Below are 57,671 nucleotides of genomic sequence, written 5' to 3' on the forward strand. Positions count from 1 at the left end.
TCAGAAGCAAATTTAATCATTTTTTTTAGTGGATACTTGGTTTCCCCAGCAAAGCGTTCATCTCTCTCATATTCAATATAGGTTTGTCGGAATCCTACCCACGAAAACATTCCTCTTACAAACCGATTTCTCTCTGTCATGTTTTTAAAAACGTCCGCTACTTTACGATCAATGATACGAAAATCTCCAGTATCTTTTGGTATCTCAATATCGCTCATATAATTTAGAAATTTGTAAAAGTATTTGGCTGTTAAAAGCTTAAAAAATGTTTCACCACTTCGATTTTTCCGCTTAGCATAGACTACCTCATAGCCTTCACGCCACTTAGATACTAATGTAGGGATAACTTCAGGTGGATCTTGTAAATCCGCATCAATAATGACTATTGCATCTCCTTTTGCAAAATCAATACCAGCAGTAACTGCAATTTGATGTCCAAAGTTTCTAGCAAAATTAACAATCTTAGCTCGGTGATCATATTCTGCAATCCCTTTTAATATTTCTGTTGTACCGTCAGTACTTCCATCATTTACAAAGATAAATTCATAATTAATATTATTATTTTCCATTACATTCCTTAAACGATTATAGCATTCCTCTGCAACTTCTTCTTCAAAGTACATAGGAACTACTATTGAAATTAATTCTTTCATTAAACATCCTCCAAATTTACAACCTTAAATGTCCATATTTTATTCAGAACAAAATTTATGACCATACCAAATCCTGTTGCTAAAATTTGAGCAATAATTGGTAGAACTGAAAACTTGTCAACAAATATAAAAAGAATTGCTGTATTAATTACTAGTGTACATATATTAACCAAAACAAATTTAAGAAAAAGATTTACATCTCTAGTTTTGACCTTGAATACCAAAAAACTATTCATATAATAGCTATTGATAACACCTAACGCATATGCTGTTATATTTGCAAATATATAATTCATATCCAAATACAATAAAAACATAAAGCTTCCAATTGTAATCAGTGTATTTACTATACCAACTGCTCCAAATTTCAGAAACTTTTTCATTTGATTAACTCCTAAATGTCTAAATTAACATCATTTGTATTTTGGCTTTTTTTCATTCTTTTCTTATCAAGTACCGAGTATCCTACACAACTACAGATTATCAATAACGGCGTTAAACTGACAAGATATCTCGATCTAGCTTCCCAAAGAATGAAAAAGAAGAAAAAGCCAATAACAGATAACATTGCAAAAGTGAAAAACTCACTTTTTTGCCTTACCCTTAAAAGAAAGAATAGTATTCCTACTAAGATAAATAGATGCTGAATTCGAGCATAACTTTGTAATAAATAACCAGAGTTAGAATCAATAAGCCTTTGATAATTCTCAGGATGAAAAGGAATTCTTTTTAATTTATTTAATGAGTAGTAAGTACCATCAGTCCAAGTATGACTTAGCTTCTCTATATTATAGTGCAGATTTCCTTGCCACCCCTTTTCTTCAATTCTCTTTAACAACTCTTGTAGATGAGTATTCACTACTTTTTTTCGACTTGTAGTATGTAGTAATTGATCTGTCATAACCACATCTTCTGCAGCGTATTTCCCAAACCGAGCTTCGTTTTGCCCCATCATTATCCAATGCGTTACAGGAAAACTGAGTTTCTCAACTTTCTTCTGATCAATTATCCCATTTTCATAAATAGTATAATTAAATAGATTGCTTACAACAGCAAAAGAGAGAAATGGAACTAAAAACCAAGATTTTTTCCACTTAGTAAAAAATAAAAAAATGACTAAACTATACGCAATTACAAAAATAATTAAAGAACCTTTTAGGAGTGTACCTAAAGAAAAAAGTATAGAAGCTGTAATTATTGCAGTAGGATTACCTTTAAAAGATCCATTTGAAGCTATTAGAATATTTAATGGAAGCATTAAAAATAACAACGAGATTGTATCTGTATAAACGATTGGAGAATAAAAGATATATGGGAAGTAAAAAACGCTTACCAGTAATGATAGAATCCCTAAGGATTTCCCGACAACTTTAGATGAAATTCTGAAAATCAAATATTGGCTTAACGTAATAATGAAAATATTAATTAGTTGATAAGTAATAAGTGATGAAGTAAAAATTTTTCCTACTATGGCTAACAAACATACTAAAAAGATATTATTAGGATACATAGTAAAGTATTCATTTAGTTCTCCACCCTTAACAAGAACTTGTGAATTGCGAAATATCTCTCCAAAATCCCACGAAGGATTAACACTTAAAAATTTAACTGCTAATAACTGAAGAGATACACTTATTAACAACAAAATAAGCACAGTATATTTTGAAGGAATAATTACAGCTAAACTATTAATTTTAAATCGAAAAAAGTAAATAACAGTACTTAAAGCCGCTCCAACAAATAATGTAATAAAATTAAATTCTGGTGGAGTTGGTAATTCTGTGGAATGAAATCCTCTGCTGAAAAATATATTGAGACTTAGAATAACTATAAAAACTAAAATAAATATAATAAAAATACTTTTATGAAAAAATGCAAACAAACTTTTCAATCCTTGCTCCCCCATAAATTTTCTTAAATTGTAATTATCTGAGTATCTATTGTAACATTTAACTCATGGAATTAAATAACTTAATACAGGTTTAAATACTTCATTTGTTAATTCCAACTTGTAAATTGGAATTGAACTTCACAAAAACTATTGTAATAAAATAACCCCCTCTCAAAGTAATGTTTGAGAGGGGGGATTATTTTTAGCAAACTATGCTAGCATTACTTACTAATTACTAATTTTTGTCCTGGATAAATTGTGTTTGATTTTAGATTATTGCTATCTATTAATTGTTTTACTGTAATACCGTGGCTGTGACTAATTCCCCAAAGTGTATTGCCTGGTTGTACTGTAAAAGTAGTTACAGATGAAGAAGCAACCTTAGCTGTTGGAGGAGCACTCACAGTTTTAGTAGTAACAGAAGATTGTCCACTCACTTTTAATGCTTGACCAATTGCAATATTGGTAGATGTTATTAGATTCAATTTTTGAATATTAGCAACCGTTGTATTGTATTTACGACTAATACTCCAAAGTGTTTCTCCTCTTTGAACCTTATGTACAGACCCTGAAGTTACAGCTGATCCATCTGCATTATATACCGTTGTTGGCTTTGGTGCTGCTGCAACTACTTTCGCCGCTTCCACTTTATCATTAATAACACGTCTTGCCGTTACATATCTTGATCCCCAATAATAGGGAGAAAAAGCATCTGCAAAAGCTACACCTTTGGACTGTGCGTTTAACATTTTTCCATTTCCAGCGTAAATTCCAACGTGGTTGATCGATCCGTTAAAATCAGTATCGTAAAAAACTAGATCCCCTTTTTGAAGGTTAGCTTTTGATACATATTTACCTGTTGAGGCTTGTCCACTGCTTGTTCTAGGTAACGTAATTCCATGTCTGGAAAATACGTAAGATGTAAAAGAAGAACAATCAAATGTACGCGTGTTGCCAAATGCAGATCCATATTTATAAGGTGTCCCTAAGTAGTTATCACCTGTGTTTATAATATCATCACCTAATGATGCATGTACCAGTTCCCCTGATGAGAATAAAACTCCTGCTGCTAATGCTAATGACATAACTTTCTTCTTCATGAATGTATGTACCTCCAATTGATTATGTTATGTTTCCGTTTAACCAATTGGGTTCAAGTTGCTTAGTAGATTAGTTCGAAATATATAGAAAAAATCGGATATGTATTGTATGTTTCTACCTTTTCCTTGACCCCATCGCCCTAAGACAATGGTAGCATATTTAACCATGGTAGATTATTACATGTTTATTACATATCCGTCATTTTTCACGTAATCTTTGTAACATTATGCTAAATTATGTCGTCGCTTATTAATAATTATTGATTCTCAAGTATTGTTTGAATACTTTCTGCGACAGACCCTGTCCCACCTAAGATCGTAAAATCAAGAATTTTTTTCTCTATTACTATAGTCGCAACACTAGCTGGCAGTCTATCTTTTCCAGTTAGTAATAAAGGCGCATCATTCTTGCCTGCTAACACTGAACCAGTAAGAGCATCTGCAAATGTTAATCCTGTAGCTAAGTATGCCTGATCAGTTGATAGATTCAATTCTTTAATAATATTTGTCGAAACTTCAAATCTATCTTTTCCACCGATTCTTTTCGGATTTGGAAGTTGGCTATAAACACCTGTACTTACGCTTGCTGGTCCACCTACAACAATTGTATTTTGAATACCTTCTAAAGCAGCTTTTGTTTCATTAGGCATTCTAGTAGGTACAGTTAACAGTATTGGAAACTTATGCTTTGCTGCATATGGAGCTATGGCTAAGGCATCAGGAAAATTCAAACCGTTTGCCACGATGGCAGTAGTCGCACCATTGAGTTCTTTTGCAATATTATAAGAAACTTCAAACCGGTCCTTACCCGCAATTCTTCTAACATTATTTACAAGACCGTCCACTTCGTTTAAAACATTGTTGTTGATACTCCCTGTTCCTCCAACAATAATTACTTCATCTGGCTTAAGTTTGCTAATTTCATTTCTTGTTTCAGTAGTTAATCGGTCCGATTGGGTTAAAAGAATAGGAGCGTTGTACTTATATGCTAATGGTGATGCAGCTAGAGCATCAGCAAACGCATTATAGTTTGCCAGGATTAAAGTGTTACTCGTGTTATCAGAGGCAAATCCCTTTTCAGCAACGTTCACTGCTACTTCAAATCGATTCTTTCCTGCTAGCCGCTGCACTTTTCCTTTATTGGATGGTGCTTGAATCAATCCGTATCCGAAGGCAGCATCTTTTCCGCCTGCTCCTAGATCAAATGTGAGGTGTTGTAATTTTGATCGAATGCCTGCATTAGATAATCCTGGATAGCGTTCTTTTAGAAGTGCTAAATTTCCAGATACAAAAGAAGAAGCAACAGATGTACCGCTCATTCTTGCATAACCATTGTTTAAATACGTACTGTATATATTGCCGCCAGGTGCAGATACCTCAATTGTTGACCCTGTTGCGGAGTTAGATAACCGTCTATTTCCTGAATCTGTAGCAGAAACGGCAATAACCGTACTATAGCGCGCAGGGTATTCTACTGTATCTCCGCTGCCGTTAGATTTACCATGATTACCTGCGGCCCCTACGATTAAGATTCCGCTTTTGTATGCTTTATCTAATACTGCTCTTAATGCTGGTGAATCTACTTGTTCTTCAAGTGAAAGACTCAGATTAATGATATTCATTTTATTTGTAATGGACCATTCGATCCCTTTGATAAGAGTATCAATCTCCCCTTTACCTTCTTTATCTAGTACTTTTACAGCATAAAGAAGGGCATCAGGTGCTACTCCTACCGATCCAAAACTATTGTTTTTTGCACCGATAATTCCAGCCATATGTGTGCCATGACCATTATCATCATTATAAGATTTGGTATACGACTTATAAGACACCCCTCCAGATATTTGGAGGTCATTGTGCGGATTGATCCCTGTATCAAGTATCGCGATTTTAATCCCTTTACCTGTATAACCAGAACTCCATGCTCTCTGTGTCACTATTTTGTTTATGCCCCAGTCTGTAACTTGGGCATTGGCCTGTGTATCTGTATTACTTTGCACAAACTTAACATTCGGGTTGTTTTTAACAATAGCAACTTTCCCAGCTGGTACAACAGCTGACACCAAAGGCAGATGTTTAAACGTATGTTTAATCTTGCCTCCAGAATTGGTCACAATCGCCGGATTTACTTTTTCGTTAAACATAATGAGTATTTCTTCTTGTTGTGTAACGTCTGCTTTTGCAATATTAATCTGTGAAAAGAAAACCATAATGACAAGTAAAAAACTGATGAATTTTTTCATTGTTTGCTCCTTAATTAATTTATTTCATCTTGATTATTTATAAAGTGAATCTTACATTCTACTAATTATGGACCCTGTTAAAGTTCACCCCATTTTGTTTTTTTCTACAATATTATTAGTATAAAATAAAACCTCCCATTAAAGGAGGTTTTAGGAAATTTATTTTACATTTTCTTTAAATACATTTTTTACTTTTGGTGTTACATAATGACTGCCATTTCGTTTCTTAACATCTTCTATCATCATGGAAACTAGAAGTGATGGATCTTGGGTATTATATCCGACAAACCAGCCCAATTCTTTCCCATTCTTATCGTCCAGACTTGTTTTCAGTTCTGCAGTACCTGTCTTTCCAGCAAGCGGTAAGTCTTTCATAAAAGCATCGTTATGAGCAGTACCGTTTTTGTTTGCTACAACCTGTACAAGGTCATCATTTATCATTTTTGCTGTATCTGAAGAAATTACCCTTTCCTTCCAGACAGTCGATTCTTTTGACATATCTAACCGAGGCGCGAGCAAGTTTCCTTCATTTAAGAAAGGTGTGTACGACATGGCTACATGTAGCGCACTCATTTGAATCTGCCCCTGACCGAAGCCACTATCAGCGAGCTGCCCTTCACTCATTCCGTCTTTTCCAATAGAAGATGCAGTGAACGGGAATGAAACAGGCACCTCTTCACTAAATCCAAATTTCTTCAAGCCTTCCGTAAACTTATCTTCACCTAGATTTAGCGCAGCTTGAGCAAAGTAAATATTATCTGAGTAGATGAGTGCTTTTTCCAGATTCACACTAGGAACATCCGTTACCCTTGTCACTTTATAATTACCCCAAGCTTCTTTATCTTTTTGCCACGTTTTACCTGATACTTTCATTTCTTCATTAGGATTAAGTGTTCCATTTTCAAGTCCGATCGCAGCTGTTAAAGGCTTAAGCGTTGAACCTGGTGCATAAACATATTTGAAGCGGTTCAACATGGGCTGCTTTGGATCGTCTGCCCATTTTTGTCTTAATGTCTTGGTTAATCCCAACGTAAATTGATTAGGGTCATATGATGGACTATTCACTAATGCTAGTACATCACCTGTTTTTGGATGGATAGCCGATGATGTTCCAACGTCAGCTTTAATCTGATTATAGATGGATAGTTGGACCCTGCTATTGATCGTTGTTTTTACATCTTTTCCATTTTCAACTTCAGTTTGTGCAAGTATAGATTTTTCTTCACCTTTACTATCCATAATTTTTATAATTCCGCCACTCTTGCCACGCAATTGTTCTTCATAAACTTGTTCAAGGCCTGCCTTACCAATCCAATCTTGTGCTGAATAGCCTTTTCCCTGTAACTTTTCCATATCCTCAGCTGAAACAGGTGCAATATAACCTGTAAGATGTGCCGCAGCTTCTTTTAAAGGATAAAGACGAGTAGATTTCTTTTGGTAATCTACGCCTTCTAGAGCAATAGTATCTTTTAGTTTCGGATCATCTACTGAAATTTTTTTAATCGGAACGGCTTGGTCTTGTTTTACCCATGGCTGATCTAACTGCTTTTGTATCTCTTCTGTTGTCATTCCAAGTATTTTAGATAATGGTTCCAGCGTTTTCGCCTTATCTTGTGGCAGTTTTTCAGGGACAATAATAATTTCTGCTGCCACACCATTTACAGCAAGCGCCTTGCCTTCGCTATCTAAAATCTGCCCTCTTTTAGGAGATATGGAAGATGCAGAAACACGATCACCTTTTTTCATGTCGGGAAAGATATGAGACGTATTCCATTGAATGCCCCACTCTTCAGTATCCTTTTTCTCCTCAAGGTTTAATTTCATATTTTGAGTAAATGTTATAGGACCACCAATCGTTTCCATTTTTAATGTATAAGGAAGATTAACACTCTCACTGTTATCATTATCTTCTTTTTTCTGTTTTTTCATTTTCACATCTAACTTACTAACTTCTATTCCACTATATATAGATTCATAGCGCTCAACAAAATCTTTCTCAGACATCGCTTCTTGAGATTTAGTATCTAATAGCTTATACATATTCTTAAAATCTTGTTTTTCCCAATAACTAACATATTTTTCTAATGTATTCTCTGGCTTTGGAGGCTCTGAACAAGCTGATAAAAGCCCTACGCACAAGACAGTTAATAGAATAAGTTTAAATATATTCTTCAAAACATATCTCCTTCTCAACTAATATTTTCATAAACACTCATTTATTATAACAAAATAGTTGGCAATATATGACTGATAAACACCTGATAGTTTGCTGATAAAGAAAAAACCTTCTGACGGATCAGAAGATTTTTTTATAGCTATTTTAATAGTTTACACGTTTAGCCCCAAGGTAAATATTTTGCCAATACGCTAGATTGAGGTTGCTTACAGTTACACCTGTACTCGATCCACTATGTACAAATTGATTGTTACCGATATAGATTCCTAGGTGCGAAGGTCCCTTGGTATATGTTTCAAAAAATACAAGATCACCCACCTCAGGCTGTGAAACAGGTGTAGTAGAATTCCACATCTGAGCAGTTGTTCTTGGAAGTGAGATGCCTTCCTTAGCAAACACATACTGAATGAATCCGCTACAATCAAAGCCTTTAGTAGTCGTTCCTCCCCATTGATAGGGTATTCCCATAAGCTCTGAGGCATTAGCAATTACGCTAATCGTAATTTGATTACGGGTAGAAACAGGTTGTTGTCCCTGTTTTTTTTCTACTTCAGTCATTTTATTTAACACTGTTGTCGTCACGACCCCTGTTACTGCTAGGCCATTTGCTCTTTGAAACTTTTCAACACTTTCTTCGGTTATAGTACCAAAATAATCCGTAATCATGGAATATTTAAAATAACCCAGATTTTTAAGTCGTGTTTGAAGCTGTATTACTTCTGGTCCTTTACTGCCGAATTTCAGCTGAATAGTATCGGTTGGTGAAGGTACAGGTGCAGACGGACTTGGTGTTGTTTGAGGTGGTGCTGGAGTAGTTGGATTTTTTTTAATCTCAGTTTGCTTTTTTATACGGTCAATCGTGGTTGCATCCGCCACTCCTGTTACTTTCAACTTTTGACTAATTTGAAATTTTCGAACTGCTTCTGTTGTAATTGTTCCGTAAAATTCTGTCGTTTTGTAAAATGTGAAAAAGCCAAGAAGTTTGAGGTCTTCTTGAAGTAGCTTTACCTCTTTACCCGTTGAATTTAGTTTAAGAACTTTTTCTGGTTGCGTTGAAACAGGCTGTTTTGATTCTGAAACAGAAGGCTTTGTGGGAGAAGGTCCTTCTTGATAAGATTTTTCTAATAACTTGCTGTATGTATTTTTGCCAACGATCCCATCAACTACAAGCCCGTTCTCTCGTTGAAAGTCCATTACAGCTTTTCTTGTTACAGGACCAAAGTACGTCGTTGTTTCGTGATAATTAAAAAAACCTTTATTCTTTAAAAGTGACTGAAGTTCTTGTACATCCTGGTGAGTAATGCCTTGCTTTAACGTTTGATCTCCAAGAGCTGCCTCACCAATTACAGGTGCTGCCAAAAATGCTCCAGCAAAAGTCGAAGTCATGACAAAGCGTTTAACTAACTTTTTATTTTCCATTTCTTCCTCCTTTTACTAATTTTACTATCTCCATTTCTGTTTTTATCGACAATATCCTTTATTTATGAAGAAGAAATGTGCAATTTTTGTAGCAAATAAAGCAATCGCATGACAAACATATTTAAATGTTAAAGTGTTTGTTATTATAATGATAAAACTAACCGTAAGGAGTACATCTTGAAAACAATTTTATTTATTTTACTCTCAGTTTTTATTACAGGTTGTCTTATCGGCTTCTTACAAATAAAAGAAGAGGAAATTAAAACAGAGCATAATAATGTTCAAAGTAAGAAAGAAAGCATTACCGACAAAAAAGGGGTAACTTTAATTAACGATGTACCGTTAATCCAACAAATGCCTGAACTTGATCGAGGCTGCGAAGTAACTTCACTAGCGATGCTTCTACAACATGCAGGAGTAGAAGTTGGAAAAATGGAACTGGCGGAAAAGATTAAAAAAGAAAACACGCCGTATAAAAATGAGAATGGAACCTATTATTATGGCAATCCAAACGATGGGTTTGTTGGGGATATTTATACGTTTGATAAGATGGGGTATGGCGTATATCATGGCCCGGCGGCTGATCTTGCGGAAAAGTACTTGCCTGGCAGAATAGAAGATTTGAGTGGAAGCAGCTTTGATGACGTACTAGGGAAGATAAAGAATGGCAAGCCTGTATGGGTAATCATCAATGCAGATTTCCGTGCATTACCGGAAAGTGAATTTCGAACTTGGAATACACCGTCAGGCAAAGTAGAAATTACGTGGAAAGAACATTCGGTGGTCATTACGGGCTATGATCGTGAACACGTTTATGTGAATGATCCGCTGAGTAAGGAGAAAAACCGGAAATTGTCTCTTACTGAATTTAGAGAGGCATGGACACAGATGGGGTCTCAGGCGATTACGTATAAAAACTAAACGAAGGAACTCACTGTGAGTTCCTTCTAATTAATTCACGCCATGTAGATCAATTAGTTCATAGAGAAGGTGTGTGGATTCTGCTTTCCACGTCACTTCTTTTATCACAGCTTTTCCAACCGGAGAGCTGTTTTCTTTTTTTTGCACTGGTACAGGGTGATCTAAAATAAACAGCTTGTAGCCTTCTAAAGAAATTTCAAACATATTACCTTCAACACGTTTTTCTTTCCCAGTCGTCACTAGATTTGATTGCATCGTCATTGGCATTTGCATGTTATCACCTGCGTTCTATTTTCTTTTATTGTAGCACTAAATTAAATTCTTTTTGTACGGTATTTTTTATAGATAATTGTTGCTAATAAAATACCAAACAACCCACCAGTCGCATCGATCATTACATCCTCTATATGTGGAGATCGATTTGGTGTAAAGCCTTGATGAATCTCGTCTGAGATTGCATATGAAATAGTCATGAACCAGGCGATCAGCCATGTTAAACGGTTGTTTAATAAATAATGGTTCAAGGCACGGTACATTAAAAAACCTAATACAAAATAAGTGAAAAAGTGTGCTGCTTTTCTTATAAAGAATTCAAGAAAATGAGCAGCTCCCAGAGCTTTAACACTAATCTCATCACCAGCGTAATGCAATTCCACTGAGGAGAACAGCGTCTCAATGATAGTTAAATCTAAATTAGCTGAGATTGTTGGTCGCAAATCTTGCTTTTCATAGGGTTGAGAACTGGCATAGAAGATAATTCCCATCCATAGAAAAACTGGGAGCCAATATAGCAATATTTTTTTCATTAATAACCACCTAATAATCATAATACATTTATAACTATAACATAGGATTAAAAATAAAAATGACTCATAAAAGCTACTGAAATAAGACTTATAAAGAATCCTCTACTATTTTACTTATTAATTTTCTTAACTCGTTATCCATATTTTTAAGTCTACTATATTCCCCTTCGATTCTAGCTCTTACTTGTTGAATTACCAGATTTCTTTCTCCAGCCATTCTCCTCACCTCATCCGGATTCTGTCCACCCTGAATGCTGCGCCTTTTCACAAATTGAATAGGGCAAATGATGCCTTCCCACTCTTTTTGGGTAAGAGATAGATGTTGATGATGAGAGGATAATATTTGATGAACCGTTTGAAGTGGCAGTTCATTTAGCTCTAACTTTTCCGATGAGCACTTTTTCGCTATCGTGCTCGCTATTTTGTGAGCTCCTCGAAACGGTACGCCTTTTTCTTTTGATAAAAAGTCCGCAAGCTCTGTAATCGTGATACAAGATGTTTGTGCACGAGCGAGTGCTTGATCTTTATTCACTTCCATCGTTCGGATGACCGAATGCATGAGGTGCATCACCCGGTTTGCTTTTTCATAACTTCTATATAAATGTGGCTGAAGATCGTCCTCCGTATCCACGATATCGCCAAACGGTGTGTTGTGGATCATATGGATTGCCGCGAGTGCTTCTCCTGCTGATGAACTGGCAATGGCTCGCGAATGCTCAATGGAAACCGGATTTCGTTTTTGAGGCATGATTGAGCTAATCTGCACGTATGGATCTGCCACTTTTATGATGCCAAGTTCACGGGTAACGAGCTGAAGGAAGTCTTCAATCCAACGCCCGCTGTTCGTCATCAACGATAACACGGCAGTCGCTGTTTCTATCAAATAATCCGCACCAGCAACTGCGTCGTATGAGTTCTCGATAAGTTTCGAGAAACCGAGCAGTTCACAAACTCTATTGCGGTCGATTGGAAAACTCGTTGTGGAGAGTGCTGCCGCTCCCATCGGTGAACAGTTCACCGTTTCGTACGCAGATTGAAGACGTTCAATATCTCGTAAAAGGATGTCTAGCACAGCGATTAAGTAGTGGCCGAGGGTTGTTGGCTGTGCGGGTTGGGTGTGGGTATAGGCGGTCATGACAGTTTCGGCGTGTTTCTCAATCTTTTCTAGAAGAGCTGTTGCGAGTAAAAGCGCGCTTTCTGTGAGTGGGAGGATGTGTTCTCGGAGCACAAGACGGTACATGGCGATTCCCATGTCGTTTCGGCTTCGCGCCATATGCATACTACCCGCAAGATCGGGTCCGATCTCTTCACTCATTTTGTGTTCGATCATGAAAAATAAGTCTTCGAATTGTGGGTCGTAGGTTAGAGTTTGCGGGTCGATATTGGCTATGGTTTCCACTCCTTGGAGTATTTTTGCAGCATCACATTTTTTTATGATATCTTGCTCAGATAGCATCACAACATGTGCGCGGTGAATGTTAAACATATGTTTAAAAAGATAGTCTCTTTGGTCGTTGAATACCGGGCGCAGCAAGTGTTCCACGTATGTTTTGCCAGGGAACTCCGTGCCTTCTTGTTTGATGAAGTCGTCTTTGGATGGCATGTCTTTCACTCCTAACTGTCAAGGAATATGTGTTAGTAGTGTATAGAGAAGAATGGATATTGGGAACTCGGTTATATTATGTTATTGGGATTAGAGTTATTGGAGTCATGTAAAAACACGGTCGTTAGTGAACCGGGTCCTTTTTATTCTTATGAAATTGTGTACCCGATTGAGTGGGGTAAAAATGTGTGTTTATTTTTAGAGGATTAGTTCTGGCTTTCCTTCAGTTGGAAAATTTCGCGGTCATGTTCAGCAATTTTATACTCATAGTATTTTAAGTCGTTTTTGCAGAGCATTGTTTTTCGATATTTGTTACTCTAACCTTCAAGTCTGCCACATCATCCTTTAGTTCTAAAATGCCTTGTTGATTTTGTTTAGTCAGTTCTAGAATTTGTTCTAATAGTTGTTTGTCGCTCATTTTTAATCACTTCCTTTAGTCTTATTTTATCAAAAAATCATGATTGTTTTCTGCTGTTAAAGTTAAACAAATGTTTGAAGCTTGCGGTACATGTTTTTTTATTTTGTTACAAGTTCACCGATAAATCGCTTGTTTTCTCACTTGTGATGCACTAGTTATCACCTGTGATTGATGTACGAGCATCTGTATACAACCATGTTTCACCTGTAAATCGTTCTTAATCACCTGAACACGCTAACTTTCACAAAAAAAACACCCGATTCGCGAACAATCGGATGCTTCATTTGATAACAAACTCTACTTTTTCTCCAAAACCGCTACAAACTCACGCATATAATCTGGCAGATCTGGCGGACGTCGGCTAGATACGAGGTGACCGTCAACAACGACAGGTTCATCGATCCACGTTGCGCCTGCGTTTTCCATGTCATCCTTGATACCTGGTGTACTTGTTACTTTCTTTCCTTCTAACACTTTGGCTGAAACAAGAACCCAGCCGGCATGACAGATCTGGCCGATCGGCTTTTTGTTATTCTCCATATGCTGAACCATCTCGATCACTTCTGGAAAACGGCGCAGCTTGTCTGGTGCCCAGCCACCAGGAACTAAGATCGCATCGTAATCTTCTGCGTTCACATCACCAAACGCATAATCTGCGTCAGCCGGAACACCGTACTTTCCGATGTACGTCTCTCCTGCTTTCTCTCCAACTAGTTCCACGATCGCTCCTTCTTCACGCAAGCGCAAAATCGGATACCACAGTTCTAAATCCTCAAAATCATGATGCACGAGACTTAACACTTTTTTACCTTTTAAACGCATGTTTAACACCTCCACTATTTTTATATCCTTCATAGCGTAACATGAATCACAGGAAAGACACTATTCTTCCACTTCTGCGGAGAGTTATGATACGATTTTTTCAATAGGATACAGAGGGAGACTGATTATAGATGGGCAAATGTACGATCGACCACACGTTAGAAGATGTAAAGCAGAAGCTAGCCGAACAATCCGCTTTTATGCCGCGTGAACTCGTGATGGAGGTTGGCGACTCTTTATCTGATGATAGTGATCAGACCTACTTAAATGAAGTGTTTCATCTTTTGAAAAAGTATGACCTTGCGGATGAAAGTGAAAGAGAGAAACGAAACGGTAAATTGAGTGATTTAGTGAAATAAGAGTGATGATAGCAAAAAACACTTGGGATCGTCACCAAGTGTTTTTTGCTTTTAAGCTTAGTTTATAGGAACAGATAGCTCTGGTATACGCCCCGGCTTATCTGCACCAGGATTTTCTGAGTGTTCAAAAGGTACTGCAACATATTTCTCCGATTCCAGATCGATCGCGCTAAATCGATTATAAGATTCTTCCGGTGTCACAGAAACCGTGTCAGGCAAGATTTCCTTTCCAGATTCACTTACAAGTTTAAAAGCAATGTGATTCTCTTCGCCTGGCCAGTCATAATACAGCACTGTGGAGATTGGAGTCACGATCATTTTTTCGAGTTTTATGGAGCGTCCGTTCTGAAGTTGTATATCTTGGTCAAGCGTAATTGTTTTGCTATTCGCTGCTAACTTTTCAGTTGCGACTTCAATATCAAATACCCACGGCTGATTCATCTTCAATTCTAGATCTAAGCGATCGTACTCAATATGAAACTGAATCTTCTCCCCCATCGGTATCTCTTTTAATTGAACTTCGTTATAAACCGTAAACATGGAATTGTTTAGTTCAATCGACTGGCCGCCTGTACTCGATGTTAAATCTTTTCCGTCCATCTTCACTTTGGGCATAGGGTGCATCTTATGATGAAAGTCGATTCCGTCTGCTGGTTCATAAGTCGAACTTATGAGTAATCGTCCTCCGTCAATCATCACTTCGTTCAACGTCAACTTCCCCTTCTCGTTTTCAGCTGTTTGTCCGATCGCTGTTTTATAGGAAGAAAAGTCAAGACTCTCGTTTTGATTCAAATACTTTTCGATCGTCTCGCCTACAAACGGCATATTTGCTATAGAGACGATTCCAGTACTCAGTGATATTCCTGTTGCTAAGAGCATGGCCGCTGCTACACCTAGAAATTTTCTACCCTTTGACGGACTTTGTTTTTTGACTTTCTTTCGTACACGCTTCTCCCATTGCTTTTTTTCAAAATGAGAAAGGTCTTGCTCTTCGTATTGTTCTAAATCCATATCGAGTTCATTTAATTTTTGATAGATCGTCATATCCCCACTCCTCATGCTTCGTTATTGTGAAACAAAAAGCCTTTTAGTTTCTTACGTCCTCTGGATAGCTTGTTATACACCCAAGACTCTCGCTCGTTATATTCATGAGCGATCTCACTTGATGTGTTTCCTTCTAAATAGTACTTTTGAAAAATTCTCCGTTCATTTGGAGGCAATTGTTGAAGCAACTCATGAACAAGGCTCTCTTCTTGTGGCTTTTGCGTCGGTAGGATGGAATCATGAAATTCCGCTACTGAGAATTGCTGTTTTTGAAGAGAAATCTGCTTCCTCTGATAATCAATGGCTTTATATTTCGCAACAGCGGCAATCCATTGTTTGAACGTATTTTTCGTAGGATCAAAGGAATGAATATTGTCCCACACCGATAGCAACACATCGTCTAAGCATTCTTCATAATCTTGTTGCTGATTGTTCACATGACGCTTGATGATCGCTGTGAGTAAACCACCGTACTGTTGGATCATAAAAGAAATTGCATATTCATTCTTGTTTATTAGTTGTTGTACAACATTCTTTTCTGTGACTTTCAATCGTACACCCCTCCTGCTGGTTATTGGTACCTACTATGTAATACGAAATGAATGCTGGAAATCTATCACTTGTAAAAAAATTATCTATTATTTGTTAAGGAAGAAATCTTTTGGAAGTAACACTACGCTATAAATCATACCTTTATACCTTAAGAAGTTGACTATAAAAGTTCAATGATTAAATAACGACTTAAATCTAGTGAATCGTTTCGATTTTTCATTGACTCTCAAAATGAAAGCGCTTATAATTTTTATTATCAGGTTTATCGAAACGTTTCGATTGTATCAGACCACTTACACTAAACGATATCCAGGAGGTTTTCTTTATGCTTAAGCAAAACGTGCAACATATCATTCAAGACATGACACTCGAAGAAAAGATCGCGCAGTTGGTTCAGTTGGCTACGCCTTTCTTTAAAGGTTCATCTGATCAAGGATTCATCACGGGTCCTATGCAGGAGATGGGGATTACGGATGACGTGATCCGTAATACAGGATCTGTTCTTGGTGGATCAGGAGCTCGTGAAACGCGCAACATTCAAGAAGCACATTTAAAAGAAAACCGTCATGGCATTCCTTTATTGATGATGGCTGATATCGTACATGGTTTTAAGACAATCTTTCCGGTACCTCTTGCGATCGGTTGTTCATGGGATATGGACCTAGCTGAAAAAAGTGCAGAGATCGCAGCAAAAGAAGCATCTGTTTCTGGTGTTCACGTAACGTTCGCACCAATGGTCGACCTTGTTCGTGACCCGCGCTGGGGCCGTGTGATGGAATCAACAGGTGAAGATGGTTTCTTGAACAGTGAGTTCGCTCGTGCGTTCGTTCGTGGTTTTCAAGGAACAGATCTCACGAACGACAAAGACCGTGTAGCAGCTTGCGTGAAGCACTTTGCGGCATATGGTGCTCCTGAAGGCGGACGCGATTACAATACGGTGAACATGTCTGAGCGTCAGCTTCGTGAGTCTTACCTGCCGGCTTATAAAGCCGCGCTTGATGAAGGCTGTGAGATGGTGATGACAGCGTTCAACACAGTTGACGGAATTCCCGCAACGGCAAACAAAAAGCTGATGCGCGACCTGCTTCGTGACGAGTGGGGCTTTGACGGTGTGATCATCTCGGACTGGGGTGCTGTAAAAGAACAGCTTCCGCACGGTGTGGCTGAAGACGAAGCAGAAGCGGCATACAAAGCACTGACAGCTGGTGTTGACATTGAGATGATGACAACGTGCTACGTCGACCATGTGAAAGAGCTTGTGGAAAGCGGCAAGTTATCAGAATCTCTCGTTGATGAGTCGGTAGAACGTATTCTGACGTTGAAGCAGAAGCTCGGACTTTTTGAAGATCCGTACCGTGGTGCTGATGAGAAGCGTGCGGAAGAAGTGATTCTGTGTAATGAGCACCGTGATGTAGCTCGTGAACTTGCTGCTAAGTCTTGTGTACTTTTAAAAAATGAAGGCGGCGTTCTTCCCCTTCAACCAACACAAAAGATAGCACTCATCGGCCCGTTCGCTACAAATGGCGACCTAATGGGACCTTGGTCTTGGCAAGGTGCTTATGATGATGTGGTAAAAGTGGATACAGGATTGTTAAACAAGTTGGCTGATCCTTCTTTATTAACCGTTGCGGACGGTTGTGAGGTTGAGTCTGTAACAGCAGATCAATTGGAAAAAGCGGCTCGTGTTGGTAGTGATGCGGACGTGATCGTGCTCGCACTTGGTGAAGCATCATTCATGAGTGGTGAAGCGGGATGTCGTGCTGACATTCGTTTGCCTGAGCCTCAGCTTCAACTGATTCAAGAAATGAAAAAGTTAGGTAAGCCGATTGTGACGGTACTCTTTAACGGTCGCCCGCTTGACTTGCATGGTGTAGCAGATCAAGTGGATGCTGTATTAGAAGCGTGGTATCCGGGTACTGAAGCGGGTGCTGCGATTGCTGATCTTTTATTCGGAGACGTGAATCCATCTGGTCGTTTATCGATGTCGTTCCCGTATTCAGTTGGTCAGGTGCCGGTTTATTACAACCACTTCAACACAGGTCGTCCACAGCCGACTCCAGAAAATAAAGAGCGCTATCTGTCTCATTATCTGGACATTCCGAACGAGCCTCTATTCCCGTTCGGTTTCGGGTTGAGCTATACAGAGTTCAAATATGACGATGTGAAGTTGTCGGGTGAAGTGTTAACGGAGGATGATGTGATTACAGCTTCTGTCACTGTTACGAATACGGGCGATGTTGCTGGTGAAGAGCTTGTTCAGCTATATATCCGTGATATTGCGGGTGATGTTGTTCGTCCTGTGAAAGAGTTAAAAGGTTATAAGAAGATTGTTCTTGAACCAGGTGCGTCCGAGGAAGTTACATTCGAGATCACAGAAGAAATGCTTCGCTATCACCACGAGAACCTTGAGTTCAAGAGTGATGCAGGTAAGTTCACGATGTTCATCGGAAAAAACAGCCATGATGTGGCGAGTGTTCCGTTTAGGTTGGTAAAATAATATAGGTATAGGAAGGACTGCTCTGGGATTGAGCAGTCCTTTTTTGTGGGTTTTACGGTACGTGTTTTTATATTGATTACACGTTCGCGCAGACGTGGGCTCTTTTCGCTCAATACATCCTTCGTTTCGCTCAGTAAATCTCTGTTTTCGCTCAAACAACAATGCGTTTCGCTCCAACCACCTTCCTTTTCGCTCGAGCGACCAAAGACTGACTTCAAACATAAAGAAAAGACCGCTCACAAAGAGCAGTCTCCCTTACTATCCCACCAAAACTCGCAACGCATCATCCACTTTCGCATGTTTCTTGCTGCGAACGAGCGTCAACTCATCATTTTCTTCAATCACATAATCAGCACTCTGTAAAATCTTCGTTCCACGTTCAAACGCGATCACATCTTCCACCTGAGTTAGGCGGAAATCGATATAGTCTGCACTCACACCGGTAATTTCAGCTGTCGCATAAGCAATTTTCACACGTCCAATTGAGAGATTCATAGGCAGCATCACACCGTCTTTGCTTTGAAGCAACAGCTTCCTGGTACCCAACAACGCTACCCCATCTTCATAAACATAGAATTCTTTATCAAATCCGTCTAGGTTCAGCAGATGAAGGAAACGCTCACCTTCTGCATTAACCGTCGATGTCATAAAGATGCCATGATGTGGACAATCATGCGTGAGTTTCACATGACTTCCTAATCGTTCAAGCGCTGTTTTAAAGAAAGGCAGATCACAGCGATAGAAGCTCGCGATCACGATCGCGCGTCCATTCCCCACTTCAGACTCAAAGCCACACACATCATCCGATCCGTACACTCTGAAAATTGGAGTTACTTCTGGTCCAACTTCAAAACGCTGCACGAAGCCTGAACGAATCTCTGGCTGAGCTGAAGCCCAGTTGTCTCCATAGATAGAAAGGTAGTTTCCGTGACCATCACGGCTGATCCCTTTATACGTAACACCAAGTGCTTCCGCTAACAGTGTACAGTCCTTCCCTTCCATATCAAAAAGAGGAACCTCACCGTATAGCAGAATACTCCCGCCCGAGTTCAAATAGTTTACGAGCTTCTCCTGAATCGCACTGTCCATATAGCGTGCGGACGGCAACGCGAGTACAGGGGTTTTCGTCACATCAAGTGGTTTGTTCTGCACATCAACCGCTGTAAAACGATAACCGTTAAGCAACATCGCACGGCCCATAATCTCCCAAGCGCCGGCACCGCGGTTCGCCTCAATGTTTGATAGAATCTCACGCATCACTTCACTCTTCGGATAACGATATTCGGTCATATAATAATCCGGGATGAACGCGAATGATACTTCATCTCTTTCTTCGTTCATACGCGCGAGTTTATCACTCACCGCCATCACACTTTGGTTCACGCGTGACATACGCGGAAACGTATAGTTGTAGTCGCCTTCTGGACCGATTGGCGCTGCGAAACCATGACGCTCACCTGTTGAGGCGATGCGATCGTTCCCATCGTCAACAAGCGTATGTAGTCTCGCATTTTTACCGCCAGCAAATAGATAATAGTTGATGAGTCGGTTTCCTTGAGCAAGACACATTCTAAACTTAAAATCTGCAGCTGATGGATCATAGCGCTCGCCTAGTGTCTCACCAAAATTTCCGTCACCACAGTTAAACTCCACAGACGTTAACGGCTGATCCTCGTTATGAACGGCTTCCATCAGACCGTTGATGATGTAGAGGTCTTGGAACGTTTTCATGTCAAGGTCGCCAAAATAAATATCAGAGCCCGAGATGTATCCAGGTCCTTGGTTATACGTTTCATACAGCTGGCTGATCCCGATCGGATACGTAAACCCACGTCCTCCGCCTGTTCCGTGAATGTTGACGACGAATGGAATGTCCCTCACGCCGAACTCTTCCGCGTACTCTCTTAAGATCGCGATATATTTAGCGAAGCGGTAGCGCATGTAATAGCCAAGATCTTTTAACAGCTGTGCCGCATACGCTTCTTTCGGAGAACGGAATGCAGCATTTCGCTCAGCACTCTCTTGTAACGAAAACGGATAGCGGTCAGAAACATTATCACCGTATCGTTCGCTCAACCAATTTGAGAAATCGTTCAGCACGTTGTCTGTTAAGTCTGGCGTGTTGCTCACCCAAGAAAGCATGCCGATCTCGTTATCAAGCTGAAACGCGATGATTTTACCGCCGTTCGGATAGATGCGTGGCGTAACCACTTCCATCACTTTTTCATAATACTTACGAACTTCTTGTAAAAATCCTGGCGCAAGATAATCCACGGTTGGTGTAGTCGGTTCGCTCTCGTCCCAGCCTACCGGAATGATCTCAGGATGCTTTTCGTAGACCCAATATGGCAGTCCTTCGTTTTTCATCTCGGCCATGATGAACGGGCCGGGACGAACGAAGAAATAAAAGCCATTTTCTGTACAAAGGTCGATGAACCCGGCAAGGTCTGTCTCAGGACGCGTTGTACCTGTAAAATCAAACTGTCCTTCTACCGGCTCATGCCAAAGCCATGGCACATAAGTAGCCACGGCGTTACAACCTGTTTCTTTTAGCTTGTTCAAACGGTCTTGCCAATCGCTTTTATCAAGACGGTAATAATGAATTTCACCGCACGTGATCAAAACGGGCTTGCCGTCGATGATGATCTGTTTGTTCTTGATTTCAATCATTTTACAGGACTTCCTTCAGTCTTTTTCCAACCTAACAGGTCTGCACCTTGTTTCACATACTTGTTTTTCATAAACAGATCCCACACGAGACCAGATTGATAGTTTTCAATCATTAGAAGCGTGATTCCCTTATCAATACCGATTACATGGTCTGAATACCAAGCTGGCGTGACATCCAGATTATAAGAATCTTGGAACCCATACTCACCCCAAAGCTGTGGATGCTCTTCATAAAAGTACTTCATTGCCGCGATCGACTCTTCTGGTGTGAACACGATTGATCCCGCTGCTCCCGTTGGTGCGATTGTACCCTCAAGTTCAGGCTCACAACCTTCATAATAAGGAGGAGCACCTGGAACACGGTAGCCAGTCGGACTAGCGCAAGCCGTTAAGCCCCATGCGTTCTCGTGATACGTCTTGAACTCACTCGATTTTTCTTTACAAAATGCACGGTTCGCAAGGGATGCTTTTACCGAGTTCTCGTACCAGTTGATTCCGTCTCCGTCGACGATGTTTCTAAAATCGATGAAAGCATGCGAATATTGGTGAACAAACATGGCGTTTCCTGGCGCGTGAATGTACTCATAATCTTTGTATGTCCCTTTTCTGCGCTCGAAGCCGTCATAGATTTTTGCTGGAACCGGATGTGTTGGAGATGCCACGCCAAGCACATAAGTCATCATCTGCTCCGCGTACATATCCCAATGGTGGAAGCCGCCCGTTTCCGGGTTGTAGCCCATGTAGAACTGGTTGACCGGCTCATCATAATACACGTTCCAGTCGATGCGCGCGTAAATTTTCTCGAATAGCTCTGCGATCTCTCCGCCAAAGTATTCAGCAGATGTAACGGCACCACATAGGAAGATTCCCGTATCGATGATCGACGCACAGTCGTACCACTCTTCGTTTTTCTTTGCCGTCTCCATGTTTAAGAAATGATAAAAGAAGCCGCTCGCGTGTTCCACGTTATTTAAGAATGTTTCAAGCGTTCCTTTCGTACGCACATAGCCTTCTTCTTTCGTGATCCAGCCGCGCTCGATTCCGATGATGATTGCCGTTAATCCGAACCCGTTTGATGCGATACTTGCTACTTTTTTATTCGCCGACTGATCCAGGATCAACCCGTATCCTGGGCTGTTTTTATCTGTGTTTGCTTCGTTCCAAAAGAAATCAAAGCATCCTTTTGCTTCAAGGTTTAATAGTTTCTGTGTATCCATCGTTATTCCCCTCTCATCTCTTACTTAATTTTTAATAAAAGATCGTGGATTTTTGAATAGGTTTTGAGATTGTACTTCATTGCTAAGTTGATTGGAGTGCAAGGTGCGAGACTCCTGCGGGACAAGCGGTCAGGTGAGACCCTTAACGGCGCAAAGCGGCAAGGGGCTCACCGCCTGCCCCGCGGAAAGCGAGCACCTGAAACGGAAATCAACCACCTGCACCAATCCTTACTCCCCAGTAATCCCCGAACGGTCCACACCTTCAACAAACCAGCGCTGCGTGATAAAGTACACGATCAATAGAGGAAGAATCGACAGGACCGTTCCTGCCATCTTGATTCCTTCGTTCAACTGGTTACCGCCCGACACTCCCATCTCAGCTGGGAACATCTGCTGATACGTCGCAACGAACTTTTGCAGCTGCAGCGGTAATGTGGTTAACGCATCTCCAAAATAGATCGCCGCCAGATACGTTTCGTTCCAATACCAAACGAAAGAGAACAAAAATGAGATGATGATTGCAGGCAATGCCATCGGTAAGGCGATCGTGAAAAAGATTCGAAAATGTCCTGCTCCGTCAAGCTGAGCTGCTTCTTCCAAAGCTTTTGGCACAGCTCTAAAAAACTGATAAAAGATCAGGATAAAAATCGCGCTGTTCAATCCTTGTCCAAACGTTGCCGGAAGCAAGAACGCACTCAAACTACCGAGGATGTTCAGCTCATTAAAGAAGATGTATCTTGGAATGAGCGTCACCTGCGGCGGGATGATAAACGTTGCGAGCACGAGAACGAACATGATCTTTTTACCGCGAAAATCAAAACGAGCGAGTCCGTATCCGACTACTGCTGCAACAGCAGTCTGTGCCAAGGCAGGAAGAACGGTCACATACAACGTTTCCATCAATGTTGAGAAGAAGTTCAGAACTTTGTTCGCCTGCTCATAGTTTCCGGTATAAAACTGTGTTGGAATCCAGTTCACGAGCGGATTCAACAGATCGTCCAAACTTTTAAAGCTGTACACACCCATGTAGAGAAGCGGATAGAGGTACACGAATCCGATTCCTACCAAGAGTCCGTAGATCAAGAGCTTGTAAAGAAGACCATCTGTCCCCTGCATGCCCAAAAACATGCGTTTCGTTTTTAAGTAATACTTGTTTACTTGCTGTGTTTTGGTTTGCACATTGATCACATCCTCTTAGGTGTATTTTTTCTTTCTTTTTACCGTCATCACACCAACCGCGATCGCAAGTGCTGCGGCGATGATCAGGAAGTAGATCCAAGATAGTGCTGAAGCATAGCCATAACCTGTGTCTACTTTAAACATATTTTTTTGAATATGTTCGATAATTGGATTAAGTGAGAATACTGAATACGTTACGATTGTGTAGATCAAGTTAACGATGATCATCGGTTTCAAACTTGGCAGGGTGATCTTCCAAAAGAATTCCCAGTTGCTCGCACCGTCAATCTTCGCCGCTTCAAAGATCTGTTTGTCCATCTTTTGAAGAGCTGCAAGGAAAATCAGGATCTGTACGCCTGAATACCACAGGATTACGATCAAGTTTTTAATTAAATACAGTAGAATGCCGTTAAAGAAACCATCAGGGTTATCATTTAACGCTTGGTAAATCGCGTACTGTTCAATAGAAGGAATCGTCGTGATGCCTTGATCGATCAGCTCTTTGATCACCGGTCCGCTTGCGATGATAACGGGCAGAAAGAAGATCGTACGGAATAATCCGCGGAACTTGATCTTTTGGTTCAACAATAGAGCGATGATCAATGAAAAGACGATAATGATCGGAACGGAGATGACCATCTCTTCTAGATATTTTAGGACGCGGTCGACGAATGTTCCATCGACCGAAAACGCATATTCATAGTTTCCAAAGCTTACAAAGTTTGTTTTGATGCCATCTGTCGTGATCTTTACTTCCTGAAAGCTTAAAAAGAGTGAGTATAGAAGCGGAAACGCCGTAAAGACGAGAAAGCCGATGATCCATGGTGAAACAAACAGCAATCCTGTAAGATTTCTGTTATTGCCTAGTCGTTTCATCGCTTTCTCCTCCTTCTGTTACCGCAAAATCCTTAGGTTTCACTTCAATGCCATTACTTTTATAAGTCGTGTTCGTATAGTTGACGATGATCACTTTTCCGTTGGAGTATTCTACTTTCACAACACCTGTTTGAGGCACATTGCGGCTGATGATCTCTTCGCCTTCTACCTCACCGAGACTTTTCTTGATGTTTTCGTATTGATACAAAATCTTGTCTTTCCAGATCGAATATTTTGATGTGTAAACGTCACTCGATGCTGTTTTAGCAAGAAGGTGTGACGCTTCCTTCGTTAAAAGATACGATGGATACGCTCCGTACTCGATCATGCGTAGCATCTGATCTTCTGAATCTGACTGAAAGTTCGAGAACGGTGCGTAATATGGCATATAGCCTTTTAGCACGATCTGCAAAAACGGCACCGTGTCTGTTTCAAACACATAGTTTGACGCGTTCATCGGAATGTCGAGATAGCGATTCGTTTGATTCCATAGATACGTGTTCGGCTCGTAGAGAGCAACGTTTCCTACTTCTTTGTTCAACGTGCCAAACAGCTTTTGATACGTTTTGATCGTCTGGTTTCGCTCGCTCGATTTCTTTCCGCTAAAGTCAGAGAACAACGTGTACCCGCTCGTATCGATTGCTACGTTTGAAATGCCCTGTTCCTTAAATTCCTTTGCATCCTCTTTGGCGATCGCAAGAGATTTTTCTGGAGAAAGATAATATAGGGTCTTCTTATCTTCACTGTGTGAGATCGTCTCGGCACTGATCTTCTTCGCTACGTCTTTGCTGCCGGAATAGCCGGATGCACCATCATAAGCTTTTGTGTAATCGCTATAAAAATAAAGCGGAATATTATCCTTTTTAAGACTGTCGATCGTATCCTTCACGTCATCACTGTTTCCGAGCTCACTTTCAAACGGAAACTTCTGAGGCAGTGTGCCGGTTAATCCGCCTTCTGACCAGCCTTTATAAACGACGAACAGATCATCGATGTCTTTTTTGAGTTCAGATGTCATGCTCGGAATGTCTGTAACCTTCGTCATCGGAAGCACCGAATCCCACAACAGACCTTCCTTCACTTCGCCACCTAGAAATTCAAGTCTGACACCGGTTTTGTCGTCTTTTTTGTCTAGCTGTTTTGTATCAGAAAGATGGTCTTGATAAGCTTTGGCCATCCCTACATAATCAGCTTGATCCTCTTGTAAGAACATGTATCTCAGCTTTACGCCGAAAGGGTTCTTTGTTTTTTGATACACGTTCAGACCTTTCATGTTCTTACTCGTCGGCTGATAATATTCTTTTCTAAAATGAAATTCAGAAGAGATCCAGTTAAAGTCGGTCGAAACGCCTGACGGATACGCTAAAATGTCACCATGCGTATAGCCTTCTTCGATCACAGCAAGGAATCCGTTCTGCTTCACACCATGAACCGTTCCGAATACTGGCATTTTGATCTGCTCAACCGGCGTTACTTTTTCTTCTTCTTCCTTCTTCACTTTTGTTTTTAAAAAGGCTTCATCATCACCGTAAATGGATCCGGTAAACGGCGCATCGGCTTTTGTTCCGTTCTTTTCATAACGAATCAATGCACCAGATCCGTCTGGGATGAACATATAGCCGTTGATATCACTCTTGTTCACCGCACCTAAAAACGGATAAACACGCATAGAGATGAGCTTCGTGTACTTGTTTTCCCTAATCTCATTCTCAGGAATTGAAACAACAAGATCGTTTTCTTGAAGCTCTACGTTCACTTCGAACTCTAATTTTGACTGATTCATGTAAAGAGAAGCGGTGAATCCTTTATCGTTCATCTTCACAAGAGGCTTAGAATCGTTCGTCGTGACGCTCTCGGTTTTCACCTTTCCTCGACGATCCATATAATCAACGGTGATCGCAGATTGAGCCATCTGTTCCCACGTTTTGTTCAATCGGTATTGATCCGGGTTATCAAGCCCGGAGTTCCAAACGTAATACGTTTTCTTGTTCTCGATCTTGATCGCGAGCGTTTCTTCGTTCACATAAAGAGCAAGATTTTCGTTCTCGGCTGCTTTTTCAAAGCCTTGAAACGAATTTTTCTTTTTGATCGGAGCACCATCTGTTTTCTCAGGCTTCGTAAACGATGAAGACGTATATTTCATCACATTTTGGCTTTTCTCAGTCGGTACAGGAGGCTGCTCCGTACTTTTCTTATCATCTTGCGCGGCGAATACAGAGATCGGTACGAGCAAGGTAAGAAGCGCGATGCTTATCTTTTTATACACGAAGAACAGCCTCCTTTATGATGGAATAAACAAAATCGTATACTTGATCGATCAACACGAACACGATGAACACAACAAGAAGCATGATCACCATACCGAACAGCGTTACGAAGATGTTGCGGATCGTGTCTGAGAACGTGTAGTTGTGGATCTCTTTTAACATGATGAAAAGAATGATCAGACACCATGCGTAGATGATGCGGATTGAGAAAACATAAACAAACGCTTCATTATAAGTCAGCACGTTCGACAGAAGGGTCAGAATTGGGCTGAACACGAGAAACGGAGCGAGCGAGTAGATCGTTCCGATATAGATGTCCTTAAACCTTCCTTCACCGTCGTTGATCGTACTAACGAGATAGTTCACGACAATAAACAACGCGAGTGGTACGAGTAGTAAGAGAAGCTCGCCGACTAAGTTCGCATCGCTGCTCACCGTTTTATAGATAAACCCGGTATAGAAGCGGCTGTAAATATACTCGACGATTAAGATTACATATAGGATCGTCGCTGATAGAATCGACGCGTACTGTTTTCTTTTCAGATAATAAAAACTATCGATCGGATGACGGAAGAACTTGAATAGGAAGAGCAATTCTCCTATCAATCTTTGTTTCTTAATTGCCCGCAACACATTACGAGGCTGATCCAGAATGCCTTTCTTTTTGTCGATCACTTTAACGATATAGTACAAAATGGCGAAGAAAATTAACGCGAACAACACCGTTTCCAGGTTCTCTTGCATCCACGCGTGACGAACTTCCCAGAACGAGTCGGAATAACCGTACACGTCGTTTGCAAACTCGTATTCTTCTAACGCCTTATCATAGTCTTGCTGTTTGTAATAAGCAGAGCCCATGGCAGAATGCGCGAGACCGAACGAAGAGTTCATCTTCAGCACTTCTTCCCAATACTTTTGACTCTCTACATAACGGCCTTCTTTAAATAGCGCGATTCCTTCATGCACTTGTTTTGAAAAAGCAGTAGATTCAAAGACTTGGATCATGCCGCGTTCTTTGTCTGTTACGTACAGTCTGCCATCAGGATCGATCGTGATGCCTGTCGGCTGTTTGAACAAGCCGAGACGGTTCGTTCCGTCGTCTTTACCGCCGAAGATGAATAGTAAATTTCCGAAACTATCATATTCATAGATCTCGCCGGTGCTTGATACGACGAACATGTTTCCGTCATGATCGACCGCAATATCTTGTAGAGATTTCTCATCAGAGATATCTGGAAACAGCATATTTTTTCCGGCAACGTTCAGCTTTTTGATAACTTCGTTCGTCGTTCCTTCTGTTACGGAATAGACGAGACCTTGATCATCAAGTGCGATGTTATCTGGCGCGGGAGGTGTTTTCATGAACATGTTTGCTTTTTTGCTCTCTGATGTGAGAAGCTTTTGCAAAAACGTGCCAAACGATCCTTCTGTGCTGTTTACACCGTAATAGCCGAGAAATCCGCCATCTTTACTAAGTTGGATGATTCCGTTCGTTGACCCTTCACTGATCACGTAGATGCTGCCGCGACGGTCGACCGCTACTTTTTGTGGCTTAAAAGAAGAGCTTTTACCGAAAAGCGGTGAATCCGGTTTTCCGTATTCCTCTTCTACCTTGCCGTCTTTTGAAAAGCGGAATACTTTCTCTTCTTCATAATCGGCTACAAAGATTCTTTCCGTTTCGTCCACATAGACGCCAGTTGGTGATTTTAGAACACCTTTTCCGATCTCACGTACAAATTTACCGTTTTTATCGGCAACGAGAATTCTTTTGGCACCAGAATCCGCGATATAAAGGTTTCCTTTTGGATCAGAGAAAATATCTTCCGGGTTCGTGATTTCAACGTCCGGCAGTAAGGTGCCGACCGGTGTGTAGGCTGTCTGTGTTTCGATCGTCTGACCGTCTGCTGATAACGTTTCTGTCTGATAAGGGACAGATGCAGAAGCGATAGATGAGATCGGAACGAGCAGGAATACCAATAATGCTACAAATTGGGCAATGCGCTTCATTTCTCCCCCCTCCTACTTTCTTACTTGATTCCTGAGTGGGCCATCGTGTTCATCACCTGGCTCTGCAGAATTATAAAAATGATTAGATTTGGTACGAACATGATCAAGGATGCGGCTGCTGCGAGTCCTTGTCCTGCTACGTTGTTTCCTTCAACGGTTGAAGTTAACGTCGACATGTAGAACGAGAACGTCTTCAGTCCTTCATCGTTTACATAAAGAGACGAACTCTCGATGCTGTTCCAAACGAGCTGGAACGATAGAATTGCAATGGTCGCGATGGCAGGTTTGACGAGCGGTATGATGATCCGAACGAAGATCTGAAAATCAGATGCTCCGTCAAGCCTCGCTGCTTCAAGCAGTTCTTCCGGTATCTGATCGATGAACTGTTTGACAAGAAACAGACCGATCGGCATCGCTAGTAACGGAAGGATATGAACCATGAACGTGTTGATCAAGCCGAGTTCGTCGATCAATAAGTATCGGGGAATCATAACCGCCGCTGGTACGAACATGAGCGCAAGCGTGTTGATTTCAAAGATCGCTTTTTTCATCTTAAAATTTTTCTTTGATAGTGCGTAGCCTGCCATCGTACTGATGATAACGGTCAGAACAACCACGATCAGCGTAACGACAACAGAATTGAACAAAAAGCGCGACATCGGAACGCCAGTATCGTTCGTCTTTGTAAAAAGGTCTACAAAGTTCTGCATAGTTGGGTTATCTACAAAAAAGCGCGGTGGATACGCGAACAGTTCGTCGATCGGTTTGAACGCATGAAAGAATATATAGACGATCGGCAAAGCCATAAAGACAGCCAGTGGTATTAAAAACGCAAGAAATTTCAGCTGACTTTTATGAAACTTTGACGGGTTCATTCTTGTCCCTTGAAAGGCTGACATGTTGATCACTCCTTTTTCGCTAGTCTTTCTCTCCAAACAGCCTCCAGGCTACTTTCGAGAACAGATATACAACGATGAGCAGCACGACCGAGATCGCTGCTGCGTAACCCATCTCATAACGGATAAATCCATAATCTTCTAAGTGGTTGACCATTAGCTGACCCGCATATTGCGGTGTCGGATTGGCACCCGATAGCGCTACCCCGATCGCACCAGCCTGAAACGTTCCAACGACTGCCATGACCGCGCCGAACAACATCTGCGGCTTCATAGACGGAATCGTAATATAGATGATCTCTTGAAAACGGTTGTTGATGCCATCGATGTATCCTGCTTCATAGATCTCGGTGTTAATGTTCAGAACACCTGATAACATCGCAAGGAATCCGACACCCATAGAGCCCCAAAGCGTTACAAAGATCATGATTTTCATCAAATACTCAGGTGACTGCAGCCATTGGATCGGCTCTAACAGCACACCCATCGTTAGAAGCAAGCTGTTAAGATAACCCGTTTCATCTCCAGAGAAGATGATTGTCCAAACAACGGCCATCGCAACACCTGCTGTCATGGATGGAGAGTAGATGACCAGCGCAAGTACGGTTCGCATGCGCTTTGGCACTTGAGCGAGCGCCCAAGCGAGTATGAACGATAAGATATACCCGCCAGGGCCCACGATCAGTGCGAACGTTAACGTGTTCGGCAGGATTTTCTGCATGAACACTTCATCCTGTGTGATCAGACCGACATAGTTGCTCAACCCGATGAACGATGGTGTCTCGATCGCGTTAAAATACGTGAATGACAAAAGAATTGCCGCTGCAACAGGTATGATGATAAACGTTGTAAAAAAGATGATATACGGAGCAAGGAACATCCACGGTGAATAATCTCGTTTATTTGGTTTCTTTTTCATTCTCATCGCCTGCCCAACTTTTCACTTGTTCTATCGTAGGAATCGGATACGGCTTGACCATCTTGCCGTCTTTCACATACCCGAACTCTTCCATCTTTCGCTTGATCTCCCGGTCGATCGCAACAACGGAATCGTCAACTGCCGATCTCGGGTTCACACCGTCGAACACGATGCGGTTCCAGATGTTCGAAAGCTCACGCTCGATCATGTACGAACCTGGATTCTTCGGTACTTCGTATAGGTACTCCCATTGCTTTAAAATCGTTTTCTTATGCTGCTCTGGCCAAGGAAGGTTCTTGAACGCCTCTAGGTTGGACGTGTTCCACATGTATTCTGGTCCGTACAGCATCTGAAGATTTGTTGCGAACTCGGTCTGCGTATCTTCTGACAGCCACCATTTTAAAAGTTCCCATGAATCTTCTTTGCTCTTCGTTCCTTTGAAAATCATTGCGGACTGACCGGAACCTGTTGCCCAACGCTCCACCGTTCCATCTTCTTTCTTCACACCAGGATGTGGTGCAATATCCCACCATCCTGCGATCTCTGGAGCGGCTGCCGTAAGCTGCGTATATGTCGTAAAGTTAGCAGTCCCAATCGGAAGTGTTGAATATCGGAAATGGTTATAAAAGTTTGGTACTTGTAACGGCATGCTGTAGATCGTGTTCAGCTCTGCCATGAACTGAATGCCTTTTAGTGATTCCTCTGTTCCGATCGCCGTCTTCATCCCATCTTTTCCGTACAGATCTCCGTCAAACTGATACACGAATGGAGCGGTTGCTTGGAACGGCTTAAACCCTGTTGCACCAGCGATGTGCGTATAATAGTTCATCCCAAAACGCTGAAGCTCTGGCAAGATGCTCTTCACGTCATCCCACGTATCTGGAACCGGAAGACCGAGTGCTTGAAGAATATCTTTTCGGTAGAACTGAACAAAGAAATCTTGCGTCTCTGGCATCGCATAAACCGAATCACCAATCATGAGCGGAAGAAATGCTCCTGGCGAGAACTGCTTGCTGAACTTTTCAAAGTCATCGAATTGATGCAGATCAACGGCCGCACCACGGATGGATAACTCGTACGGTAACCATGAGGAGATACCAAGTGCAATATCAGGTTGCTTGTTCGACGCACTCGCGAGAATCAGCTTCTGCTCTTCTGGCATGATCGAGAACTTAACTTTGATTCCTGTTTCTGGCGTAAAGTTTTGATCAGATAGGTTTTGTAGGAGCTCAACGTATTGACGCGGCCGGTTCACCCAAACCTCTAACGTATCTTCTTCCGCTTCACTCGCCGAGTAGTTCTCTGAGAAGAACGATAAGAAGAAGCGTTGAATCGAGTCGATCAGCTTTTCCCAAAAACCGGCTTCTGCATCCGGCACATCTTTTTCGTCACCATGCACGTAGAAACGGTCGACCGTTAACGGCTGTTCCGGCAACGTCACGAGCATGTTTCCGAGCAGCTGTGCCGCTGAAGACGATCCTTCGGACAGCTCAGTAAGTCTGCTTGGAATCTCATTTGGCTTTTTGCTAAGTGCCCTTAGCTTTTGAACCGCCATCTCAAGCGAGACCATATCTTTTGAATCTTCTTTTGAGTTATCAAGTTTTCTAAGGTACTTCAGTTCTTGCTCTAGCTCATCCGCCCAGCCAGCCAGTTTTTTATCGATGCCTGGAATGTACTCGCTGATCTTCCAGCCACGAGACGTATCTGTCTGATTTCCCGTAAGCTTTCGGATCTCGAGCGTTAACGCTTCCATCTCGCGCATCACTTTGTTCGTCGTATGAAGAACAGGCTCAACAGGAGCGGCATCAGCTTCTAGACCGATCTGATGCTTACCTTTTGATAAATAAAACAGATACGCTTTTCCTTCTTTATCTTTCAACGTGACGTTATCCCAGTTTTTATTGAAGGGGAACGTAACAGGTGAAGTCTCTTGAAACGGAACTTTTCCGTCGATCAGCAGTTTTCTAAAAACCGGACCACCCGTCTCTTTGTTCTGCAATACTTTAAATGTCAGCTTATAAAAGCCTTCTTTTTTCACGTTCACGTTCCAGTTCACCGTTTGTCCGGAGTCTTTCCACGATTCAGAACCTAGCGTGTTTAATAGAAGGTTCTTTGGAGAGCTCGGTACCGCTGATGAATCATCTGCTGCAAAAGGACGTATGTACGAGCTGTTTTTTTCATAGTCCTTCTCGGCTTCACGTGTGATCAACGTGTCCGCCACTTTTGCGTTTTCATGTTTTTTTACGTATTCTTTATAGCTTGGTAGATCGCTAGGTGATTTGACGTATGCTTTTCCTAGCAGCATCTCACCTGATAGGTTCGTAAGCTGGATCGTATTACTTCCTTTTTTCAGTTCGTAACGAAGCGGTTCAGACTGAAGCTGACTCGCATCTTCTGCTGTTAACGTGTTCCAACGCTCGATCCGCTTTTGCTTCGGAATCATGTCGTTGTCGAACCGATCTTTCTCGAAGGTGTTTTTCTCGTTTTTCCAGTCGGCCGGAAACACGATTCTGCGGCTTTCATAAAAAGGATAGTTACCGTTTACCTGAATGGCGCCCTCTATTGGAACAACCTCGTTGCTCAGTGGATAATAATCAAACGCTAGCTCATATAGTCCCGCTTCCTCTACATTCACTTCATAAGAAACGGAGTCTCGGTTATGCCAATAGAAAACACGATCGTTGTAGCCCTTACTCTCTGATTCTGACAAAAGGTTCTTCTTGTCTTTGATCTTAAAATCAGAAGGAGAGACAGACGCTTCAAATTCTGAAGCGTCCCCTGTCCCTTTCTTCTCCCAACTGTTAAGGACGGTATGATAGTTTTCCTCCACGACTTGTTCGGCAGGCTTATTATCCTGACTGTTGCCTTCAGCAGATGCATAGGGTTGTGGAATAATGAGACACAGCGCTAAACCTAACCAAAGAAATCTTTTAAACTTCATACTATCAACCTCCCCTTAAACTTCAGGCTTTCTATTTATCTTTTAAAGCCTCACTTGCTTCTTTACTCTTTTGATCTGCTAATTGATCAAGCTGTTTTGCGTAGTCTTCGATCTTCAGGTTTCCTTTGATCACGTTATCTAAAATAACTGCCACTTTCGCGTTCGCTTCTTCTCCAACCTTCACGCCTGTTGGTGCTTCCCAACGTGCATCAACATAGCCAGGTACGGTTTTAACCGGCTCAACGACTGCGTTGTCTAAGTTGTCATAAGCTGTTTTGATTCCAGGCACTTCATTGATCGCGAAGTACTCGTCTAAAATCTCAGGATCTGCGTTAACTGGTAGTGTGTTCAGTGCTTTCCCTTCTTTTTCAGCAATTTCCATACGCTTCATGAAACCTTCTTTACCGAATGACATCCACTTAGAGAAAAGGAATGCTTCTTCAGCGTGCTTACTCGTTTTAGAGATTCCAACAAAGTCGTTCGTTACACCCGTTCTTCCACCAGGAAGTCCGATGAAATCAAAGTCAAACGTTCCTTTTTCAACAAGAGCAGGAACTCCCCAAGTGCCGTCCCATTTCACAGCAACTTGTCCGTTCATCCATACTTCTTCTGGGTTCTCCCCTTTAAAGTTAGCCTTCAAGTCATCTGGAAGTGACTCGTACGCGTAGTTGTTCGTTGTGATTTCTTTTGCAAGATTCGCTCCTGCGATAAATTCTTTTGAATCAAGAGAGTATTGACCGTCTTGAACGGTATACCAGCCCATGTCTGGGTTAGCTGCTGCCGGATACCAGTCTGTTACGGAGAACGCGTGGTTCGTTCCAGCTACACCTTTGTTGATGTTCGTTACTTCTTTAATGGATTTCGTGTACTCTTCTAGTGAAAAACCAAACTCAGGGTAATCGAGGTTCGCTTCGTTAAATAGATCTTTGTTTACTAAGTAGCCTAAGAAATGCTGTGCGAATGGAACCGCATACACTTTATCGTTGTAAGTCGCTGATTCGCGAACTGCTTCTGGAATGTTAGCAAAATCTTTATCTTTTTCCGTCATTTTCGTGATGTCCATCAACCAATCGTTAGATAGTGATGATGGAATCTGTGGTAGAGCGAAAACGTCTGGCATCTTGCCCGCACTTGCTGCAGCAGCTAGTGTTCCGTTCCAGTCTGTCGGGTTAATCGACTCGTCGATCTTAACCTTGATGTTCGGATACTTTTTCTCGAACGCTTTGATCATAAGTCGCTCAAGGTTTTGTTCTTTTTCAGTACCAAGTGACCAGCTTGCATACGAGATGGTTACGTTTTCTTTCTTGTCGTCAGAGCTTGCTTTGTCATCTGAGCTACAAGCTGCTACTGAAAATAGCAGTGCGATGATCATGAATAGTGATAATACTTTCTTCATTACCTATCAACTCCCGATTTAATTTTTGGGCCTATTTTGCTCTGTTGCTTTTGAAAGTGTTGATTTCCGTTTCGGGTGCTTCGCTTTCCGCGGGGCAGGCGGTGAGCCCCTTGCCGCTTTGCGCCTTTAAGGGTCTCACCTGACCGCTTGTCCCGCAGGAGTCTTGCACCCTACACTGCAATCAACTTATTCGGTGATGATAAAAGTCCAAATACTTCAGGTGCAACAGATAGAAATAGCCTTGTTGGTACTTATGGTTGAATAGCGTTTGCGAACGCTGGTTGGAACCGAATGGGTGCTGTGTCTTCTGTTGTTGAAATCAGCACTTTGTATGTGTGCTCTTGGACTTCCTCTATTGAAACCTCTTTGGTGTCTACAGGTTTCCAGGAGGTGGAACGGAAGACGAATCCTTCTTCTTTTTGAACCATTTTTATTGTGAGTGAGATCTCGTCTTGGTGCTGTACCGTTTCATAGATTTCACCCGTTCCGTATTCGATGAACAGGTCTTCATGTAACGGTACATTGACCGGCAGCATGAGCCCACTTCGCATTGGAATCGAAATTTCTTTTCCACCGAAAAGGGTTGCTCCGTCGTACGTAATCGTCGTTGTCTTCTTAAATTCATCAAAGTTTTGAAGAAAGAAGAAGTCTCCTTTTTCTGGTGAAGATCGAACGGTAATATCAAGCTCTTCTTCTAGTGTGAAACGACTCTGTATTCCCGCTCGTTTGGCGAGTTCGACGATGATGTCATTTTGATAATGAAAACCGTGATCCATACCGATTCCAAACATATAGAGCTGACCTTTGCCAAGCTGCTTTTCAAACGCGATCACTTCGTCTGGCTTGTCCTCGATATGCGCGAACGCGCCATCAGTCGTCTCATAGATCTCAGCCCGGTCGATCAACACGTTGTCCGCCTGATCGATCTGACCGAACACGCGGTGCTTTGTTTCTTTTACGGTTACGTTGATGTAATCTTTCAAAATTGTGCATGGAATATTTTTCAGCGTTTTTGTCGGGATCGTTGGGAACAGAATAAGCTTTCCACCGTTCTCTAGATACGTGACGAGCTTTTGCTGAATGTTTTCATCCATCCACTCTGTGGTAAACATCCATAGAGAAGGAACTTTATTTGGATCAATCTCATCATCATCCTGCACGTTGATCGCATCATAGATGATGTTGTTCACGCGAAGTGCCTTTGCGATGCCGTTCGCCATAAAGGTTTCACGATCACGCTGAATCTGGTCGACCATGTGTTTCGTATGCTCATCATGAAACTCTGTCATGTAATAATCCGGATAAAAACCAAGATGCGTATCAACGACTGGCTTCGTTTGCAGAAGTGAGCTTTCATAGGTTTGAAGCATCTTCCCGATATGCTGAATCACAGGATAGTGCGGATTCTTCTGACCTGACTTGGTGAGTGGAGCCTGCCAATCGTGACGTCTGCCGAACAAGCCGATATTTTCATAGTTCTCGCCTGCACCGAACATGTAATAGTTCACACCGTTCATCCCGTCCGCGATACATAACCGCGTCGTCAGATCAAACGTTGTTGGTTGAAGCTTCGGTTTATCATGGATGCTTCCGCCTTGGAACTCAGCTGAGAAAAGCGGCTGCTCTTTCCACTGAATTGCTTTTGTAAAGGCGTTCGCTAAAACGATGTCCACATAGCTGTCATACTCGATGTTGCCGATATAATAATCACCCGCCATGAGCGTGTTCTCGATCTTAGCGGTCTCGAGCAGCTGCGAAATGCCGATCGGATACATCGTTCCGCGCTTTAAGATATCGATTCCATGAAAACCATGAATGTTCACGACGAATGGAACGTCGATGCCTTTATCTTCTGCTGACTGTTTCAGATGCTCAATGAAACGCTTGTAATGCTGTCTTAAAAAGAGTCCAAATTCATTTCTTAAAGCGTGAGCGTAGATTGCTTCAGGCTTTTTTGTCATGTTTTCGGCGAACGGTTGGATGTCGCTAAACGGAATGCGGAATGTTTCTTGAAACGATTGCTCTGTATATTTCGTTCTTAGATGTTGTTCAAACTCTTGTAATGTTGATGCATTGAAATCAGGTTGGTTCGTTACCCAGTGGAACATTCCAACTTCGTTATCGAGCTGAAATAGGATAACCGGACCGCCATTCGTTACGAGAAACGGCTTAATAATGGCACAAACCTTTTCATACCAAGACTCTGTTTTTTCTAAAAAGGTTGGGTGGCTGTAACTTACGACTCGGGTTGGATGAATCTCGCCTACGTTCGTTTTAGCTACCGCCTCCGGATAGTTATCGATGAACCACGTTGGAACCCCATGATCCACGATCTCTGCCATGACGTATGGTCCCGGACGAACTAAGCAGTACATTCCCTCTTCTTTTACGAGCTGCAGAAACGTATGTAGATCACGTTCTGGGCGAGAGGTTCCGGTAAGATCCGTAACACCTTCCTCATATTCGTGAAAAATCCACGGCACGTACGTGCTGATCATGTTCGCGCCAGCTTCTTTAACTTGCTGAATGCGCTCGCGCCAGTCTTGCTTCGGAATTCGGAAGTAGTGAAGTTCACCTCCGAACAAGAAGACCTCCTGACCGTCTACGATCACCTTTTCATCTTTTATTGCTATGTTCTTCATAAATCACCTCTTCATCCGGAAAAAACCGGGGTACTGGAGTATAAATGGATTAAATCAAATGGTTGATGCGTGTGGGCATAGCTATTCGAAACGTTTCGATATAATACAAAAAAATAGGATTTTCGGTAAATATAAACGTTTGAATTGTTGTTTAATACCAGAAATCCTCATTTTACCAATAGAAACGTTTCACTTTTAAATATTATAAATCAACTTGTAAACGGTTACAATATAATTTTCTAAAAATTGTGACGTGGTATAAGTGAAGTTCGTTGATCTATTAGTAATATTGGAGTTTAGGATTGGCGAATTATGAATTTAATATTTATAGGTGTATAAAGTAATTTTTATGAAGTCTGAATACCTTGTGCTATTCTTGAACTATCTATTTATTCCATAATTAAGAAAGGTTTAGGTTTTTTTATGGCTGCGAAATTAATCAGTATACTTCTAACCATTCTATTCATTTCTCTTTTATCACTAATTTTTGTAGGGATTGACATAGCTTTTCCCACAACTATAATCATGCTTCTTTTATTATCCAACGCCATCATCGCGTTCTTTTCTATTTTTATACAACGTGTCACTATTAAACGCTATAACAATAGTTTTCTTACAAACAAAAATGATGTTCTCTCACTAATAAACAAATATACTACATTTGCTTTTTACGGTCTGAACCATGCTGTTCAATCCGTGCTAAGCTTAATACCATTTATAATCAACAAATTGTTGGCTCTCCTTTTCTTTTTTTCTGCTACTAGTCAACTGGTTGATCCTTCTAGTTATGTTTAATGGATAATTTAAAAGATTAAGAGTAGTCTTGTACAATTCATCACATCATACTTAATTTTAAATACCAGATGTCTCAAGGAGAATTGCCCATGAACAAAACCTTTTCATTAAAACGAGGATTTTCATTTTTAGGGAAAGCCAACATAGTCTTGCTAGCGATGATTGGTTTACTACTACTAAACAAAGGGAGCTGGATTGACGATGGTCAAAAATATCTCATCCTGTTCATTACGATATCGGAAGCGATGATTCTCTTATTAACGTTAGCCAGCTGCTTACCTCAAAAGAGTAAACAACGATAGAAAAAGACAAGCTGACTCTTTCCCAGAGTCAGCTTGTCTTTTTAATAGTATACTCTTGTCTTGCCAGCGCTAATGCCCCACACAAACCTGCATTGTCACCTAAATCAGGCGGTACAATATACCTTTCGATTTGGTTCAGTACATTTTCGTGTTGAATGTAGCCGTTTAACAGTTGGACAACCCCATTACGTACGAGCGGAAATAAGTGTTCTTGTTTCATAACACCACCGCCGATCACAATTCGTTTTGGAGAGAGCACCAAAATATAGTTCATAAGAGCTTGTGCGAGATAATAAGCTTCTAGCTCCCACACCTCTAGATCCGACGCGAGCTCTACGCCCTTCTTGCCCCAACGTGCTTCGATTGCGGGACCTGACGCCATCCCTTCTAGACAATCACCATGAAACGGACAGCTTCCTGCAAAATGGTCTTCAACATGTCGCCTAACGAGAATGTGGCCCATCTCTGGGTGAAGCATCCCATGTACCAGCTTCCCTTCCGAAACGGCTCCTACTCCAATTCCAGTTCCAACCGTCATATACAGACAGCTATCTAGACCTTTTGCAGCACCCCAGAGAGATTCGCCTAAAGCGGCTGCATTCACATCCGTATCAAATCCGATCGGAACCTGGAAGTGCTTCTTCAGTTCACCTAGTAAATCATACTGATTCCAATGTTCTTTCGGCGTACTCGTTATATAACCATAAGTTGCACTTGAAACATCAAGATCAACCGGCCCAAATGAACCAACTCCTAGAGCATTCACCTTTTTTTCCTTAAAGTAATCAACAACGTGTCTCATCGTTTCTTCAGGGGTTGTTGTAGGGATAGAGATTCTTTCAATAACTTCTCCGTCCTCATTTCCGATTCCACACACAAACTTAGTGCCGCCCGCTTCAATTGCGCCTAACTTCACTTGGCTTCACTCCGTTTTCATATTCTATTAAACAAATGTTTAATTTGTTTGCATCCTTACAAATACTTCATCGACTCTAAGATCTCCTGCAAACTAAGCTCGGCACATGCCATTGATGTATCTGCCACACCATAATACATCTTAACAACATCACCTTCAACAAGCACTCCGCACGAAAACACTACGTTACCAAAGAATCCGTCGACTTCATAATCCGCTTCTGGTTCTAGAATGGGTGTCTCTGATCTTGCGATGACTTTACTTGGATTCTCTAAATCTAGTAAGACCGCCCCCATACAATATCGATCTTCTTTTGATGCACCATGATAGAGTTCTAGCCAGCCGTGCTCTGTTTTAATCGGAACGGCTCCCCCGCCGATACGACCGTTATCCCACATATCTTCACGCAATCCGATCAAGTGTTTGTGGTTCCCCCAGTGTAAGAGGTTGGTTGATTCCGCGATCCAGATTTCAGGTGACCCCGTACTTTTAGGAACAGGGCGATGCAATGCATAATACAATCCGTTTATTTTTTCAGGAAAAATGAGCACGTCTTTATTTTCTGGACAAAAAATCATACCGTGATGCTCAACCTGCTGAAAATTCTTTGTTGATACAAGTGCCTCACCCACACCAGCTGCAGAAGCCGCACTATAATATATATAATAAGTATCCCCAATTTGAGTAACGCGGGGGTCCTCAATACCGAAAGTTTCCTGTTCATTTGACGGATAGATAAACGGCTCATCATCGATTGTAAAATTCCTGCCATCCTTACTTCGAGCTAGACGAATATAAGATAATGAAGTCAGATACGAAAAGCTCTTTCCATTTTTCTTTTCACAAATCACGCGCGGATCGGAGTAATCAAAACGCTCATCATCTAGACTCAATGAGTGAATCTCAAGCTTACCTGTTTCATGATTGTAAACAGGTGCTTTTACTATATTAGGATCATCACTTATGGGACGCTCTGCCACACGCAAGAGCATGATAACTTCCCCTTCATACTGTGCAATGCCAGCATTAAACGCACCGATTACTTCAAAATCATCACGATGCGGCTTTACATCCCGAGGTGTAACGAGCGGGTTTTCTTCATAACGGTATACATTCATGTTGCTTATCCCCTTATCTCTCATATTGTAAGAACGGATCTTTGATAGTGATCCGATGAGCCTCAGCATCACTTATACCTGCATAAAATACTGCTGTACCGTCTTCTTTCCGCACAAGCCCACCGCTAAATACAACATCTATTAAATCTGTTCTTTTGGACGCACCTGCCAAAAAATCATCCCGGATGGCAATAAGCTGAATGTCAGTATGTTCCCCTGTTTCTGGATTCAGAGAAAATACCATCGGGTAGTAATGACGATTTCCTTCTTCATCAAAACGTGCGATGTGTCCGAGCACACCTACTCGTCCGTTCTTTAGGATGTGAAGTTCATTTGCCCCACCCCATTCACCTTCAGCAAACTGTCCATCTAAAAGAGGTGCGTCTTCAATGTCCTTTATAGTCAACTCATTTAATGATGATATACGCACAAAACCAATCTTCCCTCGTCCGCCTTTCTCTCCTTGGGGACGGGTTAGTACCGCGATGCTTCCATCACTTAATTCAGCAAGCCGCAGATCCTTCATCCCATCAGGTCCTGCGAAAAACAAAGTCAGATCATCGATGGAAGAACCTTTGTAAAACACCGTCCTCCAGCCGAGGGCCCCTTCATTCGTAGGATGCGGGAAGGTCTCTACCCCTCCTAGAATGAGCTCACCAGATATTTTTGTTACAAAAGGGTCTTGTAGTTGAAGAACCGTTGCACCTTCTTTTGGCATCCATACACCATTTTGATTTACGAAGAAATAAACATCTGAATGCTCGCTGTCACGCGATTCAACACGTCCTGCGATCACAAGCTCTCCATTATCTAGAAATGGGGCAGTAATGTTATAAACATCACGTTCACCTACACCCGTAAACGATAATTTTTTCGGATTCTTCGGCTGCTCTTTTTCCAAATATTCTTCTACTAAAACTTCGCATTTTTTTATCATACTTATTCTCCTTCAACCTATTTAAGCGTAAACTGCATACCTTCTTTAAACTGTTTAGAAAAACATAAAAACAAGATGATGATCGGCACTGTCAGTAAAACCGATGCTGCGTACATCGGACCAGGATAACCGCCGTATGGCCCAAACATCTGTGACAGAAGGACGTTAAGCGTCAGCATGCTGTCACTGCGAACAACGATCATATCCCACAGAAGCTCTGTCCATCTTTCCATGAATAAGAAAAGGAAGACAACAGTCGTAATGGACTTTGACATCGGCATCACAATTTTATAGAGGATCTGAAAGTTTGAAGCTCCGTCCAATTTTGCCGCTTCAATAAACGTATCAGGTATCGCTCTAAAGAAGTTCGTGTACATGAAAACAGCCCACAGACTTAATGCTTTTGGCAAGATCATCGCCGTATACGTGTCATAAAGTCCCGCGTTTTGAATGATTAAAAAGGTAGGGATCAGCAAGATGATCGCCGGAAAGAACATTTGAAACAATACGGCGTTATTTATAAAATCGCGGCCTTTGAAGTTCAGTTTTGCAAGCGCAAAAGCAACCATCGCACCTGTAACCATCATGAGCGCCGTCGATGCCGTCGATACGATTACACTGTTAAGAAAAGCCTTTAACCATGGTCTGGCAATACCTGCTTCTCCTCCTGAAAATAGCCATTCATAAGAGCGCAGCGTGAACTCAGTCGGTATTGCCTTCTTATCCACTTGCGTCCAGTCGGCAAACGAATTGAAAACCATATAGAGATAGGGAAAAACCATAACGATAAGTAGCGCAAATGCTATAACATAGCGAAAAGTTAACCCTTTTTTAGACCCAACCATTTCGTTTCCCCCACATCTCTAATAGTTTTCTGATCACAAAGATGGATGCGAACGTCACGACAGAAGCAATGATCGCAACAGCAGACGCGTATCCTGCACTCAAGTTCGTAAACGCTTGTTTAAAGATCTCCATCTGCCAAGTGTTTGTCGCATAGTTTGGTCCGCCTCCAGTCAGCTGGTAAACCTCGGTGAAGATTCCGAACGAAACTCCGATGGAAAGGATCAACACCGTAAATAAAGCAGGATACAACAAGGGAAGCGTAATTTTCCAAAAACGCTGTGATGAAGTCACTCCGTCAATGGCAGCTGCTTCATAAACATCTTTATTAATGCCCTCGAACCCTGCCGTCAGAATGAGAGCGTAATAACCGGTAAATTTCCATGCGATGATCGCTGCAACGACTAATAGTGCAGATAGCGGCGTGCTCAGCCAGTCGATCTCAATTCCGATATTTCGTAAGAACACATTAAAAGCACTGTTGTGTGACAATAGGCCTTTTACAATCAGGGACGATACTACCCCAGACGCTAAATAAGGCAAGAAGAATCCGATTAAAAATAACCCTTTAAAGCGTGGCAGACCATGAATAACAAGAGCTACTGCAAGTGATGAAACGATGACCATCGGCACGAAAGCCGCCATGAATTTGAACGTAACGAAGAACGCAGCTTGAACACCAGGATGTTTCACTGCCTCTATAAAATTATCAAATCCTTTAAAATAATAAACGGGGGAGATCAAATTCCAATCCGTAAATGATAGATACATAGACCATATGAGTGGGATCGCGAAAAAAACGATTCCATATAAAAGGTAAGGACTGGCGAATAGCCAGCCCGTCCCGTTTGTTCTCTTCATTTCTTAAGTTCCTCCTTTATGGCTTTCTTCATCTCATTCCAGCCTTTTTCAGGATCAACTTCTCCCTTCACAACAGGGTTCACAGCGTAACGGCCGATATGTGTTTGAAGTTCGTTGTATTTGGCGTTATCAATGGAAGGAATTGCGTTTGGAACAGCTTCTGCATATGGTTTTAATACAGGATTTTTATCAAAGAACGCTTTAAATGATTCATTAGTAGAGAGATCATCTCTTGCTGGTGGTAGTTTTGTCGTCTCTAACCATTTCAGATCGTTCTCTGGATTTGAATACACGAAATTCATAAACTCCATAGCCGCTTTTCGTTCTTCTTCAGTAGCTGAAGCATAGACGACGATTCCTTTCGTATCAGCGAACGTGTTAATGTTTTTCACCTCTGTACCGTCCGGAACAGGCGGAAGTGAAAGCCCAAAGTTTTCGTTGTACTTCATTTCAGGAAACTTTTCTTCCCAATAACTGAATGTCCAAGGACCAAGATCTGTGAAGATGCCTAATGCACTTTCAAATGGATCTGTCGCTTGTTTTGTTAAAAGAGCCTTTTCTTTTCTCAAGTCGTCCATAAATTTCAGAACCTCTACACCGGCTTTGTCTTCAGCGACGAACTTGTCACCTTCGATAAAATTATTTCCGCCTGAGGCAGCATCATATAGCATGAAGAAGTCGAACCATCGCTTCCAAGCCGTTGGATCAGCAAGGTCCCCCTTCGCCCATAGATACTTATCAGGGTATTTTTCTTTTAATTTTTGAGTAGCATCTAGAACTTCGCTATATGTTTGTGGTATTTCGTTAACTCCGATTTCTTTTAATACATCAATCCTCCACCCAAATAACATAGGATTAGAGTAGATTGGCATTACATATTGATTGTCATCCGAAAATTTCCAGGTTTTTATCGTATCTGTCATGTTGCGATTTTTCAGCAGCTTCTCCCAACCTTCGATCTCGTTGAGCGGAACGAGCGCTTTGCTTTCAGCGAGTTGAGCTGCAAAACCACGGTTTATGTTCTCAGACATCGTTGGAGCACTCTTACCTGCGATCGCCGATTGAATACTCGCTTCAGATGTTGGGCTTTCTTTAATAGGGCTTACTTTTACGTTAATCTTTGGATTCTCTTTTTCAAACTCCTTCGCCATATCTTTCCAATACACTTGCTGTGTTGGATTAGGAGCAGCCCAGAACTCAATAGTTGTTTCTCCATCGGCTGATTTATCCCCATTACCCGTAGAACAACCGGCAAGTGCCGATGCACCGATACACGCTGTAAGGAAAAGAGATGCTACCTTTTTCATCTTCATTAAAATATCCCCCTTGTTAAACTGAATGGTTAACCTGCGACACACAATGAAAGCGATATCATTTCATGCTAAAAAAACATGGAAGAGCTAAAACATTACAAAAATTATATTGAATGATTTGTAATGTAATTTGTAACATTACGTAAGGTGATTATCACACTTGTTTCATGATCTGTCAAATCCTTTTTTATGACGATTCACTCTTTTTACCTCTTTAATATACGAATCACATTTACATCTTATAAAATTTCCAGTATATTTAATTTGTAACGTGACAAAATCTTTTTTCAAGGAAGGTTTGTTTAAGTAATGGCTAAAAAAGTATCCATGCAAGATATTGCAGATGCCTTAAATATTTCTAAAAACTCTGTGTCACAGGCTCTGTCTGGTAAAGCTGGTGTGAGTCCTGCCACCCGGAAGAAAATACAAAAAACAGCAAATGAATTGGGATATCACTACAAGACGATGGCTTCTCGATCCGATTCTCATCAAACAGGCAACATCGGACTGATCGCATCTGATTTCGCGTTTTCCCTTCAAAGCTTTTTTGGAGAAATCTATTTAAGTGTAGAAAAAGAGGCAACGAACAGAGGGTTGAATGTTCTTATTCAATCTATTAGCAATGAGATGAGGGATAACCTTACTCTGCCTTCTTTTATTGAGAATAAACAAGTGGACGGCGTGCTCATCCTTTCTCACATTAGTACAGACTATATGAACAAAGTGATCTCTACCGGTATACCAACCGTAACGATTGATCACCACCATCCTTTGATCCAAGCAGATGCAATACTAACGAACAATCGGTTCGCAGCGTATACCGCTGTCAAACACCTCATTGACCTAGGGCATGAGAAGATCGCTTTTGTAGGTGATACTCGGTTCTCGCCAAGTTACCAAGAGCGACTCGAGGGTTATTTGTTGGCATTACAAGAACACAAATTAGCTGCGGATGACAATCTTATCTTCTCCTCTGTTGAAGAAGATGAAAAATCCGTCAAGGACTTGATTACAACGGTATCGACACCGCCAACGGCATGGTTCTGTGTGAACGACGGACTCGGATTTTTCGTACAGTCCTCTCTGCAACGAAATGGAATTCATGTTCCAGAGGAGGCGTCCGTATGCAGCTTCGATAACGGACAACTATCTCGGTTAGCGAACCCCAAGATTACAACAGTGGATATTGATCTGCAGTTGTACGGAAGAAAAGCAATCGAGCAACTTGTTTGGCGGATGGCTAATGAGGATGAACCAATCACAGAATTGTTGCTGCCGGCAAAACTGTTGAAGCGTGAATCTACTATGAAAGTAAACGATTAAGAGGTAGATCTAGCTGGAAATCGCAGGGTAGGTAGTTTATGTGGGTTTTTACGCTACATGTTTTTATATTTGTTACACGTTCGCCGATAAAAGTCGAGATTCCACCGGTAAGATGTGTATTCCACCTGTGATGAGCTTCTGACCACCGCTAACTCTACTATAACCACATGAAAACTACACCTTTTCACCGTTAAGCTTCTCACAACACCTCTATCCAACAAAAAACAACCGGAATTCCAACATTCCGGTTGTTTGTTCTTCTCTATAGAGTCGGATGTGACACGATGAACCGTGCATCACCGTTCATTCCGAAGCTTTTTATTGTGGAAGGAACGATAAAATGGTCACCTTTACTAAAAGTAGACGTCGTTCCACCTTCTACCTTCAGTTCCCCTTCACCATCTAAGACGCTTACGAGCAAATAAGATGGATTATCGACTTCCGAAACATCACCAGCTAGATTCCAATGATAAACGGTAAAGTAGCTCTCTTTCACCAGTTTTTTGATTCTTAAGTCATCGTTTCCTGACAACACCGGTTCGAAGTCAGCGTCTTCATGTGGAATCATCGCGACTTCAATCGATTTTTCGATGTGCAGTTCGCGCAGATTCCCCTCATCATCACGACGATCGTAATCGTACACACGATACGTAACATCTGAGCTTTGCTGCGTTTCAAGAATCATCGTGCCTGCGCCGATCGCGTGGATCGTTCCGTTCGGTACATAAACGAAGTCACCTGGCTTGATCGCCATTTTACGAAGCAGCTCGTCCCAACGGTTATCGTTAACCATCTCTTCAAACTGAAGTTTAGAACCTGCGTGATGTCCATAAACAAGCTCTGCTCCTGGCTCACAGTCGATCACATACCAACATTCTGTTTTACCGAATGCCTCACCTTCTACTTCTCGCGCATACGAATCGTCGGGATGTACTTGAACGGACAGGTCGGTCTTTGCGTCTAAAATTTTTACAAGCAACGGAAAGTCTTCACCTTCTTGGTCAGCAAAAAGTTCTCGATGCTTATCCCAGACCGAGTTCAGCGTCTCTCCTTTTAATGGTCCGTTCACGACTTCACTCGGCCCGTGCGAATGGGCGGAAATTCCCCAGCACTCACCTGTAGTTTCAGTCGGAATCTTATAACCGAACTCATCGCGAAGCTTCGTACCGCCCCAGATTCGGTCCTTGAATACAGGTTTTAGAAAAATAGGTTCATTATACACGCTTTTCACATCTCCCCACATGGGTATAGTCCCTCCCATTCTAAACGTTTGTTTAAAGATAAACCACCTGATACCATAAAAAAATCGGACTAGAAATTATTACTATCGGGAATCTAAGAATGTAGGTTTGATTTTGTCACATATTCCGATATACTAGACCTTTATAAATATACAAATATTCTGATTAATTTTACATAAAAAGACAGGAGATCTGACGATGAAATTTACCATTGAGCCACTTGGCGATAACAGCATGATCATTGAACTCGGACAGGACATGAGCCATGAGATCCAGCAAAAAGTCAAAAAAGTCTCCGCTTTCTTTGAAGATCATAGCTTTGATTGGGTGATTGAAACCGTTCCTGGTTTTACGACTGTGGCTGTTTTTTATGATCCTTTGAAAATCAAGACAACGACACTTCCTTATGATGAAGTATGCGCATTTTTGGAACCGCTTTTAGAAAAGTTAGAGGTTGATGGTGATGCTGAACCTCGTGTGGTGGAGATTCCCGTCTGTTACGGCGGTGAGTTTGGTCCTGACTTAGAAGAAGTCGCGAATCACAACGGACTCAGTGTTGACGAAGTGATTGATATCCATTCGAATGGTGAATACACCGTTTATATGATTGGTTTCGCCCCTGGCTTTCCGTATATCGGTGGCATGAGTGAAAAAATCGCAGCACCGAGACGAAGTAATCCGAGACTGAAGATTCCAGCCGGTTCTGTCGGAATCGCTGGCAAACAGACAGGCGTGTATCCAATCGAAACGCCTGGCGGATGGCAGCTCATCGGTAAAACACCGGAAAAGCTTTTCACTCCTGAAGGTGATACGCCTTCCCTGCTTCAAGCGGGTGATCAGATCAAGTTTGTACCGATCTCAGAAGAAGAGTTTCAAAGAATAGAGGAGGACGCGAGATGATTAAAATTACAAAGCCTGGCCTCCTAACGAGTGTTCAAGATTTAGGCCGTTACGGTTTTCAAAAATATGGTGTGATCACGAGTGGTGTCATGGACACGACTGCACATCGGATAGCAAATTCTTTAGTTGGAAATGCTGAGAATGAAGCAACATTAGAACTTACGTTGCTCGGACCTGATATGGAGTTTAAAGAAGATACGCTGATCTCAATCTGCGGGGGGAATCTTTCTCCTTCCATTGACGGAAAACCTGTGAAGTTATGGCGCTCGGTCCTTGTGACGGCGGGCAGCAAGCTAAAATTCGGCGGCTGTAAAACGGGATGTCGTGCATATCTCGCTGTTGCGGGCGGTTTCGATGTGCCAGAAGTAATGAACAGTAAATCTACATATTTACGAGCTGGAATCGGCGGACATAACGGAAAAGCTCTACAGAATGATGATGAGCTTTCTATCGGCGAACTCAGTGAGCTTTCCGGAAAGATAACTAGAGTTTTAGCAGCACAGCTTGGAGAGAATAAATTCGTGGAGATGCAATGGACGATCTCTTCTGATTTTATCGCCTCTTCTGCTTCTAAACCGCAAGTCCGGGTTATGAAAGGAAGACAATACGACTGGTTCACAACAGAAAGCCAGATGAAGCTTTTTACCGACCATTTTGAGGTTACTTCACAGTCAGATCGGATGGGTTACCGTTTAAAGGGACCTGAACTCGCTCTCGAAGAGAAACAAGAGATGCTTTCTGAGGCTGTAAGCTTTGGAACGATTCAAGTTCCCTCTGAAGGCAATCCAATCGTACTGCTCGCAGATCGTCAAACTACTGGCGGATACCCAAAGATCGGACAGATCGCCACGGTTGATCTCTCAATTATGGCGCAGCTTAAGCCCGGAGACAAAGTTCAGTTTGTCGAAGTTTCACATGAAGTGGCTCAACAACTCTACTTAGATCGCGAAAAAAAATTGCATCAGTTAAAACAAGGAATCGCACTTAAAATACGACAAGAAACGAAGTAATTTAGGAGGTACGTTATGAAGAAAGAGTCAAAAGCTAGTATTCTGCTAGGAGCCGCGTTCTTGATGGCAACATCAGCGATTGGGCCAGGGTTTTTAATACAAACGACGCACTTTACATCCATACTCGCAGCGAGTTTTGGATTTGTCATTTTAACATCCATCATCATTGATATCGGTGCACAGATGAATGTTTGGCGGATTATTGCAGTATCTGAAAGAAGAGCACAAGATATCGCGAACGCAGTTGTACCAGGCTTAGGTGTTTTCCTCGCTGTACTGATTGTCATAGGCGGACTTGCGTTTAACATCGGAAATATAGCCGGTGCTGGTCTTGGTCTAAACGTTCTGTTCGGTGTCTCCCCTACAATGGGAGCAGTACTCAGTGGTATCGTTGCCATCTTAGTATTCGTTGTGCGTGAAGCTGGAAAAGCGATGGACAGATTTACACAAGTTGCGGGATTCATCATGATCGCTTTGACTGTTTATGTGATGTTCACTGCACAGCCTCCTATTGGAGAAGCTGTGGCGAAAACGTTCGTACCTGACACGATTGATATTTTAGCCATTGTCACACTTGTCGGTGGAACGGTCGGTGGATATATCACGTTTGCCGGAGCACACAGGTTGCTTGATGCAGGTATTAAAGGAAAAGAAAGCTTAGGTGAAGTGACAAAAGGTTCGATCTCGGCAATCGGTATAGCATCTATCATGCGTATTTTCTTATTTTTAGCGGCGCTTGGAATCGTGTCTCAAGGACTTGCACTTGATCCTAAAAACCCGCCAGCTTCTGTATTCCAGTTAGCTGCCGGAAACATTGGTTATAAAATGTTCGGTGTCGTTATGTGGGCAGCTGCCATCACGTCTGTTGTTGGTGCAGCGTATACGTCGGTTTCCTTTATCCGTACGTTGAATGCAACACTCGAAAAGTATCATAAATGGATCATCATCGGTTTTATCGCTGTTTCAACCATTGTCTTCGCGCTCGTTGGAAAGCCAGTTGCGATTCTAATTCTAGTAGGGGCTTTAAACGGACTCATTCTACCAATTTCACTTGGTGTGATGCTGATTGCAGCATACAAACCTAAGATTGTCGGAGACTACAAACATCCGATGTGGATGACAATCTTTGGCGTCGTGATCGTTCTGATGATGGCCGCAATGAGTGTCTACACGATGTACACAGAAGTTCCGAAACTTTTCGCATAAATACTACTATAAAAAGGGGAGCTTGTTATGAACGCACTAGACCGTTTAACTCCAGTTGAAGCTCGTGAACTAATACGCCGCGGTGAGTGGAGGAAGCCAACAAGCGGACTCGCAAACGGCTTCACACAAGGAAATCTTGTGGTTTTGCCGAAAGATCTGGCGTTTGAGTTCCTCCTTTTCTGTCAGCGAAATCCGAAGCCTTGTCCGGTGCTTGATGTTACTGAGCCAGGTTCTGCTGTTCCTGCACTTGTTGCACCTGATGCCGATCTACGTGTGGACATACCGAAGTATAACGTCTATCGGCATGGCGAACTTGTTGAAGAGTGTACCGATATTACTTCGCTATGGAATGAAGACATGGTCGGCTTTCTGCTCGGTTGCAGCTTTACGTTCGAACATGCGCTGATGAATAACGGCATTCCTGTTCGTCATATCGAGCGAGGATGCAATGTTCCGATGTTTAAAACAAACATAGAATGCGAGAAAGCTGGACGTTTCGAAGGTCCGATGGTCGTTAGCATGCGTCCGGTTCCTGAAAAAGATGTCGTTCGAGCGGTTCAGGTCACAAGCCGCTTCCCTTCTGTTCACGGAGCACCAGTTCATATCGGTAACCCAGAAGCGATCGGTGTGCATGATTTATATCAGCCAGATTTCGGTGACCCTGTTCAGATTCATGACGGTGAAGTTCCTGTGTTTTGGGCTTGTGGGGTAACGCCTCAAGCCGTCGCGATGCATGTGAAGCCTGAAATCATGATCACGCATGCTCCCGGACACATGTTCATTACTGATGTTCGTGATGAAAAGTACGGTGTTTTGTAGTTGGAATCGTTAAATGAGGAGAGAATCTACTTTGGTAGATTCTCTTTTCTTTTTTGGGAATGGTTTTTTAGGTGTGAGGATGACAATTTAGGTACGAAAGTTGTTCTTTGCGGTGGTGACGAGCATTTTATCGGTGAAAAAGGTGCCTTCATCGGTGCTCACAGCAATGTTACCGGTGAATATGTTACGTTTACAGGTGGAAACAAGAACATTAGCGGTGAACGTGTAACAAATATTAAAACGCGTACCGTAAAATTTCCATTTGAATGATAAAAACTGTCTGAATTGTTTGGGGTCTGACCCGGGGTCAGACCCCAAACAATTTCACACATTCACTCACCCGCAAAAAAAGACTAATCCCTCCAAGGGATCAGCCTCCAAAACTTACATCTATTCACTTTCCGCCGGGTACACCACCGTATTCAGCAATCCACCAAGTATGATGATCATCGCTGACAGGTAGAACCACAGCATCAGAACGACGAGACCTGCTACTTGCCCGTAAAGCGCAGAATAGTTACTTCCACTCACGTACGTAGCGAAGCCCATCGAAACGAGCTGCCAGCCGATCGTCGCAAGAAATGCACCCGGAAGTACATTTTTAAATCCAAGCTTGATGCTCGGGGCAAAGGAATATAGCATGATGAAAAACAATAGCAGAAACACAGTTCCTATTCCCCACTGGATAATGATCCATAGCTTTTGAAAAGCTAGGTTCGAAAAGATGCCTTCCAAATACACCCGCAGGATTTTTTCAAACAACGGAACAAATACAGAGAACAGAACAGCGATCATGAATCCAACGGTTAACAACAGACTTTCTAAGATCTGTTTTAGCATGTTCTCGTTATTTCGCACTTGGTACGCATCGTTCATGATACGCTTCATACTTTGAAAACCCATCGATGAAAGCCACAAAGTGACGATCAAGCTGAACGACAACAGATTTCCTTCTTGTCTCATAACGGTATAGGATAATGTCTTATCAATTAGATTGTATGTGCTCTCTGGCGCATACGGCTGGACTAGCTCTAAAATATTTTCTTCTCTTAGTGGTAAATATGTCAGCAATGAATAGATAACAAGCAAAAATGGAAAGACCGACATTAAAAAATAATAGGCCATCTGTGCCGATAAATCGTACACCCTCAATTTGAGAAATCGGTCACCTAGTTGGTTTAACACTTTAACGATATTCATGTTGCAACACCTCTTTAGTTAAAGCCAGTCCATAAGTACAGTAATATAATATATACGCAAAAAGTAGTCAAATCAGATCACTTTTTTGTAAAAAAAGTTTCAATTGTTGAATTTTTCGAGTGTTGGCTTGTTTAAGCGTGTTTCATTACATTTCTAAAACGAACCGAAAAATCATCTATGAGTCGTCACGAGACTTCTATGGGTCATCATAGCCTTTCTATGGGTCGTCATGAACATCCTATGAGTCATAAAGCGGTTTCTATGAGTCAAACCAATATTGTATGGGTCGTCGTTCACACTCTATGGGTCTTCAACATGTTTCTATGAGTCATCATTCTTGTCATCATTCCTGCCCCTCAAAGTCCCATCAAACCCACAAAAAAATGCCCCTCATCAGTATGAGAGACATTCTTCCTCGACCTATTCTATTTCACCGCTCGAGCAGCAGCTTCCACGAGATTAACTGTTTGATCCACTGTATTGCGGCGGAATTCCTTAAACTCCTCCGTCATATATACGGATTTGTCCTCTGGGTAAAATTCTTGTGCTGCTATATGCAGATGTCCACCTGGAATATCGGTCGCACCAAGACCTAAGCGAACGCGATTCGAGCGGTACATGCTTTCGTTAGACAGATAGCTTCCGCCTCCACCCTCTTTCGCTTTAGAGCCCGGTGTTGGTCCATCTTCATTACAAACTGCTGGGTCTTCAAAGTTTGGCGGCAGCCATTCACATACTTCATCATTTCGGAAAACGGGCCACGGTCCCGTTTCAGCCGCAATCATCTCTTCATATGGAAGAGTGGTTTCAATAAACTCCGGAAGCGGCTTTGGCATTGGCCAATGAGCTACAGGTGGTGTGACTTCCGCTCGTTCTTCGAGCTTGTTGTCAGCTCCCGTATGATAGCGTCCGGCATATCCTTCGATCGCCATCTTACGCGGTCCGCCTTGGCTGATGGTCATGATTAAGTCCACTTGTTTCGAGCCTTGCTTCAAAAATGGACCGAACGTGTTCTCCACAATTCCATCTTCAAAGTCATCCCATCGAACAGGGAAATTCGCCGCCTGTATCAAGGCTAGCCCATCACCTGTCCACACCCATCGTCCGTCGAGCTGCAGACCGCTTGCACCTGAAGGGTTGGTTCGTCTAAATTCTTGTTCAAGGCGGTACGGATCGAATCCACTCACAAGGATCCGCTTCACTTTTTTGCTTTTCGGATAATCGATCGTCGTAATGCCTCTTGATGTGTATTCTAACGATTTCATCAGCTTATCGCGTTGTTCTTTCGTCACGTTAAACGCAGGATCCCATTGTCTGAGAGCACTTGTCATATGTAATCTTGCCCAGTATAGTGGTCGATCATCATACGAATCGAGCTCACCTAAATCTGGTCTTTTTCCTTGAGCGCGGTCAACGGCTGTTTTCCATAATGCCGTTCCATGCTTCTGTATCACTTTTTCAGCTTTTTCTGGACTTCTTGCTGAACAGAGGTCTTTTTTAAAACGATCCACGTATGAGGTAAATTCACTTTCCTTCAATAACTGTTGCGGGATCGGTCTGCCATCCTCAATTCTCTCTTCTTCTGCTGTTAACGCTACATTCGAATCAAAGCAGCTTGTCTGATTCTTGGCTTCTGCTGTTTCACCATTTTCAAATATAACGACTCCGAGCAACAAAGCGCATGTCATTCCTATACTTCTTCCAAATGATATCTTCACGAAAACCCTCCTTTTGTTCCTTATTGTAGAATAACGACGAAATCATTTGAATAGTATGAATTGTTTAATCCTGTATCATTTCGTCGAAAACAGCCATCCTACTACCCAGGAATAAATGAGTGTTTTTTTATCTCCGGCTGACATTTATCACGATGATCAGCAAAATAAAAGCGATTCTGATCAAACGATCTTTCGCTACTATTTTAAGCAGACCCACAGAAACGATACCTAAAAGAGGTCGATCTTCTAATAATAGAATGGTAATCATATCGACGATCAACAGAACTTCATCCAGCGCGGCTAACTGCTCTTCTTCCATATCACTCACCCGCTTTTTGATTAGTGTATGTCATGAGGAAGAAGATGCTTTTCATGAAAGCAACTTTATATCAATTCCGATTAAAATCCTGTAAGCTTTACACATCATGACATGTTAGATGGGAATGAACGACTATGGAAACCTCACAAAATTATAAACAATCGACGATCGTTGCCTTGCTGCTGGCTGGTACGTTTATTGCGATATTAAACCAAACACTAATGATCACTGCGATTCCGCCGATCATGAAAGAAATGAACATTACGGCGAACAGCGCTCAATGGCTGACAACCGTATTCATGCTCGTCAACGGGATCATGATTCCCGTCAGTGCGTTTTTGCTCGAACGGTTCACGACACGGCAGCTATTTATTTCTGCGATGAGCGTTTTCGCTGTTGGAACACTCGTTGCAGGACTGGCGCCAAATTTTGAGACACTCTTACTCGGAAGGGTCATCCAATCAAGTGGAGCTGGGGTAATGTTGCCTCTTATGCAGACCGTGTTTCTTATGATTTTCCCAGTGAATAAGCGCGGATCAGCGATGGGATTGGTCGGGCTCGTGATCTCATTCGCACCTGCTATCGGTCCTGCTCTTTCAGGCTGGGTAACATCACATTACTCTTGGCGGATACTCTTTTTCATCATCTTACCGATTGCCATCATTGATATTATCGTAGCCTTTTTTGCTTTAAAAAATGTTACGGAAACTTCAAAAACAAAGGTAGATGTAACATCGATCATTCTGTCGTCTTTCGGTTTTGGAGGATTGCTATACGGATTCACTTGTGCAGGTAATTTAGGATGGACCGCACCAAGCACTCTGCTTTGGCTCGCGATCGGTGTCGTGGCTCTTGTTTTATTCATCACACGACAACTGCGTTTAGCACACCCGATGCTTGAGTTCAGAGTGTTCGCGAACTCCATCTTCCCGCTTACGATCATCATCGGAATGATCACATTCTTAGGATTGATTGGAGCGGAGACGATCATACCGCTATTCATGCAGAACATGAGAGACTTTACAGCGTTTGAAGCAGGTCTTGCACTCTTACCAGGTGCACTCATCACGGGGCTTTTGTCACCGATCACAGGAAGGCTGTTCGATAAGTTTGGTGCGCGGTGGCTGGCGATTATCGGATTAACGATTATAACAGGATCATCATTCGCTTTCGCCACTTTAAGTCCCGCTACATCTTTTACCTTCTTAACCGTGATGTACGGCATACGGATGTTTGGTCTTGCGATGGTTATGATGCCTGTTGCAACTGCTGGACTCAACCGGCTTCCGAAGCGATTGATCCCGCACGGAGCGGCAATGGATAATACGATGAAGATGATCGCTGCATCAGTTGGTACTGCGATTTTAGTGACCGTCATGACCACAACTGCCGAAACCGCGGCAGAGCGCCCAGACATTACACACCCCGATATGTATGGCGCGAACATGGCCTTTATCGTCGTATCCGTTTTATCTTTGATCGGTTTAGTGATCTCTTTCTTTATAAAAGAAAAACAACCAGAAACTGAGGGCAGCTGATTATTCAGCTGCCCTCTTTGTAAATTTGGTCTATAATAGCTCGATTGTTCGTGACAAGCCTATCTGATTAAGTAATACTAAAGGTAAAGCTTTATTTTCTTAACATTTCAATACATATATCTTTTAAATTAGGGGGTTACCATCTTGAATCAGCTCCAACATACATTAGCCAAAGCACTCATCGATGATTCACCGAAACTGGCTGAGCAAATACTTACACTACGGTTTAAGAAATATCCGATAAAAGATAAACAGCTCTTTGATCGTCAATCATCAACCGATTACATTATGAAGTTAGTCCAACTCATCGGCAGCTCACTCGTGTTATCGCCGTCTGCAAGAGAAGATGGATTAAAAGTTTGGGCGATTCAAACTGCTCGCTATGCCCTTGAATACGGACAATCGTTAGATGTTGCCATGCAATCCACCATTTTTATTCGCAGTGAGATTCTTCATGTGATTGAACGCCTAGCAGAACAAGAAGAAACAAGCGTAAAAGAAGTGATATTTATCATTCAAGAGATAAATCAGATGCTCGATCTATGCTTTCAAGTGTTTACCGAAACCTACATGGAGAGTATCTTAGAAGCGATGTAATGAGCGACACTTGATCACAGTAGATCGAGTGTCTTTTTTTGTTTACTTTTATTTTTCATAAATTCTTAGTATCTTATATCAAAGATTGTTGCTTTTTGACACCATTTGAAAAGTTGATTGCAGTGTAAGGTGCGTGCCTACCACTTGAGAACCTTCTAAGTAAGGCATGCGACGAGGAAAAACACCTCAATAGCATTTGCTTGTAGACGCAGGAGCAAGGAACTTTCTTAAACCAATCAGGTGAGACACCTAAGGGCACAGAGCGCCGAGGTGGCTCACCACACTACCCCCCGGAAAGCGAGCACCTGAAACGGAAATCAACTCCCCACAAGGACAACCAAAGCATTACTAAAAAACTTTCATCATTCCTTTTCTTCCAATAGAAGGGATGTTTGTCGAAATGTCGAAGGTTTCAACAGATACATTCGGAAACTGTTCGAGGAGGCAAACCCCATGGAAGGTTGTAAGACGCTTGGAACGAAAATAAAAGAAAACAGCAAACAACTTGTAGACACACTAACGCCGATCGAGAACTTAGGAACTGATTTTTCGATCTACAAAACCAAAGTATCTCACTGGATGGAAATTCTTTTTCAATACTTAGGTGAAGGCTTATCGGAAAATGTTCAAACCGCTGAAGAAAAGATCAAAAAATGGGCTGACTCATTCGGCCAACGCTCATCCGAGTTGGAAATTCCGCTCGATCACGCCCTTCATTTTATCTTCGAGTCCCGTGTTATCATCTCACAGCTGTTAAAGGAAGAATTTGGAACCTCTAGTACTAACGTTAATGGTGCTATTACTGCATCCAATCGCCTGAACCTTTTGATCGATACTGCTGCTCGTTCAATCGTTACACACTATACTAAATTCATGCATAACACGAAAAAAGCTCTTCAACATACAAATCGAGATTTAGATATCTCAATCCTAGAGTTAAACAACATTCGAACGGCTCTCTTTGAAGGAACGATCTTCTCCGTTACAGACAAAGACGATCGCATCATTCAAGTGAACGATCACTTTTGTGAGTTAACGCAATATACCCGCGAAGAATTAATCGGACAGGATCACGGCAAGATTTTCTATTCAGGCGTTCATACAGATAGCTTCATTCATCATATTAAACAAGAGATCAAAGCAGGACGCGTATGGAACGGTGAGATCTGCAACAAAGCGAAAGACGGCTCGCTCTATTGGG

At 41.9% G+C, this 57,671-nt stretch carries 48 protein-coding genes (2 of these 48 cut by a window edge); 13 read left to right on the forward strand and 35 right to left on the reverse strand.

Translation table 11 applies throughout. The features are described 5' to 3' along the window. From IHV11_RS13045 to IHV11_RS13075, 7 genes are all read right to left on the reverse strand, one after another. Positions 1–653, reverse strand: partial view of a glycosyltransferase family 2 protein gene (locus tag IHV11_RS13045; protein WP_197195056.1) — the 5' portion only. 301 nt of this gene lie to the left of the window's left edge; the window shows 653 of its 954 coding nt (coding positions 1–653); it begins with the start codon at positions 651–653; its stop codon lies beyond the left edge, outside the window. After that, complete coding sequence (locus tag IHV11_RS13050) at positions 653–1,036, reverse strand: GtrA family protein (protein WP_197195057.1); 384 nt, start codon at positions 1,034–1,036, stop codon at positions 653–655. Before IHV11_RS13050 ends, IHV11_RS13045 begins: the two co-directional genes overlap by 1 nt. 11 nt (positions 1,037–1,047) lie before the next feature. Beyond that, complete coding sequence (locus tag IHV11_RS13055; RefSeq protein WP_197195058.1) at positions 1,048–2,544, reverse strand: glycosyltransferase family 39 protein; 1,497 nt, start codon at positions 2,542–2,544, stop codon at positions 1,048–1,050. Between the two features lie 221 nt (positions 2,545–2,765). Then, positions 2,766–3,644, reverse strand: coding sequence for a C40 family peptidase (locus IHV11_RS13060; protein ID WP_197195059.1), 879 nt, complete (start codon positions 3,642–3,644; stop codon positions 2,766–2,768). Positions 3,645–3,901: 257 nt separating this feature from the next. Beyond that, a complete protein-coding gene (locus tag IHV11_RS13065) occupies positions 3,902–5,887 on the reverse strand; it encodes a cell wall-binding repeat-containing protein (protein WP_197195060.1) in 1,986 nt (661 codons plus the stop codon). Between the two features lie 159 nt (positions 5,888–6,046). Next, the gene (locus tag IHV11_RS13070) at positions 6,047–8,062 is read right to left on the reverse strand and encodes a penicillin-binding transpeptidase domain-containing protein (RefSeq protein WP_197195061.1); all 2,016 of its coding nucleotides are present in this window, start codon (positions 8,060–8,062) and stop codon (positions 6,047–6,049) included. Between the two features lie 145 nt (positions 8,063–8,207). Further along, the gene (locus tag IHV11_RS13075) at positions 8,208–9,482 is read right to left on the reverse strand and encodes a peptidoglycan-binding protein (protein WP_197195062.1); all 1,275 of its coding nucleotides are present in this window, start codon (positions 9,480–9,482) and stop codon (positions 8,208–8,210) included. A 177-nt stretch (positions 9,483–9,659) separates the two neighbouring features. On the opposite strand from IHV11_RS13075, the gene IHV11_RS13080 reads away from it, so the two are divergent. Continuing rightward, positions 9,660–10,403, forward strand: a complete 744-nt coding sequence (locus IHV11_RS13080) for a C39 family peptidase (RefSeq protein WP_231620337.1) — start codon at positions 9,660–9,662, stop codon at positions 10,401–10,403. Positions 10,404–10,433: 30 nt separating this feature from the next. On the opposite strand, the gene IHV11_RS13085 is transcribed toward IHV11_RS13080, so the two are convergent. From IHV11_RS13085 to IHV11_RS13105, 5 genes are all read right to left on the reverse strand, one after another. Continuing rightward, positions 10,434–10,676, reverse strand: coding sequence for a DUF2584 family protein (locus IHV11_RS13085; protein ID WP_191752587.1), 243 nt, complete (start codon positions 10,674–10,676; stop codon positions 10,434–10,436). A 41-nt stretch (positions 10,677–10,717) separates the two neighbouring features. Beyond that, on the reverse strand, positions 10,718–11,209 hold the full coding sequence (locus IHV11_RS13090) for a VanZ family protein (RefSeq protein ID WP_197195063.1): 492 nt from the start codon (positions 11,207–11,209) through the stop codon (positions 10,718–10,720). An 88-nt stretch (positions 11,210–11,297) separates the two neighbouring features. Next, positions 11,298–12,812 (reverse strand): argininosuccinate lyase, encoded by a 1,515-nt coding sequence (gene argH / locus IHV11_RS13095; protein WP_197195064.1) that lies wholly within the window; start codon positions 12,810–12,812, stop codon positions 11,298–11,300. A gap of 274 nt (positions 12,813–13,086) precedes the next feature. Beyond that, entirely contained in the window at positions 13,087–13,230 is a 144-nt protein-coding gene (locus IHV11_RS13100; RefSeq protein WP_197195065.1) for a hypothetical protein, read from the reverse strand. Positions 13,231–13,527: 297 nt separating this feature from the next. Further along, positions 13,528–14,052 carry a type 1 glutamine amidotransferase domain-containing protein gene (locus tag IHV11_RS13105; RefSeq protein WP_197195066.1) on the reverse strand — a complete coding sequence of 175 codons (525 nt, stop codon included), beginning with the start codon at positions 14,050–14,052 and terminating at the stop codon, positions 13,528–13,530. Between the two features lie 131 nt (positions 14,053–14,183). On the opposite strand from IHV11_RS13105, the gene IHV11_RS13110 reads away from it, so the two are divergent. Beyond that, positions 14,184–14,411, forward strand: a complete 228-nt coding sequence (locus IHV11_RS13110) for a group-specific protein (protein WP_197195067.1) — start codon at positions 14,184–14,186, stop codon at positions 14,409–14,411. A 57-nt stretch (positions 14,412–14,468) separates the two neighbouring features. On the opposite strand, the gene IHV11_RS13115 is transcribed toward IHV11_RS13110, so the two are convergent. Beyond that, a complete protein-coding gene (locus IHV11_RS13115; protein ID WP_197195068.1) occupies positions 14,469–15,455 on the reverse strand; it encodes a DUF4179 domain-containing protein in 987 nt (328 codons plus the stop codon). A gap of 11 nt (positions 15,456–15,466) precedes the next feature. Beyond that, a complete protein-coding gene (locus tag IHV11_RS13120) occupies positions 15,467–16,006 on the reverse strand; it encodes a sigma-70 family RNA polymerase sigma factor (RefSeq protein WP_197195069.1) in 540 nt (179 codons plus the stop codon). 326 nt (positions 16,007–16,332) lie between these two features. Between IHV11_RS13120 and bglX the strand changes: the two genes are divergently transcribed. Next, on the forward strand, positions 16,333–18,504 hold the full coding sequence (gene bglX / locus IHV11_RS13125; RefSeq protein ID WP_197195070.1) for a beta-glucosidase BglX: 2,172 nt from the start codon (positions 16,333–16,335) through the stop codon (positions 18,502–18,504). A 258-nt stretch (positions 18,505–18,762) separates the two neighbouring features. Here bglX and IHV11_RS13130 read toward each other — a convergent pair whose 3' ends face one another. The 11 genes from IHV11_RS13130 to IHV11_RS13180 all read right to left on the reverse strand — a co-directional run bounded on the left by IHV11_RS13130 (position 18,763) and on the right by IHV11_RS13180 (position 37,514). Beyond that, positions 18,763–21,174 (reverse strand): beta-galactosidase, encoded by a 2,412-nt coding sequence (locus IHV11_RS13130; protein WP_197195071.1) that lies wholly within the window; start codon positions 21,172–21,174, stop codon positions 18,763–18,765. Continuing rightward, positions 21,171–22,391 (reverse strand): glucoamylase family protein, encoded by a 1,221-nt coding sequence (locus IHV11_RS13135; RefSeq protein ID WP_197195072.1) that lies wholly within the window; start codon positions 22,389–22,391, stop codon positions 21,171–21,173. Before IHV11_RS13135 ends, IHV11_RS13130 begins: the two co-directional genes overlap by 4 nt. 228 nt (positions 22,392–22,619) lie before the next feature. Further along, positions 22,620–23,570 (reverse strand): carbohydrate ABC transporter permease, encoded by a 951-nt coding sequence (locus IHV11_RS13140; RefSeq protein WP_312035304.1) that lies wholly within the window; start codon positions 23,568–23,570, stop codon positions 22,620–22,622. Positions 23,571–23,585: 15 nt separating this feature from the next. Then, positions 23,586–24,446 (reverse strand): carbohydrate ABC transporter permease, encoded by an 861-nt coding sequence (locus tag IHV11_RS13145; RefSeq protein WP_197128772.1) that lies wholly within the window; start codon positions 24,444–24,446, stop codon positions 23,586–23,588. Further along, positions 24,427–26,712: a DUF5696 domain-containing protein gene (locus IHV11_RS13150; RefSeq protein ID WP_197195073.1), complete on the reverse strand. Its 2,286-nt coding sequence runs from the start codon at positions 26,710–26,712 to the stop codon at positions 24,427–24,429. The genes IHV11_RS13145 and IHV11_RS13150 overlap by 20 nt, the downstream gene beginning before the upstream one ends. Continuing rightward, the gene (locus IHV11_RS13155) at positions 26,705–28,720 is read right to left on the reverse strand and encodes a YIP1 family protein (protein ID WP_197195074.1); all 2,016 of its coding nucleotides are present in this window, start codon (positions 28,718–28,720) and stop codon (positions 26,705–26,707) included. The genes IHV11_RS13150 and IHV11_RS13155 overlap by 8 nt, the downstream gene beginning before the upstream one ends. Positions 28,721–28,740: 20 nt before the next feature. After that, complete coding sequence (locus IHV11_RS13160) at positions 28,741–29,619, reverse strand: carbohydrate ABC transporter permease (RefSeq protein WP_197195075.1); 879 nt, start codon at positions 29,617–29,619, stop codon at positions 28,741–28,743. Positions 29,620–29,638: 19 nt separating this feature from the next. Then, on the reverse strand, positions 29,639–30,535 hold the full coding sequence (locus tag IHV11_RS13165) for a carbohydrate ABC transporter permease (RefSeq protein ID WP_231618237.1): 897 nt from the start codon (positions 30,533–30,535) through the stop codon (positions 29,639–29,641). After that, positions 30,516–33,476 carry an extracellular solute-binding protein gene (locus IHV11_RS13170; RefSeq protein ID WP_197195076.1) on the reverse strand — a complete coding sequence of 987 codons (2,961 nt, stop codon included), beginning with the start codon at positions 33,474–33,476 and terminating at the stop codon, positions 30,516–30,518. Before IHV11_RS13170 ends, IHV11_RS13165 begins: the two co-directional genes overlap by 20 nt. A gap of 31 nt (positions 33,477–33,507) precedes the next feature. Next, a complete protein-coding gene (locus tag IHV11_RS13175) occupies positions 33,508–34,872 on the reverse strand; it encodes an ABC transporter substrate-binding protein (protein ID WP_197189954.1) in 1,365 nt (454 codons plus the stop codon). Positions 34,873–35,123: 251 nt separating this feature from the next. Continuing rightward, positions 35,124–37,514 (reverse strand): beta-galactosidase, encoded by a 2,391-nt coding sequence (locus IHV11_RS13180; protein WP_197195077.1) that lies wholly within the window; start codon positions 37,512–37,514, stop codon positions 35,124–35,126. An 884-nt stretch (positions 37,515–38,398) separates the two neighbouring features. Here IHV11_RS13180 and IHV11_RS13185 point away from each other — a divergent pair. Further along, complete coding sequence (locus IHV11_RS13185) at positions 38,399–38,611, forward strand: hypothetical protein (RefSeq protein ID WP_191752604.1); 213 nt, start codon at positions 38,399–38,401, stop codon at positions 38,609–38,611. Between the two features lie 28 nt (positions 38,612–38,639). Here IHV11_RS13185 and IHV11_RS13190 read toward each other — a convergent pair whose 3' ends face one another. The 6 genes from IHV11_RS13190 to IHV11_RS13215 are packed head-to-tail and all read right to left on the reverse strand — an operon-like array spanning position 38,640 to position 44,599. Further along, on the reverse strand, positions 38,640–39,527 hold the full coding sequence (locus IHV11_RS13190; RefSeq protein ID WP_197195078.1) for an ROK family protein: 888 nt from the start codon (positions 39,525–39,527) through the stop codon (positions 38,640–38,642). 56 nt (positions 39,528–39,583) lie between these two features. Continuing rightward, the gene (locus IHV11_RS13195) at positions 39,584–40,645 is read right to left on the reverse strand and encodes a BtaManbiosPhlase (protein ID WP_197195079.1); all 1,062 of its coding nucleotides are present in this window, start codon (positions 40,643–40,645) and stop codon (positions 39,584–39,586) included. Positions 40,646–40,658: 13 nt separating this feature from the next. After that, the gene (locus IHV11_RS13200; protein ID WP_197195080.1) at positions 40,659–41,582 is read right to left on the reverse strand and encodes an MTP-1 family protein; all 924 of its coding nucleotides are present in this window, start codon (positions 41,580–41,582) and stop codon (positions 40,659–40,661) included. Positions 41,583–41,599: 17 nt separating this feature from the next. Continuing rightward, complete coding sequence (locus IHV11_RS13205) at positions 41,600–42,427, reverse strand: carbohydrate ABC transporter permease (protein ID WP_197195081.1); 828 nt, start codon at positions 42,425–42,427, stop codon at positions 41,600–41,602. Continuing rightward, a complete protein-coding gene (locus tag IHV11_RS13210) occupies positions 42,414–43,286 on the reverse strand; it encodes a carbohydrate ABC transporter permease (RefSeq protein ID WP_197195082.1) in 873 nt (290 codons plus the stop codon). The genes IHV11_RS13205 and IHV11_RS13210 overlap by 14 nt, the downstream gene beginning before the upstream one ends. Beyond that, positions 43,283–44,599 carry an ABC transporter substrate-binding protein gene (locus tag IHV11_RS13215; RefSeq protein WP_197195083.1) on the reverse strand — a complete coding sequence of 439 codons (1,317 nt, stop codon included), beginning with the start codon at positions 44,597–44,599 and terminating at the stop codon, positions 43,283–43,285. The genes IHV11_RS13210 and IHV11_RS13215 overlap by 4 nt, the downstream gene beginning before the upstream one ends. Before the next feature lie 309 nt (positions 44,600–44,908). Here IHV11_RS13215 and IHV11_RS13220 point away from each other — a divergent pair, with 309 nt between their 5' ends. Further along, entirely contained in the window at positions 44,909–45,922 is a 1,014-nt protein-coding gene (locus IHV11_RS13220; protein WP_197195084.1) for a LacI family DNA-binding transcriptional regulator, read from the forward strand. A 262-nt stretch (positions 45,923–46,184) separates the two neighbouring features. Here the strand turns inward: IHV11_RS13220 and manA are convergent, their stop codons facing one another. Then, positions 46,185–47,144 (reverse strand): mannose-6-phosphate isomerase, class I, encoded by a 960-nt coding sequence (manA, locus tag IHV11_RS13225; RefSeq protein WP_197195457.1) that lies wholly within the window; start codon positions 47,142–47,144, stop codon positions 46,185–46,187. Positions 47,145–47,361: 217 nt separating this feature from the next. Between manA and pxpB the strand changes: the two genes are divergently transcribed. The 5 genes from pxpB to IHV11_RS13250 are packed head-to-tail and all read left to right on the forward strand — an operon-like array spanning position 47,362 to position 51,368. Then, complete coding sequence (gene pxpB / locus IHV11_RS13230) at positions 47,362–48,063, forward strand: 5-oxoprolinase subunit PxpB (RefSeq protein ID WP_305069362.1); 702 nt, start codon at positions 47,362–47,364, stop codon at positions 48,061–48,063. Next, positions 48,060–49,073, forward strand: a complete 1,014-nt coding sequence (locus tag IHV11_RS13235) for a biotin-dependent carboxyltransferase family protein (protein WP_197195085.1) — start codon at positions 48,060–48,062, stop codon at positions 49,071–49,073. Before pxpB ends, IHV11_RS13235 begins: the two co-directional genes overlap by 4 nt. Positions 49,074–49,088: 15 nt before the next feature. Next, positions 49,089–50,279, forward strand: coding sequence for an NRAMP family divalent metal transporter (locus tag IHV11_RS13240; RefSeq protein WP_197195086.1), 1,191 nt, complete (start codon positions 49,089–49,091; stop codon positions 50,277–50,279). Between the two features lie 27 nt (positions 50,280–50,306). Next, positions 50,307–51,098 (forward strand): putative hydro-lyase, encoded by a 792-nt coding sequence (locus IHV11_RS13245; RefSeq protein WP_197195087.1) that lies wholly within the window; start codon positions 50,307–50,309, stop codon positions 51,096–51,098. Continuing rightward, positions 51,099–51,368 (forward strand): hypothetical protein, encoded by a 270-nt coding sequence (locus IHV11_RS13250; RefSeq protein ID WP_197195088.1) that lies wholly within the window; start codon positions 51,099–51,101, stop codon positions 51,366–51,368. It abuts the gene before it with no gap. A 120-nt stretch (positions 51,369–51,488) separates the two neighbouring features. Here the strand turns inward: IHV11_RS13250 and IHV11_RS13255 are convergent, their stop codons facing one another. The 3 genes from IHV11_RS13255 to IHV11_RS13265 all read right to left on the reverse strand — a co-directional run bounded on the left by IHV11_RS13255 (position 51,489) and on the right by IHV11_RS13265 (position 54,335). Then, positions 51,489–52,298 carry a YihY/virulence factor BrkB family protein gene (locus IHV11_RS13255; RefSeq protein ID WP_197195089.1) on the reverse strand — a complete coding sequence of 270 codons (810 nt, stop codon included), beginning with the start codon at positions 52,296–52,298 and terminating at the stop codon, positions 51,489–51,491. Positions 52,299–52,723: 425 nt separating this feature from the next. Next, positions 52,724–54,016: a hypothetical protein gene (locus IHV11_RS13260; RefSeq protein WP_197195090.1), complete on the reverse strand. Its 1,293-nt coding sequence runs from the start codon at positions 54,014–54,016 to the stop codon at positions 52,724–52,726. A gap of 127 nt (positions 54,017–54,143) precedes the next feature. Next, positions 54,144–54,335 carry a hypothetical protein gene (locus IHV11_RS13265; RefSeq protein ID WP_197128734.1) on the reverse strand — a complete coding sequence of 64 codons (192 nt, stop codon included), beginning with the start codon at positions 54,333–54,335 and terminating at the stop codon, positions 54,144–54,146. Between the two features lie 134 nt (positions 54,336–54,469). On the opposite strand from IHV11_RS13265, the gene IHV11_RS13270 reads away from it, so the two are divergent. From IHV11_RS13270 to IHV11_RS13280, 3 genes are all read left to right on the forward strand, one after another. Next, positions 54,470–55,873 (forward strand): DHA2 family efflux MFS transporter permease subunit, encoded by a 1,404-nt coding sequence (locus tag IHV11_RS13270; protein ID WP_197195091.1) that lies wholly within the window; start codon positions 54,470–54,472, stop codon positions 55,871–55,873. 144 nt (positions 55,874–56,017) lie between these two features. After that, positions 56,018–56,470, forward strand: coding sequence for a hypothetical protein (locus IHV11_RS13275; RefSeq protein WP_197195092.1), 453 nt, complete (start codon positions 56,018–56,020; stop codon positions 56,468–56,470). A gap of 453 nt (positions 56,471–56,923) precedes the next feature. Then, positions 56,924–57,671 carry the 5' end (the start) of an ATP-binding protein gene (locus IHV11_RS13280; protein ID WP_197195093.1) on the forward strand. It continues 794 nt past the right edge of the window, so the window shows 748 of its 1,542 coding nt (coding positions 1–748); the start codon lies at positions 56,924–56,926; its stop codon lies beyond the right edge, outside the window.

This window comes from Fictibacillus sp. 26RED30, from assembly GCF_015903845.1.
GTDB classification, from domain to species: Bacteria; Bacillota; Bacilli; order Bacillales; family Fictibacillaceae; genus Fictibacillus; species Fictibacillus phosphorivorans.

Excerpts from the sequence above, each read along its gene's own strand:
- IHV11_RS13050 (WP_197195057.1), bottom strand. The coding sequence starts at position 1,036 with ATGAAAAAGTTTCTGAAATTTGGAGCAGTTGGTATAGTAAATACACTG.
- IHV11_RS13060 (WP_197195059.1), bottom strand. The coding sequence starts at position 3,644 with ATGAAGAAGAAAGTTATGTCATTAGCATTAGCAGCAGGAGTTTTATTC.
- IHV11_RS13065 (WP_197195060.1), bottom strand. The coding sequence starts at position 5,887 with ATGAAAAAATTCATCAGTTTTTTACTTGTCATTATGGTTTTCTTTTCA.
- IHV11_RS13075 (WP_197195062.1), bottom strand. The coding sequence starts at position 9,482 with ATGGAAAATAAAAAGTTAGTTAAACGCTTTGTCATGACTTCGACTTTT.
- IHV11_RS13085 (WP_191752587.1), bottom strand. The coding sequence starts at position 10,676 with ATGCAAATGCCAATGACGATGCAATCAAATCTAGTGACGACTGGGAAA.
- IHV11_RS13090 (WP_197195063.1), bottom strand. The coding sequence starts at position 11,209 with ATGAAAAAAATATTGCTATATTGGCTCCCAGTTTTTCTATGGATGGGA.
- argH (WP_197195064.1), bottom strand. The coding sequence starts at position 12,812 with ATGCCATCCAAAGACGACTTCATCAAACAAGAAGGCACGGAGTTCCCT.
- IHV11_RS13100 (WP_197195065.1), bottom strand. The coding sequence starts at position 13,230 with ATGAGCGACAAACAACTATTAGAACAAATTCTAGAACTGACTAAACAA.
- IHV11_RS13105 (WP_197195066.1), bottom strand. The coding sequence starts at position 14,052 with ATGCGTTTAAAAGGTAAAAAAGTGTTAAGTCTCGTGCATCATGATTTT.
- IHV11_RS13110 (WP_197195067.1), top strand. The coding sequence starts at position 14,184 with ATGGGCAAATGTACGATCGACCACACGTTAGAAGATGTAAAGCAGAAG.
- IHV11_RS13115 (WP_197195068.1), bottom strand. The coding sequence starts at position 15,455 with ATGACGATCTATCAAAAATTAAATGAACTCGATATGGATTTAGAACAA.
- bglX (WP_197195070.1), top strand. The coding sequence starts at position 16,333 with ATGCTTAAGCAAAACGTGCAACATATCATTCAAGACATGACACTCGAA.
- IHV11_RS13130 (WP_197195071.1), bottom strand. The coding sequence starts at position 21,174 with ATGATTGAAATCAAGAACAAACAGATCATCATCGACGGCAAGCCCGTT.
- IHV11_RS13135 (WP_197195072.1), bottom strand. The coding sequence starts at position 22,391 with ATGGATACACAGAAACTATTAAACCTTGAAGCAAAAGGATGCTTTGAT.
- IHV11_RS13145 (WP_197128772.1), bottom strand. The coding sequence starts at position 24,446 with ATGAAACGACTAGGCAATAACAGAAATCTTACAGGATTGCTGTTTGTT.
- IHV11_RS13155 (WP_197195074.1), bottom strand. The coding sequence starts at position 28,720 with ATGAAGCGCATTGCCCAATTTGTAGCATTATTGGTATTCCTGCTCGTT.
- IHV11_RS13160 (WP_197195075.1), bottom strand. The coding sequence starts at position 29,619 with ATGTCAGCCTTTCAAGGGACAAGAATGAACCCGTCAAAGTTTCATAAA.
- IHV11_RS13165 (WP_231618237.1), bottom strand. The coding sequence starts at position 30,535 with ATGAAAAAGAAACCAAATAAACGAGATTATTCACCGTGGATGTTCCTT.
- IHV11_RS13170 (WP_197195076.1), bottom strand. The coding sequence starts at position 33,476 with ATGAAGTTTAAAAGATTTCTTTGGTTAGGTTTAGCGCTGTGTCTCATT.
- IHV11_RS13175 (WP_197189954.1), bottom strand. The coding sequence starts at position 34,872 with ATGAAGAAAGTATTATCACTATTCATGATCATCGCACTGCTATTTTCA.
- IHV11_RS13180 (WP_197195077.1), bottom strand. The coding sequence starts at position 37,514 with ATGAAGAACATAGCAATAAAAGATGAAAAGGTGATCGTAGACGGTCAG.
- IHV11_RS13185 (WP_191752604.1), top strand. The coding sequence starts at position 38,399 with ATGAACAAAACCTTTTCATTAAAACGAGGATTTTCATTTTTAGGGAAA.
- IHV11_RS13195 (WP_197195079.1), bottom strand. The coding sequence starts at position 40,645 with ATGAATGTATACCGTTATGAAGAAAACCCGCTCGTTACACCTCGGGAT.
- IHV11_RS13200 (WP_197195080.1), bottom strand. The coding sequence starts at position 41,582 with ATGATAAAAAAATGCGAAGTTTTAGTAGAAGAATATTTGGAAAAAGAG.
- IHV11_RS13205 (WP_197195081.1), bottom strand. The coding sequence starts at position 42,427 with ATGGTTGGGTCTAAAAAAGGGTTAACTTTTCGCTATGTTATAGCATTT.
- IHV11_RS13210 (WP_197195082.1), bottom strand. The coding sequence starts at position 43,286 with ATGAAGAGAACAAACGGGACGGGCTGGCTATTCGCCAGTCCTTACCTT.
- IHV11_RS13215 (WP_197195083.1), bottom strand. The coding sequence starts at position 44,599 with ATGAAGATGAAAAAGGTAGCATCTCTTTTCCTTACAGCGTGTATCGGT.
- IHV11_RS13220 (WP_197195084.1), top strand. The coding sequence starts at position 44,909 with ATGGCTAAAAAAGTATCCATGCAAGATATTGCAGATGCCTTAAATATT.
- pxpB (WP_305069362.1), top strand. The coding sequence starts at position 47,362 with ATGAAATTTACCATTGAGCCACTTGGCGATAACAGCATGATCATTGAA.
- IHV11_RS13235 (WP_197195085.1), top strand. The coding sequence starts at position 48,060 with ATGATTAAAATTACAAAGCCTGGCCTCCTAACGAGTGTTCAAGATTTA.
- IHV11_RS13240 (WP_197195086.1), top strand. The coding sequence starts at position 49,089 with ATGAAGAAAGAGTCAAAAGCTAGTATTCTGCTAGGAGCCGCGTTCTTG.
- IHV11_RS13245 (WP_197195087.1), top strand. The coding sequence starts at position 50,307 with ATGAACGCACTAGACCGTTTAACTCCAGTTGAAGCTCGTGAACTAATA.
- IHV11_RS13255 (WP_197195089.1), bottom strand. The coding sequence starts at position 52,298 with ATGAATATCGTTAAAGTGTTAAACCAACTAGGTGACCGATTTCTCAAA.
- IHV11_RS13265 (WP_197128734.1), bottom strand. The coding sequence starts at position 54,335 with ATGGAAGAAGAGCAGTTAGCCGCGCTGGATGAAGTTCTGTTGATCGTC.
- IHV11_RS13270 (WP_197195091.1), top strand. The coding sequence starts at position 54,470 with ATGGAAACCTCACAAAATTATAAACAATCGACGATCGTTGCCTTGCTG.